Origin of the sequence: Arenibacter troitsensis (assembly GCF_900177645.1) — a bacterium.
Lineage (GTDB): Bacteria > Bacteroidota > Bacteroidia > Flavobacteriales > Flavobacteriaceae > Arenibacter > Arenibacter troitsensis.
This window is the reverse complement of sequence record NZ_FXAO01000006.1, coordinates 288,357-346,027: the sequence shown is the minus strand read 5'-3', so window position 1 is coordinate 346,027 and position 57,671 is coordinate 288,357. Positions and strand designations below refer to the sequence as shown.

At 40.9% G+C, this 57,671-nt stretch carries 55 protein-coding genes, 1 tRNA gene and 1 pseudogene (2 of these 57 cut by a window edge); 31 read left to right on the top strand and 26 right to left on the bottom strand.

Annotated elements, in window-relative coordinates; translation table 11 throughout:
• The 10 genes from B9Y87_RS15390 to B9Y87_RS15345 form a co-directional block, all read left to right on the top strand.
• A protein-coding gene (locus B9Y87_RS15390; protein ID WP_085499857.1) for a glycoside hydrolase family 31 protein crosses the window boundary here: on the top strand, positions 1-261 show its 3' end. It extends 1,893 nt beyond the left edge of the window; the window shows 261 of its 2,154 coding nt (coding positions 1,894-2,154); its start codon lies off the left edge, out of view; the stop codon is at positions 259-261.
• A 21-nt stretch (positions 262-282) separates the two neighbouring features.
• Entirely contained in the window at positions 283-1,677 is a 1,395-nt protein-coding gene (locus B9Y87_RS15385; RefSeq protein WP_085499856.1) for a sialate O-acetylesterase, read from the top strand.
• Between the two features lie 23 nt (positions 1,678-1,700).
• Complete coding sequence (locus B9Y87_RS15380; RefSeq protein ID WP_085499855.1) at positions 1,701-3,041, top strand: alpha-L-fucosidase; 1,341 nt, start codon at positions 1,701-1,703, stop codon at positions 3,039-3,041.
• A 22-nt stretch (positions 3,042-3,063) separates the two neighbouring features.
• Positions 3,064-4,623, top strand: coding sequence for a sulfatase (locus B9Y87_RS15375; RefSeq protein ID WP_085499854.1), 1,560 nt, complete (start codon positions 3,064-3,066; stop codon positions 4,621-4,623).
• A gap of 7 nt (positions 4,624-4,630) precedes the next feature.
• Positions 4,631-7,018, top strand: coding sequence for an alpha-L-fucosidase (locus tag B9Y87_RS22215; protein ID WP_085499853.1), 2,388 nt, complete (start codon positions 4,631-4,633; stop codon positions 7,016-7,018).
• Positions 7,019-7,024: 6 nt separating this feature from the next.
• Positions 7,025-7,807, top strand: coding sequence for an L-fucose dehydrogenase (locus B9Y87_RS15365; protein WP_085499852.1), 783 nt, complete (start codon positions 7,025-7,027; stop codon positions 7,805-7,807).
• A gap of 66 nt (positions 7,808-7,873) precedes the next feature.
• Positions 7,874-9,184 carry an L-fucose:H+ symporter permease gene (gene fucP, locus B9Y87_RS15360; RefSeq protein ID WP_085499851.1) on the top strand — a complete coding sequence of 437 codons (1,311 nt, stop codon included), beginning with the start codon at positions 7,874-7,876 and terminating at the stop codon, positions 9,182-9,184.
• A gap of 56 nt (positions 9,185-9,240) precedes the next feature.
• Positions 9,241-9,570 carry an L-rhamnose mutarotase gene (locus tag B9Y87_RS15355; protein ID WP_085499850.1) on the top strand — a complete coding sequence of 110 codons (330 nt, stop codon included), beginning with the start codon at positions 9,241-9,243 and terminating at the stop codon, positions 9,568-9,570.
• A gap of 38 nt (positions 9,571-9,608) precedes the next feature.
• Positions 9,609-10,871: a DUF6786 family protein gene (locus B9Y87_RS15350; RefSeq protein ID WP_217807526.1), complete on the top strand. Its 1,263-nt coding sequence runs from the start codon at positions 9,609-9,611 to the stop codon at positions 10,869-10,871.
• 89 nt (positions 10,872-10,960) lie between these two features.
• The gene (locus B9Y87_RS15345; protein WP_085499849.1) at positions 10,961-12,118 is read left to right on the top strand and encodes an alpha-hydroxy acid oxidase; all 1,158 of its coding nucleotides are present in this window, start codon (positions 10,961-10,963) and stop codon (positions 12,116-12,118) included.
• A gap of 56 nt (positions 12,119-12,174) precedes the next feature.
• On the opposite strand, the gene B9Y87_RS15340 is transcribed toward B9Y87_RS15345, so the two are convergent.
• From B9Y87_RS15340 to B9Y87_RS15310, 7 genes are all read right to left on the bottom strand, one after another.
• Positions 12,175-13,188: a LacI family DNA-binding transcriptional regulator gene (locus tag B9Y87_RS15340; RefSeq protein ID WP_085499848.1), complete on the bottom strand. Its 1,014-nt coding sequence runs from the start codon at positions 13,186-13,188 to the stop codon at positions 12,175-12,177.
• A gap of 205 nt (positions 13,189-13,393) precedes the next feature.
• Positions 13,394-14,878 carry a sodium:solute symporter family protein gene (locus B9Y87_RS15335; RefSeq protein WP_139827250.1) on the bottom strand — a complete coding sequence of 495 codons (1,485 nt, stop codon included), beginning with the start codon at positions 14,876-14,878 and terminating at the stop codon, positions 13,394-13,396.
• A 225-nt stretch (positions 14,879-15,103) separates the two neighbouring features.
• Entirely contained in the window at positions 15,104-16,324 is a 1,221-nt protein-coding gene (locus tag B9Y87_RS15330) for an exo-alpha-sialidase (RefSeq protein WP_085499846.1), read from the bottom strand.
• 64 nt (positions 16,325-16,388) lie between these two features.
• Positions 16,389-17,549: a sialidase family protein gene (locus B9Y87_RS15325; protein ID WP_085499845.1), complete on the bottom strand. Its 1,161-nt coding sequence runs from the start codon at positions 17,547-17,549 to the stop codon at positions 16,389-16,391.
• 74 nt (positions 17,550-17,623) lie between these two features.
• Entirely contained in the window at positions 17,624-18,811 is a 1,188-nt protein-coding gene (locus B9Y87_RS15320) for an exo-alpha-sialidase (RefSeq protein ID WP_085499844.1), read from the bottom strand.
• A gap of 91 nt (positions 18,812-18,902) precedes the next feature.
• Positions 18,903-20,684, bottom strand: coding sequence for an L-fucose isomerase (locus B9Y87_RS15315; protein ID WP_085499843.1), 1,782 nt, complete (start codon positions 20,682-20,684; stop codon positions 18,903-18,905).
• 28 nt (positions 20,685-20,712) lie between these two features.
• Positions 20,713-22,398, bottom strand: coding sequence for a ribulokinase (locus tag B9Y87_RS15310; RefSeq protein WP_085499842.1), 1,686 nt, complete (start codon positions 22,396-22,398; stop codon positions 20,713-20,715).
• A 289-nt stretch (positions 22,399-22,687) separates the two neighbouring features.
• Between B9Y87_RS15310 and B9Y87_RS15305 the strand changes: the two genes are divergently transcribed.
• The 6 genes from B9Y87_RS15305 to B9Y87_RS15275 all read left to right on the top strand — a co-directional run bounded on the left by B9Y87_RS15305 (position 22,688) and on the right by B9Y87_RS15275 (position 26,345).
• A tRNA-Arg gene (locus B9Y87_RS15305) sits at positions 22,688-22,759 on the top strand.
• A gap of 572 nt (positions 22,760-23,331) precedes the next feature.
• On the top strand, positions 23,332-23,688 hold the full coding sequence (locus B9Y87_RS15300) for a hypothetical protein (protein WP_085499841.1): 357 nt from the start codon (positions 23,332-23,334) through the stop codon (positions 23,686-23,688).
• A gap of 718 nt (positions 23,689-24,406) precedes the next feature.
• Positions 24,407-24,850, top strand: coding sequence for a molybdenum cofactor biosynthesis protein MoaE (locus tag B9Y87_RS15290; RefSeq protein ID WP_176225646.1), 444 nt, complete (start codon positions 24,407-24,409; stop codon positions 24,848-24,850).
• A gap of 2 nt (positions 24,851-24,852) precedes the next feature.
• Positions 24,853-25,284, top strand: a complete 432-nt coding sequence (moaC, locus tag B9Y87_RS15285) for a cyclic pyranopterin monophosphate synthase MoaC (protein ID WP_085499839.1) — start codon at positions 24,853-24,855, stop codon at positions 25,282-25,284.
• Positions 25,285-25,340: 56 nt separating this feature from the next.
• Positions 25,341-25,715 (top strand): hypothetical protein, encoded by a 375-nt coding sequence (locus B9Y87_RS15280; RefSeq protein ID WP_085499838.1) that lies wholly within the window; start codon positions 25,341-25,343, stop codon positions 25,713-25,715.
• A gap of 120 nt (positions 25,716-25,835) precedes the next feature.
• On the top strand, positions 25,836-26,345 hold the full coding sequence (locus B9Y87_RS15275; protein WP_139827249.1) for a hypothetical protein: 510 nt from the start codon (positions 25,836-25,838) through the stop codon (positions 26,343-26,345).
• 120 nt (positions 26,346-26,465) lie between these two features.
• Here the strand turns inward: B9Y87_RS15275 and B9Y87_RS15270 are convergent, their stop codons facing one another.
• The gene (locus B9Y87_RS15270; RefSeq protein WP_085499836.1) at positions 26,466-27,188 is read right to left on the bottom strand and encodes a hypothetical protein; all 723 of its coding nucleotides are present in this window, start codon (positions 27,186-27,188) and stop codon (positions 26,466-26,468) included.
• A 462-nt stretch (positions 27,189-27,650) separates the two neighbouring features.
• On the opposite strand from B9Y87_RS15270, the gene B9Y87_RS15265 reads away from it, so the two are divergent.
• The 10 genes and pseudogenes from B9Y87_RS15265 (at position 27,651) to B9Y87_RS15225 (ending at position 35,418) form a co-directional block, all read left to right on the top strand.
• Entirely contained in the window at positions 27,651-29,108 is a 1,458-nt protein-coding gene (locus B9Y87_RS15265) for a type III PLP-dependent enzyme domain-containing protein (protein ID WP_085499835.1), read from the top strand.
• Positions 29,109-29,128: 20 nt separating this feature from the next.
• The gene (gene speB, locus B9Y87_RS15260) at positions 29,129-30,073 is read left to right on the top strand and encodes an agmatinase (RefSeq protein ID WP_085499834.1); all 945 of its coding nucleotides are present in this window, start codon (positions 29,129-29,131) and stop codon (positions 30,071-30,073) included.
• Entirely contained in the window at positions 30,060-31,037 is a 978-nt protein-coding gene (locus B9Y87_RS15255; protein ID WP_085499833.1) for a deoxyhypusine synthase family protein, read from the top strand. The genes speB and B9Y87_RS15255 overlap by 14 nt, the downstream gene beginning before the upstream one ends.
• 3 nt (positions 31,038-31,040) lie before the next feature.
• On the top strand, positions 31,041-31,355 hold the full coding sequence (locus B9Y87_RS15250) for a hypothetical protein (RefSeq protein ID WP_031442019.1): 315 nt from the start codon (positions 31,041-31,043) through the stop codon (positions 31,353-31,355).
• A 6-nt stretch (positions 31,356-31,361) separates the two neighbouring features.
• Positions 31,362-32,141, top strand: coding sequence for an RMD1 family protein (locus tag B9Y87_RS15245; protein ID WP_085499832.1), 780 nt, complete (start codon positions 31,362-31,364; stop codon positions 32,139-32,141).
• Between the two features lie 179 nt (positions 32,142-32,320).
• Entirely contained in the window at positions 32,321-32,737 is a 417-nt protein-coding gene (locus B9Y87_RS15240; RefSeq protein ID WP_085499831.1) for a VOC family protein, read from the top strand.
• Positions 32,727-32,777 (top strand): annotated as a pseudogene (locus tag B9Y87_RS22425) (hypothetical protein); the annotation flags it as partial. The gene B9Y87_RS15240 and the pseudogene B9Y87_RS22425, both read left to right, overlap by 11 nt.
• A gap of 77 nt (positions 32,778-32,854) precedes the next feature.
• The gene (rimK, locus tag B9Y87_RS15235; RefSeq protein WP_085499830.1) at positions 32,855-34,231 is read left to right on the top strand and encodes a 30S ribosomal protein S6--L-glutamate ligase; all 1,377 of its coding nucleotides are present in this window, start codon (positions 32,855-32,857) and stop codon (positions 34,229-34,231) included.
• A 199-nt stretch (positions 34,232-34,430) separates the two neighbouring features.
• A complete protein-coding gene (locus tag B9Y87_RS15230; RefSeq protein ID WP_085499829.1) occupies positions 34,431-34,925 on the top strand; it encodes a hypothetical protein in 495 nt (164 codons plus the stop codon).
• The gene (locus tag B9Y87_RS15225) at positions 34,918-35,418 is read left to right on the top strand and encodes a nuclear transport factor 2 family protein (RefSeq protein WP_085499828.1); all 501 of its coding nucleotides are present in this window, start codon (positions 34,918-34,920) and stop codon (positions 35,416-35,418) included. Before B9Y87_RS15230 ends, B9Y87_RS15225 begins: the two co-directional genes overlap by 8 nt.
• A 120-nt stretch (positions 35,419-35,538) precedes the next feature.
• On the opposite strand, the gene B9Y87_RS15220 is transcribed toward B9Y87_RS15225, so the two are convergent.
• From B9Y87_RS15220 to B9Y87_RS15205, 4 genes are all read right to left on the bottom strand, one after another.
• Positions 35,539-36,252, bottom strand: coding sequence for a hypothetical protein (locus B9Y87_RS15220; protein ID WP_085499827.1), 714 nt, complete (start codon positions 36,250-36,252; stop codon positions 35,539-35,541).
• 137 nt (positions 36,253-36,389) lie between these two features.
• Positions 36,390-36,764, bottom strand: coding sequence for a hypothetical protein (locus B9Y87_RS15215; protein WP_085499826.1), 375 nt, complete (start codon positions 36,762-36,764; stop codon positions 36,390-36,392).
• A gap of 122 nt (positions 36,765-36,886) precedes the next feature.
• A complete protein-coding gene (locus tag B9Y87_RS15210; protein WP_085499825.1) occupies positions 36,887-37,696 on the bottom strand; it encodes an NAD-dependent epimerase/dehydratase family protein in 810 nt (269 codons plus the stop codon).
• Entirely contained in the window at positions 37,693-39,975 is a 2,283-nt protein-coding gene (locus B9Y87_RS15205) for a M28 family peptidase (protein ID WP_085499824.1), read from the bottom strand. Before B9Y87_RS15205 ends, B9Y87_RS15210 begins: the two co-directional genes overlap by 4 nt.
• Positions 39,976-40,192: 217 nt before the next feature.
• Between B9Y87_RS15205 and B9Y87_RS15200 the strand changes: the two genes are divergently transcribed.
• Positions 40,193-40,657 (top strand): CBS domain-containing protein, encoded by a 465-nt coding sequence (locus B9Y87_RS15200; protein WP_085499895.1) that lies wholly within the window; start codon positions 40,193-40,195, stop codon positions 40,655-40,657.
• Positions 40,658-40,773: 116 nt separating this feature from the next.
• Here the strand turns inward: B9Y87_RS15200 and B9Y87_RS15195 are convergent, their stop codons facing one another.
• The 7 genes from B9Y87_RS15195 to B9Y87_RS15165 all read right to left on the bottom strand — a co-directional run bounded on the left by B9Y87_RS15195 (position 40,774) and on the right by B9Y87_RS15165 (position 44,313).
• On the bottom strand, positions 40,774-41,124 hold the full coding sequence (locus tag B9Y87_RS15195) for a hypothetical protein (RefSeq protein ID WP_085499823.1): 351 nt from the start codon (positions 41,122-41,124) through the stop codon (positions 40,774-40,776).
• Between the two features lie 7 nt (positions 41,125-41,131).
• Positions 41,132-41,740, bottom strand: a complete 609-nt coding sequence (locus B9Y87_RS15190; protein WP_085499822.1) for an LbetaH domain-containing protein — start codon at positions 41,738-41,740, stop codon at positions 41,132-41,134.
• Complete coding sequence (gene gloA2, locus B9Y87_RS15185; protein WP_085499821.1) at positions 41,737-42,123, bottom strand: SMU1112c/YaeR family gloxylase I-like metalloprotein; 387 nt, start codon at positions 42,121-42,123, stop codon at positions 41,737-41,739. Before gloA2 ends, B9Y87_RS15190 begins: the two co-directional genes overlap by 4 nt.
• Entirely contained in the window at positions 42,120-42,608 is a 489-nt protein-coding gene (locus B9Y87_RS15180; RefSeq protein WP_085499820.1) for a DUF6265 family protein, read from the bottom strand. Before B9Y87_RS15180 ends, gloA2 begins: the two co-directional genes overlap by 4 nt.
• A 70-nt stretch (positions 42,609-42,678) precedes the next feature.
• Entirely contained in the window at positions 42,679-43,251 is a 573-nt protein-coding gene (locus B9Y87_RS15175; protein ID WP_085499819.1) for a pentapeptide repeat-containing protein, read from the bottom strand.
• A gap of 124 nt (positions 43,252-43,375) precedes the next feature.
• A complete protein-coding gene (locus B9Y87_RS15170) occupies positions 43,376-43,750 on the bottom strand; it encodes a DUF1304 domain-containing protein (protein ID WP_085499818.1) in 375 nt (124 codons plus the stop codon).
• Between the two features lie 281 nt (positions 43,751-44,031).
• Positions 44,032-44,313 (bottom strand): hypothetical protein, encoded by a 282-nt coding sequence (locus tag B9Y87_RS15165; RefSeq protein WP_085499817.1) that lies wholly within the window; start codon positions 44,311-44,313, stop codon positions 44,032-44,034.
• An 888-nt stretch (positions 44,314-45,201) separates the two neighbouring features.
• Between B9Y87_RS15165 and B9Y87_RS15160 the strand changes: the two genes are divergently transcribed.
• Together B9Y87_RS15160 and B9Y87_RS15155 are read left to right on the top strand one after the other, a co-directional pair.
• Positions 45,202-45,534 carry a single-stranded DNA-binding protein gene (locus B9Y87_RS15160; protein WP_031442041.1) on the top strand — a complete coding sequence of 111 codons (333 nt, stop codon included), beginning with the start codon at positions 45,202-45,204 and terminating at the stop codon, positions 45,532-45,534.
• 432 nt (positions 45,535-45,966) lie between these two features.
• A complete protein-coding gene (locus B9Y87_RS15155) occupies positions 45,967-46,266 on the top strand; it encodes a GIY-YIG nuclease family protein (RefSeq protein ID WP_085499816.1) in 300 nt (99 codons plus the stop codon).
• A gap of 486 nt (positions 46,267-46,752) precedes the next feature.
• On the opposite strand, the gene B9Y87_RS15150 is transcribed toward B9Y87_RS15155, so the two are convergent.
• From B9Y87_RS15150 to B9Y87_RS15125, 6 genes are all read right to left on the bottom strand, one after another.
• Positions 46,753-46,947 (bottom strand): hypothetical protein, encoded by a 195-nt coding sequence (locus tag B9Y87_RS15150; protein WP_072859825.1) that lies wholly within the window; start codon positions 46,945-46,947, stop codon positions 46,753-46,755.
• 215 nt (positions 46,948-47,162) lie between these two features.
• Positions 47,163-47,678: a ferritin gene (locus B9Y87_RS15145; RefSeq protein ID WP_085499815.1), complete on the bottom strand. Its 516-nt coding sequence runs from the start codon at positions 47,676-47,678 to the stop codon at positions 47,163-47,165.
• Between the two features lie 70 nt (positions 47,679-47,748).
• Complete coding sequence (locus tag B9Y87_RS15140) at positions 47,749-49,872, bottom strand: Tex family protein (RefSeq protein WP_085499814.1); 2,124 nt, start codon at positions 49,870-49,872, stop codon at positions 47,749-47,751.
• A 51-nt stretch (positions 49,873-49,923) separates the two neighbouring features.
• Positions 49,924-52,008, bottom strand: coding sequence for a methionine--tRNA ligase (gene metG, locus B9Y87_RS15135; protein WP_085499813.1), 2,085 nt, complete (start codon positions 52,006-52,008; stop codon positions 49,924-49,926).
• 134 nt (positions 52,009-52,142) lie between these two features.
• On the bottom strand, positions 52,143-53,858 hold the full coding sequence (locus tag B9Y87_RS15130) for a DUF1501 domain-containing protein (protein WP_085499812.1): 1,716 nt from the start codon (positions 53,856-53,858) through the stop codon (positions 52,143-52,145).
• An 11-nt stretch (positions 53,859-53,869) separates the two neighbouring features.
• The gene (locus B9Y87_RS15125) at positions 53,870-55,378 is read right to left on the bottom strand and encodes a DUF1800 domain-containing protein (RefSeq protein ID WP_085499811.1); all 1,509 of its coding nucleotides are present in this window, start codon (positions 55,376-55,378) and stop codon (positions 53,870-53,872) included.
• A gap of 191 nt (positions 55,379-55,569) precedes the next feature.
• On the opposite strand from B9Y87_RS15125, the gene B9Y87_RS15120 reads away from it, so the two are divergent.
• A complete protein-coding gene (locus B9Y87_RS15120) occupies positions 55,570-55,929 on the top strand; it encodes a YraN family protein (protein WP_085499810.1) in 360 nt (119 codons plus the stop codon).
• A 51-nt stretch (positions 55,930-55,980) separates the two neighbouring features.
• Positions 55,981-56,640, top strand: coding sequence for an aspartate kinase (locus B9Y87_RS15115; RefSeq protein WP_085499809.1), 660 nt, complete (start codon positions 55,981-55,983; stop codon positions 56,638-56,640).
• Positions 56,641-56,729: 89 nt separating this feature from the next.
• Here the strand turns inward: B9Y87_RS15115 and B9Y87_RS15110 are convergent, their stop codons facing one another.
• Positions 56,730-57,671, bottom strand: the 3' portion of a protein-coding gene (locus B9Y87_RS15110) for a redoxin domain-containing protein (protein WP_085499808.1). Its footprint extends 390 nt past the window's final position; only the last 942 of its 1,332 coding nucleotides appear in the window; its start codon lies beyond the right edge, outside the window; the stop codon is at positions 56,730-56,732.

Genomic DNA, 57,671 nt, shown 5'->3' with positions numbered 1-57,671 from the left:
CGACCGGTTCAAAGACAGGCGCCAAAATTGGGCGAGAAAGTAGATTTGATTATCCGTCACTATGGGACAAGTGAAGGAGAGTATACCCTTTACGATGATGACGGACTAAGTTTCGATTTTGAAAAAGGACAATTTACTAATGTAGAAATACAGGTCAAAAAGGACCGAAAAGGAAAACTTGTAGGCACCATAAGTAGCCCTGAAAAAGGGAAACCCTATAGCTATAACAAAAAGGTGACCTGGGAATTTAAAACCAAGTAATATCTACCTAAGAACTGAAATATGAAAAAACTACTAGGATTACTGCTCTTACTTGTTGCCTCCAATACTTATGGGGAAATTTGGCTTCCTTCCATTCTTTCGGATAATATGGTACTGCAACAACAGGCGAACGTTACTATTTGGGGATGGACCACGGCTACCAGTGAAGAGATAACGGTGTATGGCACTTGGAATAATGAGAAGGTTACCACCAAGGCCTTCCAAGGGGTATGGTCTTTGCAATTGCCGACGCCCAAAGCTGGAGGTACGTACAGTGTAATGGTGGAAGGCCATGAAAAATTGGAATTGAAGAATGTATTGATAGGTGAGGTTTGGTTGGGGTCGGGACAAAGCAATATGCAATGGACCCCTAAAAATGGGTTGGAGAATGTTGAGGAGGAAATAAAAAATGCCAATTATCCTGAGATACGTTTCTTTCAGGTAGCGCAACAAATATCGGACAATCCCCAAGATCAATTGAACGGAAAATGGGAGGTTTGTACCCCTGAAACTATGGAGAAGTTTAGTTCCGTAGCTTATTTCTTTGGAAGGGAGCTGTATAAGAATTTATCAGTTCCGGTAGGCCTCATCAACTCTAGTTGGGGCGGTACGCCAGTGGAGGTTTGGTTAAAAAAGGAATTAATAAGCCAAGATGCTCAATTGTCGGAAGCAGCCAAAAAATTGAACAAGGTGGCCTGGTGGCCCAGTAATCCCGGCTTGGCCTATAATGCCATGATACACCCCATTACTAAATTCAATATCGCAGGTTGTATTTGGTACCAAGGGGAGTCCAACAGGGTAAACCCGGTTTCCTATTATAAATCGTTTCCTTTAATGATAAAATCCTGGAGGGAGGAATGGGGTAAGAATCTGCCATTTTATTTTGTACAGATAGCCCCCTATAAATATGACGACCCAATGGATACGGATGCGGCACATGTAAGGGACGCACAATTATATACCATGCAAAATTTGGACAACACGGGCATGGTGGTCACCAATGATATTGGAAATTTAGAGAATATCCACCCTATTAACAAGCAAGATGTAGGGTACCGTTTGGCACTTTGGGCCTTAGGTAAAACCTATGGGAAGGAAGGGTTGGAATATTCGGGACCGGTGTATAGGTCCAAGGAAATTAAAAATAAAAAAATTGTCCTCAGTTTTGATTATGCCGAAAAGGGTTTAATACAAAAGGGCAAGGATTTGCGAGAGTTTTTTATTGCTGGGGAAGATGGGGTGTTTTATCCCGCCAAGGCTAAAATTAGGGGTAATACGGTAGAAGTGTCTTCCTCTAAGGTTAAAAAGCCAACAGCGGTTCGGTTTGCTTTTACCAATGGGGCATTGCCCAATCTTTTTAATTCAGCAGGCTTGCCTGCCTCCGCTTTTAGAACGGATAATTGGGAATTGAAATAATTTAAATTACATAATTTTTATACATGAAGAGACTTATTGCCACTTTATTTATTATGACGATCGGGACAAATTTCGCGCAGGAGCAAGCACAGGACACCGTGCTGCAGAATGAGCAAAAGATGCAATGGTTCAAAGATGCCAAATTGGGTATTTTTATCCATTGGGGCTTGTATTCCGTAAATGGGATCGATGAATCCTGGTCGTTCTACAATGGTTATATTTCCCATGAAAATTATCTAAAGCAGACCAAGGGGTTCACCGCCAAAAAATATGACCCACAAGCATGGGCCGATCTGATAAAGCGCAGTGGCGCCAAATATTCGGTAATCACTGCCAAACACCACGAAGGTTTTGCCCTGTGGGACACTAAATTTGGGGATTTTAACGCCGTTAAGGGTTCTGCGGCAAAGAAGGATGTTTTAACGCCCTTTGTCTCCGAGCTGCGCAAAAATAATTTAAAAGTGGGCATTTACTATTCCTTGCCCGATTGGTCCTACCAAGATTATACCCACTTTACAAGAGATTCCGTTAGATACAAAATTTCCGAAGAACCCAAACGATGGAACAAGTTCCTAAACTATTATCAAGGTCAGTTAAAGGAATTGTCCGATAATTACGACCCGGACCTGTATTGGTTTGATGGGGATTGGGAACACAATTCAGAAGAATGGGAAGTGCCCAAAGTAAGACAAATGCTTTTCGATAAAAATCCCAATACCATTTTAAATTCCAGACTTAGGGAACAAGGCGATTACGCCACTCCGGAACAAGGTATGCCCATTACCAGGCCAAAGAACAAATTTTGGGAATTGTGCCTTACTATGAACGATTCCTGGGGTTTTCAAAAAAACGACCACAATTATAAAACTACCGATCAAATTATCGGGATTTTCGCTGATGTTATTGGAAATGGGGGCAACATGCTATTGGATATAGGTCCCAAAGGAGATGGGAGTATTCCAGAGGAGCAGGTGGCCATCTTGGAAGGTTTGGGACGATGGACCAATAAGCACAAAGAGGCAATCTATGGAACCCGATCCGGGATTCCTAAAGAACATTTTTACGGACCTACTACTTTATCCAAAGACGGGAACATCCTTTATTTGTTCGTAAAAGGCAATTCAAATGGAGAGGTAGTGATACGCGGACTAAAAAATAGGATCAACCGCATTTATGTTGTGGGAGAGGGGACCAAGCTGTCTCATCAGGTTATTGGCAAGGTTTATTGGAGCCATTATCCGGGAATCAATTATATAAAGTTGCCGGAACATGTTCTGGATGAAAATATGACCGTGCTTGCCGTTATGTTGGATGGTAAGGTAGATCTATATCGCGAGGATGGTGCGGTAATAGAGAGTAATTAAGTTATTGTAAAAAAGTACACAGATGAAAGGTTATGTATTGGGGTGTTTCATAGTAGGTCTTCTAAGTTTTGGCTGTAAGGACAAGGTAGTGCCTAAAGATATTGATGTACCCACCACCCCCAATTTGGTACTTTTTTTCGTGGATGATATGGGCTGGCAGGACACTTCGGTTCCATTTTGGAGTGAAAGGACGCAGTATAATGAGCTTTACCAAACCCCAAATATGGAACGCTTGGCAAAAGAGGGTATGAAATTTACCCAGGCCTACTCCACTGCGGTATGTTCGCCGACCAGGGTAAGTCTAATGACCGGTATGAATGCGGCCAGACACAGGGTTACTAACTGGACATTGTACAAGGACAAACTACAGCCCATGGAAACCAACCACAAAACCCTAAAATTTCCAGAATGGAACGTAAATGGGTTAAGTCCGGTTGAAGGGGTGGAAAAAGCAGTACATGCTACTCCCTTGCCTCAGGTTTTGAAGGAGGCAGGCTATGTTACCATACATTCCGGAAAGGCGCATTTGGGGGCTATTGGTACCCCAGGGGAAGATCCTTTGAAACTTGGTTTTGAAATAAATATAGCCGGACACGCAGCAGGGGCTCCCGGGAGTTATTTGGGAACCGAGAATTTTGGAAATGGAAAGGAAGGAAGGAAAGTATGGGCTGTTCCCGGATTGGATAAATATTATGGCAAGGATATATTTTTAACGGAGGCCATAACACAGGAGGCCAAACTGGCCATGGATTCCGCCTTGGAAAAAAGCAAACCTTTCTTTTTGTATATGGCACATTATGCGGTGCATACCCCCATAATGGCAGATAGCAGATTTGTTCAGAAATATTATGACAAAGGTCTGGATTCCACAGAGGCCAAATACGCTGCTTTGGTAGAGGGAATGGACAAGAGTTTGGGCGATATAATGGATTATCTGGATAATAAAAAGATTTCGGACAATACTATTATCCTTTTTATGTCGGATAACGGTGGCCTTAGTGCTGTGGCCAGGGGAGGGGAAAAACACACCCATAACAAACCTTTGAGCAGTGGAAAAGGTTCAGCTCATGAAGGGGGTATCCGCGAGCCAATGTTGGTAAAGTGGCCAGGGAAAATTAAACCTAATTCGGTGGTAGACCAACAAGTGATAATAGAAGATTTTTACCCCACCATTTTGGAAATGGCAGGCATTAAGAACTATGAAACGGTACAAAAGGTAGACGGTGTTAGTTTTCTGCCAACGCTTTCCGGCAAGTCTAGTGGTGTTACTAGACCATTATTTTGGCACTATCCCAATGAATGGGGGCCATCCGGACCGGGAATCGGAGCTTCCAGCAGTACCAGGGTGGGCGACTGGAAATTTATTTACTACTACAAGGATAGTAGCATGGAGTTGTTCAATATCAAGGAGGATATTGGGGAAACCAGGAATTTGGTAAAAGAGCAGCCAGAAAAAGCAAGGGAGTTAGCCAAGATATTATCGGATTACTTAAGGAACGTGGAGGCCCAGATACCTTCCAGAAAAGATACAGGGGAACAGATTGCCTATCCGGATGAGATATTAAATATTTACAAAAGCTAAAAAGAATATGAAGTTAAGATTGTTTTTACTTTGTTGCTTTTGTTTTGTTTCTGCATTTTCCCAAAATGGGGAAGACGACTTATACTTATTCGATAATTTTGGAAGAGTGTCCGGTGATAACATTTTTAAAACGGACGGGTACTTTAATTGGGGAAGTTCCATAATCAAGGAAAGGGAGGGCAAATACCATTTATTTTATTCCCGCTGGAAAAAACAATACGGGTTTCATGGTTGGCTTACCCATTCGGAGATTGCCCATGCCACCAGTAAAAGTCCGTCCGGACCATGGAAATACAAGGAAACAGTGCTCCGGGGTAGTGGGCAGGGCAACTGGGATGCGATAACAGCGCACAACCCGAAAATCAAATATTTTGAAGGTAAATATTATTTGTACTATATAGGGACCAATATGGGTGGCAAGGATTATACCGATGGCGAATTGGTAGAAACCGCCAAAACAGGTTATGCCCATCCCAATTGGAGGATATTGCGTCCCAATCAGCGTACGGGGGTGGCGGTGTCGAATTCCTTGAACGGACCTTGGACGAGAATGGATAAACCCTTGGTGGAACCCTCAGGACCCATTGCCACACTTACTGTTAATCCCGCTATTGACAAGGGCAAGGATGGCAAGTATTATTTGATTATAAAAGGGGATAAGCCCAACGAAAAAAGATTTATCAGGAACCAGGCGGTAGGGATTTCGGAACATCCCGATGGCCCTTTTGAGATTCAGGAGAAACCGGTAATAGATTATATGGACACCGAAGATATGTCTATTTGGTACGATGAAAATCGAGATAGGTTCTATGGCGTTTTCCATGCCCATAATTATATTGGTTTGGTGACTTCGGTGAATGGAACCGACTGGGAAAAGGCCAATGAGTTTGTTCTTAAGAATAAGGAAATTTTATTGGAAGATGGTACGGTCATCGGTCCGGATAGAATGGAACGTCCGTTTGTTTATCATGAGAATGGCCAACCTAAAGTATTGTCAGTAGCGGTAAAGAAAGGGGAGGAATCCTATGCCGTTTTCATACCCATTATTGAGAATGAACTCCCGGTCCCCAACAAGCGGCAATTGGCCTGGCAGGAGGCAGAGCTCGGCGTGGTGTTTCATTATGACCTGCATGTGTTTGATGGGGTAAAATATGGACAGGGAAACAATAGGATCGATCCGGTAGAAGACTATCAAATTTTTAATCCAGAAAAATTGGATACCGATCAATGGGTGAAGGCGGCTAAGGATGCCGGTGCCAAATTTGCCATTCTAACGGCTACCCATGAGACTGGCTTCGCATTGTTTCAATCCAAAGTAAACCCATACAGTGTTAAAGCTTTAAATTGGAAAGATGGTAAAGGGGATGTGGTGGCAGATTTTGTAGCCTCGTGCCGAAAGTATGGAATAAAACCGGGTATTTATCTTGGGATTAGATGGAATTCGTTTTTGGGTGTGCACGACTTTAAAGTTAATGGAGAGGGCGATTTTAAAGAGAATCGACAGAAATGGTATAACAGGATGGTAGAGGGAATGGTAAAGGAAATTTGTACCAATTATGGGGAGTTGTTCGAAATTTGGTTCGATGGTGGAGCCGATCATCCAAAAAATGGTGCTCCGGACGTTTTGCCCATTGTAAGGCAGTACCAACCAAATTGTTTGTTCTATCACAACGGGCAATTGGCAGAAGCCCGATGGGGAGGATCAGAATCGGGAACAGTTGGGTATCCCAATTGGTCAACCTTTCCATACAGGGCTACAGGAGCGGGAGAAAGTGCCATGAAGAATATAGCGGAAAACAGTTTTCAATTGCTGAAAGAAGGGGATGCCAAGGGCAAGTATTGGGTGCCTGCCATGGCCGATGCCCCATTAAGGGGATTTAACGGCCGACACGAATGGTTTTGGGAGCCTGGGGATGAGGACCATATATTTCCCTTGGATAATTTAATGGATATGTACTATAAATCGGTTGGAAGAAACGCCACTTTGATAATAGGCCTAACCCCAGACCCGCACGGATTACTTCCAGAACCGGATGTGCAGCGCCTAAAGGAATGGGGAGAGGAGATGAATAGAAGATTTTCCAATCCTTTGGCCAGTACCCATGGACTGGGAAATGGATTGGAATTAAGATTGAAGGAACCTATGGAAGTAAACCATGTAATACTTCAGGAGGATATAACAAAAGGAGAAAGAATTAGAAAATATCAAATGGAAGCTTATTCGGGAGGTCGCTGGATTACCCTGGCCAATGGGGAGAGCATTGGAAATAAAAGAATTGAGAAATTTGACACTATAAAATTAAGTAGATTACGAATAAAAATTATAGATTCGGACGGTTTAGCACAGATCAAGGATTTTAGTGCCTATTTCGTTGCAGAAAAGGACGTTAAATAAAGAAAAATGGATTTACAGCTCAAGGATAAAGTAATTTTGGTTACAGGAGGTTCCAAAGGAATCGGTCATGGAATAAGTGTATTATTGGCAGCTGAAGGCGCTATTCCGGTCATCATTGGAAGGGATAGAAAAAGTATGTTGGAGGTGGTTGCGGATATCGAAAGAAGTGGCGGAAAAGCCTCTTTTGCCATGGCAGAACTTACAGATCCGGAACAATGTAGACTTGCCGTTGAAAGCACCGTTGAAAAATATGGGAAGATCGATGGGGTGGTAAATAATGCAGGAATCAATGATGGTGTTGGCCTGGAGAATGGGAATTATGAGGATTTTCTAAGGTCTATAAATCGAAACCTTACCCATTATTATCTAATGGCGCATTATGCTTTGCCCGAACTAAAGAAAACCCAGGGAGCCATTGTGAATATAGGCTCCAAGACCTCGGTAACCGGGCAGGGGGGGACATCGGGCTATGCCGCGGCCAATGGGGGGCGTAATGCCATAACCAGGGAATGGGCTGTGGAATTGCTGCCATATAATATTAGGGTCAATGCGGTTATTGTGGCCGAATGTTATACCCCCTTATACGACAGATGGATCAAGACTTTTGATAACCCGGAAGAAAAATTAAAGGCTATAACCGATAAAATCCCGTTGGGACAAAGAATGACTACCGCTGAGGAAATTGCCAGTACTGTGGCCTTTTTACTTTCCAACAGATCTAGTCACACCACTGGGCAATTACTCTTTGTAGATGGCGGATATACCCATTTGGACAGGTCTATTTCTTAAACACTTTTTTAAATTAAATAACAATCTAGACCAGAGAATAATCAATTAACAATAATCAACAATTCAATGAAAGACCAAAGACCACCTGTAGTATCTAAGAAGGTACTAATTCCCTTTATTTTAATTACTACCCTATTTGCGCTTTGGGGTTTTGCCAATGCTGTTACCGATCCTATGGTACAGGCATTTAAAAAAGTATTGGAACTGTCCAATTCCCAGGCTGCCTGGGTACAAATGGCGTTTTATGGCGGTTACTTTTGTATGGCGTTGCCCGCTGCACTTTTTGTGCGTAAATACTCCTATAAAGTGGGGGTTTTAATAGGATTGGCCTTGTATGCAGGAGGGGCTCTATTGTTTTATCCCGCGGCCATAACGGAACAATTTTGGTTCTTCTGCTTGGGACTCTACGTGCTTACCTTTGGGTTGGCATTTTTGGAAACCACTGCCAATCCCTATATTTTGGCCATGGGCGCACCAGAAACGGCTACGCAGCGTTTAAATTTGGCCCAGGCCTTTAATCCAGTGGGATTGCTGTTGGGACTATTGGTGGCACAGCAATTTGTTCTTAAAAAATTACAGTCGGATGATATTGCGGATTATTCTTCCTTGGAGGAGGCGCAGAAGGCCTTGATCAGGACAACGGACCTAATGGTTATTCGAGACCCCTATGTTATTTTGGGATTGGTAATTTTGGCAGTTTTTGTACTGATCATTATTAGTAAAATGCCGCAGGCCAAGGATGAAGGGGGTATACCAAGTTTGGGGGATACCTTTAGTGGTTTGTTTAAGAACCGTAAATACGTGCTTGGTGTAATAGCCCAAATATTTTACGTCGGTGCCCAGATTATGTGCTGGACCTATATTTATCAATATGCCGAGGCCATAGGGATTTCCAGTGAGGATGCCGCCAATTACCAGTTTGCGGCCTTCATCCTGTTCTTGGTGGGTAGGGCCATTGGTACCTATATGCTAAGATTTATGAGCCCAGGTAAACTATTGATGTACTTTGCCATTTTTGCAACGCTATGCTGTATTGGAACTATTTACATTGAAGGTATAATAGGCTTATACTGCTTGGTAGGGATTACCTTTTTTATGTCCCTTATGTTCCCAACCATTTACGGAATTGCTTTGAACGGACTTAATGAGGAGGAATCTAAGATTGGTGCTGCCGGACTTGTAATGGCAATTGTAGGCGGGGCCCTAATGCCTAAGCTTCAGGGAATGATCATTGATGCCGGAGGCAATGCCGTGAACGACATACAAATTATGGGTGCTACCGAAGTGAATTTTTCCTTCATCCTACCGGCACTTTGTTTTGTCTATATAGCATGGTACGGATTGCGTGTATATAAAAAATATGAACTGCAGGCTTAAGGAATGGGATTGGTCCCTTAAGTGGTTTTTAATAATAAACTAAAAAATGTAAAGTAATGAAAAGATATTGTTTGGCATTGGATCTTAAGGATGATCCAGAGTTAATAAAGGCCTATGACGATTACCATAAGGAAGTATGGCCAGAGATCCTTCAAAGCCTAAGGGAGTCGGGAATACAGGATATGGAAATCTATAGGGTGAGGAACCGTATGTTTATGATCATTGATGCGGACGACAGTTTTTCCTTTGAAAAAAAGGCGAAGGTTGATGCCAAGTATCCAGAAAACGAAAAGTGGGAGGAATTGATGTGGAAATATCAACAGGCACTACCATTTGCAAAACCTGGGGAAAAATGGATGCTGATGGAAAAGGTTTTTCAATTGTAAAAACCAAAAACAAAAGGCAAAAACTAAATGATAGGAGCATGAGAAGGATAGTAAATTTTTTTAGATCCGGAACTACCCTAAGATCAATAGTGCTATGTGCTCTCCTATGTGCTTTGAGTTGTAAAACTAAAAGTGAACAAAGTGCAAATACCTTGGCGAATGATGAGGTGGCATTTTCCATAGGGTCATTTGGATATGACAGGGAATTTTTGTCCAAGCACTATAAGAACTTGGTAGTTCTGGATAATGGGGAGTCGAGCATCTTGATTTCCCCGGAACTTCAGGGCCGTGTTATGACCAGTACGGCCTCTGGCGACGAGGGTCATAGCTTTGGATGGATCAACCATGAACTCATTAAATCCGGAGAAATAAAAGAACATTTCAATCCCACAGGAGGTGAAGAGCGTTTCTGGTTGGGACCCGAAGGTGGACAGTACTCCCTTTTCTTTGAAAAGGATTCCAACTTTGAGTTGGACAACTGGTACGTACCCAAGGAATTGGATACAGAGGCCTTTAATTTGGTGAGGAGAACTGAAGATAAGGCGTATTTTGAAAGGGACATGAAATTGGTGAATTATACCGGAACTACCTTCGATTTACGCGTGCAAAGGAATATTAGTCTTTTGGATAAGGAAGATGCCGCTGCAATTCTTGGACTTAGTATTCCAGAAACTCTAAAAATGGTCGGCTTTGCTTCGGAAAACAACTTGACCAATATAGGACCGGAAGATTGGGATAAAAAAACAGGCTTAATGTCTATTTGGATATTGAGCATGTTCAACTCATCGGACCAAGCCACCATAATTGTACCTTTTAAAAATGGGGATGAGGTCGTTTTGGGCAAGAAGGTTACGGACGATTATTTTGGGAAGATTCCAAAAGAGAGATTACAGGTCGGGGATAGCGTTCTCTTCTTCAAGGCAGACGGTAAAGAACGTGGTAAGATTGGAATTTCCCCCCAGAGGGCGCTGCCTGTCTTGGGAAGCTACGATGCCAAGAACAAAGTACTTACCATTGCGAAATTTAGTCTACGTGAGGGTGCTGCCGATTATGTTAATTCTTTATGGGAGTTACAGGAGTTTCCGTATTCGGGGGATGCCGTAAACGCATATAACGACAGTGGGGATTTAGGGCCATTCTATGAATTGGAAAGTTCATCCCCTGCAATGGACCTAAAAGCCAATGAAAGCAGTAGCCATATCCACCAGACTTTTCATTTTGTAGGTGACGAGGACGATTTGGACGAGCTAGCTAAAGGAATATTGGGGGTGTCCATAAAAGAGTTATCTGGGGAAATTTAAATAAAATATCTCCTTCCTTTATATTGCTTTTTATAGATGGGAGGGAAAATTAAAGATAAATATCAAGAACAATTGCAGATTAAAATGCCATGGAGAAAAAAAAAGAAATAAAGATCAACAGCAAATATCCATCCGTTGTAGATTTAAGAAAGAAAGCCCAAAAAAGGATTCCCAAGTTTGCTTTTGAGTACTTGGATGGAGGCTGTAATGAAGATGTAAACCTACATAAGAATACAGCTGAAATTAGGGACATTGAGTTATTGCCCTATTACCTTAGTAAGCATACCGGGTCTAGTATGAAGACCGAATTGTTCGGACATGTATATGATGCCCCTTTTGGAATTGCACCTGTGGGACTCCAAGGATTAATGTGGCCCAATGCCCCTGAAATATTGGCTAAATCTGCCTTTGAACATAATATTCCGTTTATTTTAAGTACGGTTACTACCAGTAGTATAGAACGCATAAGTGAAATTACCGAGGGAAAGGCTTGGTTTCAGCTTTATCATCCTACCGAAGATGCCGTGAGGGACGATATTATTAAAAGGGCCGAAGCCGCGGAATGTCCGGTGCTGGTTATTTTGTGCGATGTGCCTACCTTCGGTTTCCGTCCTAGGGATGTTCGCAACGGATTGGCCATGCCCCCAAAAATGTCGGTTAAGAATATACTTCAGATATTGGGCAAGCCAAATTGGGCCATGCAGACCCTAATACACGGTCAGCCCAACTTTGAAACCCTTAAACCTTATATGCCCAAAGGCTTGGATTTGGCGCAATTGGGTAAATTCATGGACAAAACCTTTTCCGGAAGATTAAATGAAGAGAAGATAAAACCGATAAGGGATATGTGGAAGGGCAAATTGGTGATCAAGGGAGTGGCGAATGAGGCCGATGCTGAAAGTGCCATTAAACTCGGATTGGATGGTATTATAGTTTCCAACCACGGGGGAAGGCAATTAGACGCTGGCGAGTCTACCATAAAGCCTTTAACCAGAATAGCTGCAAAATATGGGGACCAAATAAAGGTGATGATGGATAGTGGCCTAAGGGGTGGTCCGGATATTGCCAGAACTATGGCCAGTGGTGCAGAATTTACTTTTATGGGACGCTCCTTTATGTACGGGGTGGCGGCATTGGGTGCCAAAGGTGGAGACCATACCATTTCTCTTTTAAAAACTGAATTACAACAGGTAATGGAGCAGATTTGCTGCGAGGAGGTAAAGGATTTTCCAAATCACCTGATTTAGGAATTTTTCTCCTTGGGAAATATTATGGTATAGTAGGCGTGGGGCCCTAATGGCTTTTAGGGTTCCAATGAACTGCTTTCTAGGCTGGTCTCATAAGATATCTGTTGCAGCTCTTGGGCAGGTTGCTGAATCTGTTCTATAAGTATACGCAATGCTTTTTGTCCTATTTCCTTTATTGGCTGATGGAGATAGGGGATAGGGTCTTCCAAGAAATTATATGACGAATTTTGGTCGAATACGACCACATCTACCTTTTTAAGTATCTTCCTGTCCAAGCCTAACATTTGGGTCAAACCTTCCTCGGCCAAGGTGTTGGTGTGAAAATAAATAGCATCCACTTCGGCATCCTGCACCAATTCCTTTACCACCCTTTTCATATCTGCTTTTAGGGAGCCGTGATTAATTCTTTTTATCAATTCGGCATCAACGGTCAGTCCGGCCTTTTTAAGGGCTTCTACGTAGCCCTGATGTCTTTCTTTGTAGTGGTGCAACTTTGAATTGTAAAGTACGGCCCCAATTTTTTTGTTTCCCTTTCCCAGCAAATAGTTGGTGGCCTGCATAGAGGCCTTAAAATTGTCTACGGTAACGTAATTGGTGGTAAGGTCATTGAAGTATCTATCTATCAGTACAAAGGGAATTCCTGCTTTGGCCAGATCGGCAATGATTTCTCGTGAACCTTCAGGAGCGGCAATGATAAAACCATCTACTTGTCTCATTTTAAGGAAATCCAAAACCTTGTTGAATTTTTCCACCTTTTCATCCGAAGATCCAAATATCACCGTATAGTCCTGGGAAAAAGCTTCATCCTCTATGGTCCTGGCTAAATTGGAGAAGAAGGGGTTGGAAATATCGGCCACAATAACTCCTATAGAACGTGTTTTATTGGTCTTAAGGCTTCTCGCATTCCAGTTGGGATGATAATTCAATTCCTTGGCTACCTCCCTTATTCTTTTTGCCGTCTTTTCGGATACCCTGTTCTCCTTGCCTTTATTGCTCAAAACATATGAAACCAGGGGTATGGAAACACCCACAATTTTTGCGATATCCTTCAATGATGTTTTAGGTTTCATGTGCCTCTTTGGTTAAAATTGGCCAGTTTGGGCCAATCTTGTGTGTAATATATTGTTATTAAGTAGGTTATAGGTATGGGGGCAACTATTTTCAAAAGAACAAAATTACGAAATTCATACTAATTGGAAACGCTGGCCTTTATTTTCTGATTAAAGGCAAAGTTTCATTCCTGTACCCTTTCCATCCAAAAAAATTATTGCCTAATTAATTTTCATAGATTTCATCGGTCTTTTTATTGAATATGGATATTAGGAAGCCCACTAGGAATATGGCCGCAGTTCCAAATACAATGGTCAAATAGGTGTGGAAGGAAGCGCCAAGGGAATCCTCTCCGAAAAGGGTACCGGATAAGCTCATCCATACAATGACCAAAATGCCCACCAATACCCCGATTAGGGCTCCTTTTACGTTTTTAGTTTTGGAAAATAATCCCAAAAGTAGCAGTCCCAACATGCCGCCACTAAAAATGGAGGAGAGTTTCCACCAGGCATCCAAGGCACTTTTTACATTGATCATGGCTATGGCAATAACGATTCCAATAACACTGATGATGGCCGATGAAATATAGAGTACGCGCATTCCTTCCTTGTCCGATGCCGTCTTTTTAAAATATTTATTGTAATAATCCGTAAGAAAAACGGTGGCGGAACTATTAAAACTTGTTGATATGGTACTCATCCCTGCCGCAAAGATGGAGGCGATCATTAGTCCTGTAATCCCTGCAGGAAGGGCATTCACTATAAAATGGGGGAATACACTATCTCCTTTGTCAATATCCTGAAGTTCTATGGGTAAGGTAGCGGCGGAATGGTAGTAGGCAAAAAGCGAGGTACCGATAAATAGAAATACTGCGGATATAGGCAGATAGATCAAACCACCGATCAGTGCAGATTTTCGGGCTTCCTTATCAGATTTCGAGGCCATATAGCGCTGAACATAATTCTGGTCTATACCATAATTTTGAAGGTTAATGAATATTCCGTAGACGAGTACCACCCAGAAGGTAGGTTCTGTGAGGCTAAGACTGAAACTTCCCAGTCCAAATTTATCATTCTCTGCAGCTATTTCGAATACTTGTCCCGGACCTTCTGGCATATTAAAGAGAATAAACCCAACACAGACCACGGCGCCAACAATTAGAATTATACCCTGTATGGCATCGGTCCATAAAACAGCAGTTATTCCACCCAACATGGAGTAAATGGATACTACCAAACCGGTAAAAATAATGATGGTCACCATATCCCAACCTACAATGGCGTTTAAGGTAAGGGCCAAGAGGTATAAAATGGTCCCGATCCGCATTAGCTGGGTCAGTAAATAACATAGGGAAACATAAATTCTGGCCCAGGCGCCAAAGCGTTGCTCCATATAGGTATAGGCAGAGGGACTATTGATCTTTCTGTACAGGGGAACAAAATATTTTACGGCTATCAGGGAGGCAATGGGAAGGGAAAGGCTAAAGGCCAAGGCGTTCCAATTGGATTGATAGGCATTTCCCGGCAGTGCCAAGTAACTAATGCTACTAACAAAGGTTGCAAAAATGGACATGGTAACTACCCAGCCTGGGATATCGTTGTTGCCCATGGTGTAGGAGGAGGAAGTTCTACTCTTTTTAAAAAACGAGCCTCCGAAAAGGGCTATTCCACCTATGTAAATAAAGAATACGATTAAATCTAAACTGTTCATTGGTATTGGCTATTTAGGTTATATGTATATGCTCTAAAAGTAGGATATTCGCGCTACTTAAGTGTTGGTTAATTGTAAAATCCTTAAATTACTTTAATGGTGTAAATAAACGAAATTGATTTTCAAGGCGTTAATTTGCTTTAACGATTAAGCAATGATAATTAAATATTTCGTCATTTCAAAAGAAAGTGGATTTAATTTGGAGGGGGATGCTTGTCATGTAGATTATTTATTGTTCAATCCAATTTTATCCAAATCCGAGATCTTTACTTTAACCACTTCTATTTTCTGTTTGGCATCCCCGGCAAAGGCAATCAATAGATATCCATTATGCTCCAATACATGGGGGTAGTCTATGTGCCTTCCACCTACCAAATAGCCCATTTTTGTGAATACCATGCCATCATCACTAATGGCCAAGGTTAAAGGGTCCCTTTTTTTGTAATTGGAATTGGAGACCAGGACATATCTGCCATCCTGTAATCGAAGGCCGTGAAATTTGGACCTTGCGTCCGGAAAGTTGGTTTGTACCGGTGCACTCCAGGTTCGCCCATTGTCCGTTGAAAAAGAGCGATATAAAAACCCACTTTTGCGATTGTCCCGAAATAGTGCCATCAAGTTTTTATGGTCTGGTAAAATCCACCAATAGGGCTCTTCTGCCTCAAGGTGCGTACTTGTTCCAAAAACAGGATATACTTCCCATTGGTCAAAACGGTCTTTTGCCCCAACCATAAAATCAACTCCCCTTTCAACATAATCAAAGGACCTGCGCGACATAAACCACTCCCCGTTAGGCAATTTTTTGGGCGGAAAATTATTGATCGCATTTTCCATAACTATGCCATGGTATTCCCATGATTCGGAATCTTTGTTCCATTTAAAGGCATGGAGATTTAGGGACGGACCAAAAAAGCCCTTAGCCTCATCCAGGGAGGCCAAGGCCAAAAAATCGCCCTGGTATTCCCAAAATCCTCTTGAAATCCAACGGAGTCCTTGATCTGTTCTTGTATTGTAATGGGGAGATTCCGGTCCAGATCCTTCGGGATATGGAGTAAGGAATTTAGGTTTTTCCCATTCTAGGCCATCCTTGCTGGTGGCGAATTTTACTACTTGTCCCACCCTGTCCTCAACCCCTGGACCATCGCTCCACATAATCCAATAACGATTGTCATAGTACGCCAGGTAATTGTGTTGGTTAACTCCGTCTGGGGTAACATCGCTTACCACCTTGTGTTCCAAGGGAATTTTAGGGAGTTTGACAAAATCAATTTTATGTGGATCTTGAAGCCAATCTCCCTGTAGCATCAATTGGGATTGTGGATTGGAAACGGGATTGGGATAATCTTCGGTTTTATCCTCTTTACAACTAAAGCACAGGAGGGTAACTGTAAATAACAGAAATATAGCAGTAGAATACCATTTTATTGGACTCTTCAAATTTCTCATACTTATTTTTTTGGATATCAAAAGCGTTTCCAGACGATTCCATCTACCATTTTCCTATACCAATTTACAGTTGACTAGGATCTATGACCACATGTTTTACGGACTGTCTTACATAGGTGTAGGTAATGTGCACCAAGCCATCCGAGGTTTGTATTATGGCAGGGTAAGAGTATCCTGATTCTGCCGGAACATTTTCCAAGGTCATAACGGGTTTCCAGTTTATGCCGTCATCGGATATGGCCAGATTGATCATATTTCTACCCTTGGGTTCTTCTCCCTCTTTTGTGGTGTGATTGTAAATAAGCAACTGCCTGTTATCTTTTAATGTCACGGCATCGGTACCCGAATTGGGATTGGGAAGCTCTGTAGCCGTCATTTTACTCCAGGTCTGGCCTTGATCCTCGGACCAACTTTGGGAAATTACATTTTGTCTTGTTCTACATAAAACCTGCATTTTCCCATTGGGGTAGGTAAGGATACTGGGCTGAATGGCATCAAATTCCTTCCCATCATTGATTGGTCCAACTACCTCCCAGGTCTTGCCATTGTCTTTGCTTATTTCAAAATGTACCATCCAATCCACATCTCCGTCCTCTAGCATAATTTCTGTACTGCTAGGGCTAATGATAGTTCCGTCCTCCAATTGGATAGGCTTATTTTTTACAGGGCCCAATAAGTGCCCAATTTTTTCGTCCGTTCCCATTTTTTCCGGTTTGGACCAGGTTTTTCCACCATCGGAAGAGGAGATTAACATGCCCCACCAAGTCCTAGGGTCAGGTCCCTCTTTATAAAATAATAACAAAGGTCCTTCCTTGGGTTGAAACAATACTGGATTCCACAAGGGGTAGCGCAATGTGTCGTTTTGTATTCCATTGGCCACCTCTACCGGCCAGGTCCATTTACCATCCACCATTCTGGACACTCGGATCCCAACATCGGGATTTTTTTCATGGGTACCTGCAAAAAATGCGCTGACAAGACCAGTCGGGGTTTCTACTATGGTAGAGGCATGGCATTCCGGAGTGGGTTTATTGTCCAAGGGGTAGATAAGCTCCCCGCTTAGGTAGGCACCCTGGCCAGGTTGGGACAAGGGAGGTAAAGTGAAATTTCCGGTGATGTCGTTGCCGCTCTTAAGTTCTTCTGTAGTGGCAGTTTTCTCCGTTTTGCTCTTGCAGGCGAAAATGATAAAAGTCAGTGCGGTTAGAAAATAATGAATGCTTCTCATGGTAATTTTTGTTTTAATGATTTATCGATCAATTTTGGGAACTTAACTTAGGCTTTAGTTTATTATTGGGAACTTTAATTGTTTAAGGCTGGAGGATCCCAAATGGTGGCCGCAATATAGCGTTCTGGACCGGTATCCTTGTCCATAAAATAATAGAGGGCTACAATTTTACCATCTGCACGCTGTACTACCCTTGGATAGCCAAGATCTTTTCCGGATCCGTCGTCACGTAACACATAATCCTTGCTCCATGTACGTCCATTGTCATTGCTAATTTTGGCCCTGATTTCACTCTTGTCCCGATTGTTTTTTATGTCCTCTTCCAAAGCCCTGTATCCATAGATCAGGCATATTCTTCCGTCTTTCATTTTAAGCATGGCGGGGGGATTTCCTTGTCCGCAACTTTCCACTGGGTTGGGCAAAGGGCTCCAAGTAGCCCCATTGTCCTTTGAAAGGTAGGCGTCTATAAATCTATGTGAATCTTCCCTTCTGCGGGTAGTGACCAAAATTTCATTATCGGATATTCTAACGGAAGCCGGCATGATGGAAAATCCTTCTGGTTCTAGGCCAATCCATGCAACAAAGTCCCAGTTTTGGCCGCCATCAATTGTTTTTACACATATAACACGGCCCTCTTTGCCGTTGGCCTTGGCTGCGGTAAGAAAGAGCATGCACTCCTTTTTACCGTCAATGATATAATCGGTCCTAGCTCCAATTCCAGATGTTCCAAAATTGGGAAGTCGAAACGGGCCTTTCCAATCCTTTCCTCTATCATAGGAATACCAAATGCGTGATTCTGCACCATGATGATCTGTCATACGTACCGTATAGGCCAGATTGGGGTTGGCAAAATCTATTTGTTCGGCAGGAATGGGTTCAGGGGCTTTAACATCTTTTCTAATTAGACCGTGATAACTGCCGTTATCGGGAACCACTAGATCCCCATCTACCGCTCCAGGGTCTTCCACCGTCCATGTTTCCCCCCCGTCAAGACTACGGGCCAGCATATGAAGCTCCGTCATTTCTTTGTCGAAATTATGACGATCAGGACCCAAATCCATGTAATTGCCCTTGGAAAAACCTACCAAAATCTCATCGCCCCAATTCCATACGCCATGGTTGGCCGGCCAGCCACCAAACATACCCGGCTCATAGTATACTTTTACATGTTTTACAGATCCTTGTGCAAGCTGGGCATGTAGGTTCATGATACAAAAAAAGTATAGCAGCGCAATAATCAAAGGACATCTTTTGTTGGTCATATATTTTGTGTCAGGGTGAGGACTTGGTTTTAATTTCCTTCAATATATAAAATATGATGGTTCCTTACAGTCCGAATAAACTGTTACTTGCTTAATAAAGTGGACCGTAATTCTGGCAAGCCCTGTAATCGGCCGCTTCTTGGTCCATTCCAAAGGATGCCCAGTCCTTGGGCCTGAAAATTCGTTCGGGTTCAACATTGTGCATATTTACCGGAATCCTTAGCATGGAACAGAGTGTTATTAATTCGTCCCCAAAATGGCCATAACTGAAAGCGCCGTGATTGGCCCCCCAATTGTTCATAACACTGTAAACGTCCTTAAAGGCTTGATCCTGGTTCAATCTTGGGGCAAACCAGGTGGTGGGCCAGGTTGGGTTGGTCCTCTCGTCCAATGTTTTATGTACTTCGTCAGGCAGGTCTACCGTCCATCCTTCCACTATTTGCATTACAGGTCCCAAGCCTTTTACCACATTGATCCTGCACATGGTAACGGGCATTTCGCCTTTGGTAACAAAGTGGGAGGAGTAACCGCCTCCCCCAAAATACTCGTACATGGCTGGTGGCCAGTCTGTTGCTTCCAAGCATTTCGTAGCCTCCGCTTCTGAAATTTCCCAGAAAGGTTTCATGGCGGGTTTCCCGTCTATTTCCTGTTGTCCGGTACCGTCCAAGGTGGAAGATCCAGAATTGATAAGGTGTATAATCCCGTTCGATGCCTTGCCTTGCAATTCATGTCCTGTGACCCTTTCTACGGAAGCCGGACTCCAATAGGTCCTTACGTCTGAAAACATTTGGGCCTGGTTGGTCAATAGATAACCAAATAGCATGGAGATCCCGTTTAAACTGTCATTTTCAGTAGCCATCATAAATGGTGGTCGAATTCCGCTCCAATCGAAGGAAGAGTTTAAGATGGCTTCCATAAAATCGCCATTGGGCATATAATCGTTCCATTGTCGTTGCCCTTGGAATCCGGCGGCAATGGCGCCGTGCCCTAGCGCTTCCTCTCCGAAGCCCAATTCGGCCAATTTTGGATTGCCGATCATTAAATCTCTGGAAATCAAGGTCATTTTAACCACGGTTTCCCATTCTTCATCCATGAGTTCCCTTGACTTCTGCAGCTCTTTGGCGTTGTAATTTTTACCTTCCTTACAGTTCTCCTTAGTCCATTTTAGGGCTCTTTTAAATTCTTCAGGATCAAATATTCCAAGTTGCATCCTACGGTTTACCTCGCTCATGTCCACATATTCGTTCCGCATTCCCAGATAGTCCTGGAAGAAATTTTCGTTTACGATAGATCCGGCTATCCCCATGGATACAGAACCTATGGATAAGTAAGACTTACCGTTCATCATGGCCACTGCCAGTCCGGCTTTGGTGAACTGCAACAATAGCTTTTGAACGTCCTTTGGAATGTTTTCGTCATCGCTATCCTGCACTTCTTTTCCGTAAATACTAAAGGCAGGCACCCCTTTTTGGGCATGTCCGGCCAAGGCGGCCGCTAAGTATACGGCCCCTGGTCTTTCCGTACCGTTGAATCCCCAAATAGCTTTAGGTCGGGTTGGGTTCATATCTATGGTTTCGGTGCCGTAACACCAGCACGAAGTAACGGTGATGGAAAGTCCCACACCTTCCCTTAGAAATTTTTCCTCACATTTTTGTGCTTCGGGAACCCTGCCAATGGTGGTATCCGCAATGACACATTCTACCTTGCTGCCGTTATAGTTTCTGAGGTTGTTGGAAAGAAAATCGGCGACCCGTTGGGCCATGTCCATGGTGGTCTGTTCCAACGACTCCCTTATGCCGCCCAAGCGGGCGTCGATTACTGGTCTTATCCCTACTTTTGGTATTGCTCCTAGATGGTTGTGTTTGCTTTGCATTATTTAAATTTTGATATATTATATTTTTTTAGGTTTTCTGTAATTCTTGAGCTTCTATAAAATCGCCCAATGCGTTGTACTTTTCATAAAGTTCCAAGTACTTTTTCGCATTTTCCGGGATAGGGAAGTATTCTTTTTGAAATCCGCTGCCCATGGCGTTTTGTGCATCAAGAAAGGTGTTGTAGATTCCAGAGGCTACCGCTGCTGCCATGGCCGCACCCAGGGCACAGGTCTGTTCCGATTTAATTATACGAATAGGGAAGTTGAGCACATCGGCCAAGATCTGCATTACAAATTCCGACTTTTGTGCCACTCCGCCCATAGCGATGATACCATCTATACGGACTCCCTCCGCTTGGAATTGCGCTACAATTTTTTTAGATCCAAAGGCCGTGGCTTCCACCAAAGCCCTAAAGATATGTGGGGCCGTAGTTCCCAAAGTCAGGCCTTGAAGGGCCCCTTTAAGATTTTGATTGGAGTCCGGTGTTCTCCTGCCGTTCATCCAATCCAATGCTACTAATCCAGAGGTGCCGATTTCTATTTTACTGGCAGCCATGGTCAATTCGTTAAGGATACCATCTGCCATTTCTTCCAATAATTTAGTTTTGGTTTCCCTATCCAATAAGTTGCTGTCCCCAATGATTTTGTTTGCGGGCCAGAGCAACAATTCCCTATACCAGGCATATAGATCTCCGAAGGCAGATTGTCCGGCTTCCAGCCCGATCATATTGGGAATAATGGAGCCATCTACCTGTCCGCAGATCCCATGGATGGCCGTTCCCCCAATTTCCTCCTTGGGAGCAACCATCATATCGCAGGTGGAGGTGCCTATCACTTTTACCATATGATAGGGTTTTATGGCACTGCCAATAGCACCAATATGGGCGTCAATAGATCCAGTACCTATAATTACAGTCTTGGGTAGTCCCAGTATTTGCGCCCATTCTTCGGAAATAGTACCTACGGCCTCATCGGAAGTGTAGGTGTCATTATATAATCGTGCTCTTAATCCAATTAGGAGTGGGTCCAATTTGGACCAAAATGTTTCAGGGGGCAAACCACCCCAATCCGAGTGCCACATGGCTTTGTGTCCTGCCGCACATCGGCTTCTTTTAAAGCTTAGGGGGTCGGTATTTCCTGTGAGGAGTGCCGGTATCCAATCGCAGTGTTCAATCCAGGAGAAGGCCGCTTCCCGTACGTTCTCATCTACCCTTAAGGTGTGTAAGATCTTGGCCCAAAACCACTCGGAGGAATATTCTCCACCACTGTATTTGGTATAGTCTTCGCTATTTCCAGAGTGAGCCAATTTGTTGATTTCTTTTGCCTCCCCTATGGCTGTGTGATCTTTCCAAAGGATAAACATGGCGTGGGGATTGCCTTCAAAGTCCGGGAGCATTGCCAGGGGTGTGCCCTCCTTGTTGATAGCTATGGGCGTTGAGCCGGTGGTGGCAACGGATAAAGCGGCTATACTGTTTATGACTTCCTGTGAAAGTTGGGCAATGGTCTCTTTGACCGCTTTTTTTAGGCTTTCAATGTAATCCAAGGGGTGTTGTCTAAACAGATTGGTTTCTGGTTGGCAATATTTGCCTTGGCCCCATCTTTCGTATGGGGCAACGGCCTGACCCATAATCTTGCCATTGCTGGTATTGATTACCATGGTCCTGACGGAGTCCGTACCATAATCGACCCCAAGGGTGTATTTTTGGTTTTGCATGAGCGGTCTGGAATAATTATTCAAATTAATTTAAACGTTTAAGCAAGCAATGTAAAAAAATATCTCCATACTCCCGTTATAAATCCGATTTTTTAACAAATGGGGGTATAGGACAATAATTGTGGCATTTTAAGGATAAAAATCAGGAAATTTCTAATGTTCTCTCGCAAAAAATCGTTCAAAATGAGGGTCCATTGCAATTATTCAAAAACTATCCATAAAGTATCGGGTATTTTTATCAAATAAATTTTACTTTTGCACCCGCGGTTTTAGATAATGAACTGCCAATGGCCTCATAGTTCAACGGATAGAATAGAAGTTTCCTAAACTTTAGATCCAGGTTCGATTCCTGGTGAGGCTACGAACCAGAGGTGCGCAGCACCAGAAAGCGCCAGCTTTCGGATCGAAGCCCGTACTGAGCGGCGTCGAAGTGATTCCTGGTGAGGCTACGAACCAGAGGTGCGCAGCACCAGAAAGCGTCAGCTTTCGGATCGAAGCCCGTACTGAGCGGCGTCGAAGTGATGTGATTCTTGTTAGACTACGAAGTAGGCTAATCTGAGGTGTATGGCACGGTCATTTCATTAAAAGTAGAACCCTACTTTCTTCATTGTTCTGTATTTCCTTTTATTAATTCTTCTGTATCTGATGAGGTTGGCGGGAGGTGGTAAAAAAGAAATTCATATTTAGTAATAAAAATACACCCCTGAGCATCTTAACCCTGCTCTGAGGTAATTGGCGATTTTCAAGATTGCGTAATTGTATTGTGGATATTGATGGAATACTCTTCTCAAAATAAAGCTGTTTGCCTTTAAGGATTTGTTTGACGGTTTGTATAGGACAGATATTTATCAGGTTAATTATAAAATAGTTAGAGCAAAGAGATAAATGTTCACTTCATTAAATTTAATGTAATTAACCTTAAATTTTATTACAATGATTACCGAAAATAAAAGTCAAGATAAGAAATCAGTTTTAAAGGGTTTGAATAATGAGGTTCAACAAAATCGAGGACTTGACCTAGAAACAAACCCTAAAGGCGATTCAAATGGAGGGGCCGGCAAACCGGTCGACAACGGAGGTGTTGCAACGTCGAAATTTGATGAGCATTTGGAAAAGCAATGGATGGCCGTACGGGATAATTATCTCGCAAATTTTCCGGAACTAAACGATATGGACACCAAATATGACAACAAGGGTTTTGGTACTCTAATGCAAAAGCTGGCGAAAAGAAGACAGCAAACCTCTGAGCAGCTGCGGGAGGAAATAATGAATTGGCCTTCTGCACAATAATTGCCATATTTCTTTACGGCCTTATTTTATGATATTATTGCAGAGTTTCCCGGCATGGCCATATGATGCTTCCTTAAATTTAGTTTTTGTTGCCATAAGAAGATCTGCTTTACTCCCGGATGTCATAAAGAAGTAGAAGTGGGATAGATAAGGCAACTTAAGCTACATCTATTTAATTTAGTAACTTGCATAACAGCTATTAGACAATGTTAAACATATATCCTTTATTATTACAATTGCCTATAGGCACTCGAAATCCAGATGACAATAGTCCTATTGATCTTACCAATGCATTCGATGTTATTGTTTATATAATTCTGCCTATACTAATGATTATCTTTTATATTCTTTGGAGAAAGAAAAAGAAGCAGGATCAGGATAGGGAGTAAAATCTTGTTATATAACATGTGTAGTGATGTTTATATAATTACGGTTCATGGCATAAGGTTGATCATAGCCAGATTTGCGAACAATCTTTGTTGTTAAGTTGGCCTTATCTTACAGATGACCAAGATGGAATATGGCCTACCATATATTCAAATTAATATTATCCGCTTATTATCTAATTGGAAATAATGGTCATACGGTCGCAAAGCCCTTAAGAATAATCAAAAAAATGCCTTTATATTTTCTAATATATGGCCCGTACAATACGATCCAATTTAGTTCATAACCAAAATTCCTGAATGTTGATTACCTTAGCGCTAAACTATTTTCCATGGAAAAGAGCAAAATTAAAAATGTATTTGTAGCAGGTGCAATAAGCCCGGACTTCATTGCCAATTCCATTGCAAAGCACCAGTCCAGGACCGCTATCGGGGCCCACGATATCTTTTTGGGCCAGGTAAGGGCAGATCTAATTGACGGACAGGAAGTGGCCGCTATAGAATATACGGCCTACGAGGAAATGGCCAATTTAAAATTTCACGAAATTAGGGAGGCTACCTTTGCCAAGTTTAACCTAAGCTGTATGCACATCTATCACAGTTTGGGAAGGGTAAATGTTGGGGAAATATGCCTGTTTGTTTTTGTGTCATCGCCGCATCGAAAGGAAGTTTTTGATGCCTTGCACCATGTTGTGGAAGAAATAAAGAAGCAGGTGCCGATTTTTGGAAAGGAACTGTTTGAGGATGATTCCTATCAATGGAAAGTAAATAAATAGAAATGGTAGATATTACCCATAAAATAGCTACGTTACGTACTGCAATTGCTCAGGCTATAGTCCAAGTAAGTTCAGAGGATACTATAGAGGCGATAAAAAATAATACGGTGCCCAAGGGCGATGTGTTTGCCATGAGCAAGGCTGCCGGTCTATTAGGCGTAAAGAAGACGGCGGATCTTTTGCCGGACTGCCACCCCTTACCGATAGAATACACCGATATTTCATACGCTATAAACGGTTTGAAGATTACGGTTTTGTTTACGGTAAAGACCATTTACAAGACCGGGGTGGAAGTGGAGGCCATGCATGGTGCCAGTATAGTGGCCTTAAATATGTACGATATGCTTAAGCCAATAGACAAGGGTATTGAAATACAAAACATTAAGTTGCTTAAGAAAACCGGGGGTAAGTCGGATATAAGTATAAAAGAATAACCCTCAGTTATGATTTTTAACAAATATTTTGGAATATCCCTTCATATCTTTGTGCTATGAAAAAAACAAGCTTCTTGCTTTTTTTTAGGATTCTAGCGCTCATACTTTTCTTAAGTTTAGGCCAATTCTCCTTGGCTACCACCCAAGAGATCAAGGAAGTTAAGTCCGGGGTTAGTGGTGAGATCCAAACGGACCATCATTTAACCTATGAGTTGCCCAACTCAGGGCATACCATGCTTTTGGCAGAAGGTAATTATAAATTGCCAACAGTTAACGAGCTAAGGCCCAATCTTAATTTATATGTGCCGAATACCATAAGTTGCCTCTCCATACTCAAGGAAAAGGAACTTATGTCCTTAAAAAGGGAGGTCCAAATTATTGCTAGTTTGGACGCACTCACCATTATCTATCCCTTTCACACCTTTTTATAAATTTTTCCATTAGTGACACCCAATTCCAAAATAAACAATTTTGGAAATTTTCGCATGCCATACATTTTGCTTGGAATGTGGCTATGTAATTAATAAATGGAATAATTTAAAAAAAATACAATGAATACATCAATGTTGTTGGTATCAGTATTATTGGTACTGTGCACCGTCATACCTTTTGTAATCCTCAATAAATCAGGGAAAGGGGATTTAAAATTAATGTCAAAGGAAATTAAAAAATTAATGTTCGAATCAAAACTGAAATTCGATTTAAAGGAAAGTTGGGGCAATTCTTTTATTGGCCTGGATTCCAATAATAAGAAGCTCATTTTTTCAAAGGTATTTGATGGTGTTGTGGCACTGGAAAATATTGATCTCAATGGAGTGTCCAATGTCAAAATTGAAAAGAAAACCTATGAGCTCAAGTCCAAAAATAAAAGGGAGACGGTTTTGGAAAAATTGGATTTGGAGATAAGCTTTTTGGATCATGAAAAGCCCGCCAAGTCCCTGAATTTTTATGACATCAATAGTATTTACATGGAGGATTATGAACTTGTCCGAGCCGAAAAATGGAATACTGCCATCAATGGGGTATTAAAGACAAATATAAAAAGAGCCAAGGTGGCCTAGTTTCTTAGTTTTGTTTTAGTTCTAAAAGTAAAGGGCCATCTGTATTTTGGAAAATTGACTCTTCTCAATACAGATTGCTCTTTTTTATTCAATATATTTTTGCAGGAAAAGGATCCTACCTTACTCGCGTATTGACCAAATTTCGTTTAAGGGATCGCCCTTACTGCTTTTGCCCGTATGGTGCCAATCCTTGCCATTTAATTTGTAATCAAAGGAAAGTGCGGCCCCCACGCGGGAATTGTCCCTAGAGAAATAGGCTATATTTTCTGTGTATTTGCCATTGGTAGCGTCATAGGTTCCACCCCCACTACCAAAAAACTCAAAGGTTTCGGTGTTGTAAGCGATCCATTGAAAATGTCCGTTCAATAAATATTTCATAGTCTTTCTTGGCCTGGAGGTATCCCTTCTCTGCTCCCCCTGGTCCGTTACACGGCCAGTCATTAACCACTTACCGTCCAGATCCTGGGTGCCAAGTGTGGTAGGGGTAAAAGTCATTGGATTGGCCCCTTCGAGTATCAAATTTCCTTTTTGTAGTTTATAGGGAACATTTAAACTGGTTATTTTATCTTCTTTATGATTGGAATTAAACTCAAGGTCCACCTTTAGGTTGTTGTCGGAAGTGGTATAGTAGCCGCCCATCGTTTTTATAAATTCTGCGGGAGACTCTTTATAGATGGTATGCACGTAGTAATCCGCGTCCAATTTTAATTCGTGATGAAGGGTTCCATCCTTGCTTTTTTCCTCAAAATGATAGACGTTGGCCGGAATTTGGGCTGTAATTTTATAAAAAAATGAGAGGAATAGAATTAGACCTAAGGAAACGCTATTTTTTGTAAGCTTCATAACTATCTGGTTTTTATTTAAAAATAGTCAATAAAAGGTTAAAAATCAATGGATTAAATCTAATTTTTAGTTAATTTTTTGTTATTGAAAAAATTCATTTTTTACTTAAACGTAAAATTTTTCAAAACGCTTGTTTTTTCATTTTTTTTGTTTTCATTTGTCACATCAATTTAGCCTTAAATTTTATCTTCATAATAGCATCTAGTAGCGTACAATGAACCATACTTACAAATTTGTGCTTCTGGCAACAGAAAGATTCAGGCAACTGAAATTTAAAGGTATAGGTGGCCAAAATTTACTTGGTATTCCAAATTTTTCTTCTATCGTGTGCAGTCAGCACGACTATTTTTTTATACCCACCACTGAAAAGCAGATAATTGTTTAGGGATTTAGTTATAATTTCTAATATTATTTGCATTTGGCGATGCTATTTACTTATTTACAATTCATATATTTATTTAAATGAACACGAAGTACATTAATCTTATAGATCAAACCTATTATTTTCCACAGGAGGAATTTACCTTGGAGGGCGAAAACCTAAAGTTCCATGGAATTCCACTAATGGATTTGGTGGAGGAATACGGTAGTCCTTTAAAGTTTACCTATTTGCCCAAAATTTCCGAAAATATCAATAAGGCAAAGGAATGGTTCAGGATAGCCATGGAAAAAAATAACTATAAAGGTAAATACCATTATTGCTATTGTACCAAAAGTTCCCATTTTAAACCGGTTTTGAACGAGGCCTTAAAGAATGATATTCATATTGAAACCTCTTCGGCCTTTGATATTAACATCGTTGAAAAATTAAAGGAAAAGGGTAAGATAAAGGATAATACCTTTGTCATATGTAACGGGTTTAAAAGGGATCAATATATTACCAATATTGCCAATCTAATAAACAAGGGACATCAGAATTGTATTCCTATTATAGACAATTACGAGGAAATAGACCTTTTGTCCGATGCCATCAACGATACTTTTAAAGTTGGTATCAGAATTGCATCCGAGGAGGAGCCAAAGTTTGAATTTTATACCTCGCGACTGGGAATTGGATACAAAAATATTGTACCTTTTTATGAGAATCAAATTAAGGACAATGACAAGGTAGAGTTGAAGATGCTACACTTTTTCATTAATACCGGTATTCGTGACAATGCCTATTATTGGAACGAATTGGTAAAATGTTTAAAGGTGTACGTGAGACTTAAAAAGATATGTCCATCCTTGGACAGTCTTAATATTGGCGGTGGTTTCCCCATAAAAAATTCTTTGGCTTTTGAATACGACTATCAATACATGATAGATGAGATCATAAACCAAATTAATATTGCTTGTCAGGAAGCGGATGTTGCCGTACCAAATATATTTACCGAATTTGGAAGTTTTACGGTAGGTGAGAGTGGCGGGGCCATTTATGAAATACTATATCAGAAGCAACAGAACGATAGGGAAAAGTGGAATATGATCGATTCTTCCTTCATAACCACATTACCGGATACCTGGGCCATCAATAAACGTTTCATTATGTTGGCCATTAATCGCTGGTATGATGAATATGAAAGGGTATTGTTGGGGGGATTAACCTGCGATAGTGATGATTATTACAATAGTGAGCAAAATATGAATGCCATTTATTTGCCCAAGTATAGAAAGGATAAGCCTTTGTATATAGGATTTTTTAATACAGGCGCCTATCAGGAGACCATTGGAGGTTATGGCGGGCTGCAGCATTGTTTAATACCACATCCAAAGCATATTTTAATAGATAAGGACGAAAACGGAAATATAACGACCAAATTATTTAGTGAACAACAAAAGGCAGAGGACCTGCTTAAAATTTTAGGATATGAAATGAAACCCAGTGCCAAAGCTGAAGTTGGCCAAAGCATTGAGAAGCAAATTAAATCTGACCTTTAAAATCAATAAACTTTAAACAAATGAATACAACTAACAATTACGCTGGCATACCAGACGAGTTTGCGCAATTGGAAAAGGCAAAGGTTGTTTTGATACCTGTGCCTTATGATGGAACCAGTACCTGGGGAAAAGGGGCGGACAAAGGGCCTCAGGCTTTTTTGGAGGCTTCGGAAAATATGGAATGGTATGATATAGAAACTGACACGGAGGTCTATCAGCAAGGGATATATTTGGCGAATGCCGTAGAGGAGGATAGTTCTCCCGAAGCTATGGTAAATGCGGTTCACAAGGTAACCAAGGAGTATATTAAACGGAACAAGTTTGTTACCCTTTTCGGGGGCGAGCATTCAATTTCCATTGGTACCATTAGGGCCTTTAATGAATGTTTTGATAACCTTACCGTGTTGCATATAGATGCACATGCAGATATAAGGAAGTCGTATAATGGCAGTAAATTTAATCATGCCTGTGCGGTTCACGAGGCAAGTCAGACCACCAATCTTATCCAAGTTGGGATACGCAGTATGGATGCCATTGAAAAAACCTTTATCGATGAGGAGAAAACGTTCTTCGCACATGATATGGTAAATGATGAGTATTGGACGGATAAGGTAATAGATCTTATGACGGACAATGTCTTTATAACTTTTGACCTGGATGCATTGGACCCGTCCATTATGCCATCTACGGGAACACCAGAACCGGGAGGCTTGTTCTATTATGAGACCTTGGAGTTTCTTAAACAAGTATTCGAGGATAAAAATGTTGTAGGGTTCGATATTGTGGAACTTTGCCCGAATAAAACGGATAAAACTTCCGATTTCCTTGCAGCCAAATTATATTACAAAATGCTTAGCTATAAATTTATGGGTGAGGCCGTAGAAGACGAATACGACAACACTTATGACGTTGATTCCAAAGTGGGAGGCAACAATAATTCAAAATTCGACGATGACGAAGACTAAAGGAGAGATCTCCAATTTTATTGAAAAGTATTATTTACATTTTAATGCGGCCGCTTTGGTGGATGCCGCAAAGGGATATGAGGATCAACTAAAACAGGGTTCCAAAATGCTGGTTTCCTTGGCAGGGGCCATGAGTACGGCAGAATTGGGGAAAATATTTGCTGAGGTTATCCGTCAGGATAAGGTGCATATCATATCCTGTACAGGGGCCAATTTGGAAGAGGATATCATGAACCTGGTGGCGCATTCCCATTACAAACGTGTGCCCAATTACCGGGATCTGACCCCTCAGGACGAGTGGGACCTGTTGGAGAAGGGTTTGAACAGGGTAACGGATACATGTATTCCGGAGCATGAAGCCTTCCGAAGATTGCAAAAGCATATTTTTGAAATTTGGAAAAAAGCGGAGGACGCCGGGGAAAGATATTTGCCACATGAGTTTATGTACCAATTGTTGCTTTCCGGGGTTCTGGAAGAGTATTATGAGATAGATCTGAAGGATTCGTGGATGTATGCTGCTGCGGAGAAGAACCTGCCTATAGTTTGCCCAGGTTGGGAAGACAGTACCATGGGGAATATCTTTGCCTCCTATGTGGTAAAGGGCGAATTAAAAGCCAGTACCATGAAGTCCGGGATAGAATATATGACCTTTCTGGCAGATTGGTATACCGCCAATTCTGAAAAAGGAATCGGATTTTTTCAGATAGGTGGTGGAATTGCCGGAGATTTCCCAATTTGTGTGGTGCCTATGTTGTACCAAGATCTTGAAAGGACAGATACGCCGTTTTGGAGTTATTTTTGCCAAATCAGTGACTCTACCACAAGTTATGGTTCCTACTCTGGCGCTGTGCCGAATGAGAAAATTACCTGGGGAAAATTGGATATAAATACCCCTAAGTTTATTATTGAAAGTGATGCAACCATTGTTGCGCCCTTAATTTTTGCGTACCTATTAGACATGTAGTATATGGACAATTTAAAAAGAGTTATTGTAGACTTTAAAAAACTTACTCCCGAAGTTTTGAAACTTTTGGTTGAGAAGTATCCGGATGGGTACGACGATCTTAATATCATCTCCTTCAAGAATGCACAAGGGGAGCGTATCGAGGCCGTTGAAGTGACCACCGAGGATACCAAATATCTTGTCAAGATAAGTGCCAAGTTGGAAAAGACTATGGCCAATTATGATGAGGATGATTATGAGGACTTTGACGATGACGATCCAGAGGCCATTCCAGATGTGGATCTGGAAGGGGTAGAGGGAGATGATGACGATGACTAACGCGTGATGTTTGAGGTTGTTGCCGTTCATATAGCATCTTCGATCAATATTAGGCAATGTAAATCCCAATTGCCTTTAAAAATATTGTTTTCGGACAGTGATGAACTCTATTTGAAAAACGGCGAAAAAAAATTCGTCTATATCTTTCAATATGGTCTGGTATCCTTTTTTAATCATTCCGAGGATGAAAAAGCAAAGATTCTAGACGCCCTTTCCGCTATTACCAAGGAGAAAAATTCTCCCCAATTTACAGAAACAATAAAAGTAGAAATAATCGAAGGCCACCAAAAGGTGGCTTTCGATAAAGTAATCTTGCCCAGTTTTGATGCCGAGTTTATTAGATTGGTTATGTTGAACACTTCCCAATCGGTGGCTCTGGACCAATATTCCGAAATTACCCAACAGCTACTGGAAGAGACCAATGAACACACCCAATATTTGGAAAGGAAAGGAAAACTGAATATTTCGGGAATGAAGCTCAGGAAGTTTATAGGGAAGGTCCTGAATATTAAAAATCAGATTTCGGAAAACCTCTATATTTTTGATGAGCCCGACAGCACTTGGGAAAATGAGCAGCTGAACAGATTAAACATGGAACTTAAACAAACATTCGATCTAAAGATCAGGTATAGAAATATACACGAACAATTGGGGATTGTAAAAGAAAATCTGGAATTGTTCAAAGATATTTGGGACCATAGGGAAAGCAGTAGATTGGAATGGGTGATTATCATATTGATATTGGTAGAAGTTTTGGATCTTTTTGTATTTAGACTATGGAGGTAAATTGTAATTGATCTTTTTATTACCTTAGTTAAAGCATCAAAAATAAAACGAAGCCTTTTGAAATTAGCCAGGATAATTTTAGAAACTACCGGATTGTTATTGGGAGTGGATGTGTAATGGCGAATTGCACCCCATAGGTTTCGGGGCGGTCCCATTTATTAAGAAATAAATATTAACAGATGAAAAATGCACCTTTCCATATGTCATTGCCCTGCTTAAGTATAAGCAAAACTGAGGATTTTTACGTAGACGTTATCGGTGCCGAATTGGGACGGCACTCTTCCCGATGGTTGGATATTAATTTGTTTGGAAACCAGATTACGTTCACCAAGGCGGGCATTTTTAATTTTGCCTTTAAGACTTATAAATTTGAAGATACCGTGCTGCCTTCTTTTCACTTTGGGGTAATTGTGGATGAAGACACATGGAATAATTTGCATGCCAAATTAACGAAGTCGGAATATGAGCTTACCACCGAGGTCGTATTTTTGAAGGATAAGATAGGCGAGCATAAGTCCTTTTTTATTCAGGATCCCAATGGGCATATGGTAGAATTTAAATGTTTCAAAAAACCAAAAGAGATGTTCTTGTCCTGATTTTCAGGAATATTACCCGTTGACTTTTGTTATTCAATAAATTAATAATCAATTATTCTTGATTCCCAGGGGTCAAGTGTTTTATTTTGCAGTTAATTAAAAAATATAAATATAATAATGAAGTATAAGGACCTGGATATTATTGGTAGTGAGGAATGGTGTATATTCGAGGATTTGGAGATTCCTGCTATAAAGGCTAGGGTAGATTCCGGGGCTAAAACTTCTTCCATACAGGCAAATAATATAAAAGTATATACCAAAGGGGCCCACGAATGGGTAAAGTTCGAGGTCAATCCTTTGCAGGACAATAGGGGAATTAACATAGAATGCAAGGCGCGTTTGGTAGACCGGAGGACGGTAAAGAGTTCTTCAGGGATATCCGAGGAGCGTTATGTGATTAAGACCCCGGTACGGGTTGGCAATCATACTTTTGATATAGAGCTCACCTTGGCCAATAGGGATACAATGGAGTACCGTATGCTTTTGGGCAGGGAGGCACTCAATGAACGTTTTGTGGTAAACCCTGCGGTTAGTTTTAATTTGGGCGAGTTCTCGGCAACGGAAATTAGTCAGCGGTATGCCTCCCATTTTAAAGAAAAGACAGGGCTTAAAATTGCATTGCTGGCCAGTAACCCATTGTTGTACAGTAACAAGCGCATAATGGAGGCCGGTGAGGCTATGGGACATGATATGGTGTTTTTAAATGTGGAACACGCCTATATGAAACTCGATGCCAATTCCCCGGAGATTAGATATAGGGGCGGAAACATATTAAATGAGTTCGATGCCATTATACCTAGGATAAAACCAGCGGTTACCTTTTACGGTTGTGCCTTGATAAGGCAGTTCGACAACCTTGGGGTGTACTGTTTAAATTCGGCAGAGGCTATAACCCAATCCAGGGATAAATTGTTTGCTTCCCAGCTTTTTTCCAAAAATGATATACATATCCCTATCACCGGATTTGCCAAATCTCCCATGGATACCAAGGATCTTATCAGGATGGTCAATGGGGCACCTTTGATTATAAAGTTACTGGAAAGTACCCAAGGTAAGGGCGTGGTCTTGGCAGAAACGAACAAGGCCGCAGAAAGTGTTATCAACGCCTTTAAGAGCGTACAGACCAATATCTTGGTACAAGAGTTCATAAAAGAAGCAAACGGTCAGGATATCCGCTGTTTTGTGGTAAATGGAAAGGTTGTTGCCTCCATACAGCGCCAAGCCGAAAAGGGGGAATTCCGGGCAAACCTGCATCAAGGGGGCAAGGCATCCATTATAAGGATTACTTCAGAAGAAAGGAAGTTGGCGGTAAAGGCGGCCAAAGTATTAAATCTGGCCGTAGCCGGAGTGGACATCATCCGTTCCAACAAAGGTCCCTTACTGCTCGAGGTTAATTCATCCCCAGGTTTGGAAGGGATTGAAAATGCTACCGGAAAGGACATTGCCAGTATCATGATCCGGGCTATAGAAAGCAAAATCAAATTTAGTGTCTAGTTCCTAATTCTAATTATAAAGGATACGTTGGGAAGATGTGGCCATTCATCCCTTCCCATTTTTATTTACTAAGCGAGATTTGATTGCGTTGGGGGTAATTGATTAAAGGACCCAATGATAAAAATGATTTTGCATTAAAGCTTGGTTAAATATAAATGCTACCAAAGCTAGCGTTTATTAAAATTTGTACCTTCGCCCTATGGGAAGAATATTGATTTACGTCAGCGTTTTTATTTTGTTGGGCTCTTGTAAACAACAAGAAAACATAGCGGCCGTTGAAGAAAAGGCGGAAGTGTTTTTTAGTGTGGATTCGATCCCCAAGCCCAAGGAATTAAATGAAGAGGCCATGGCAATTATTAAGGAATGGCAGGAGTTCATCGGTTTGGAAAATACTTTTGAATCATTGTATCGGGTAGCAAACAGGGAGGATTTGGTATTGGTCATTGAAGATTTGATCGAAAAACAAAAAACGCTGGAAGCTTCTACATATCCCGCAACATTTGATATCCCGCAAATTAAGAGCAGGCAAAAGGTTTTTAAGACCTATATTCTTAAAACTAAGGGAAATTTGGAGTACAGGGATGGTACCAAGGGATCTACCATAGAAATGATCGAAGCTTATAACGCATTTAGGAACCAGTTCAATGTTATTGTAAATAGTAGGTTGGACACTTTACTCATATTTAGTGAGTAGGGTGGTAGTGTTTGTTTTGGGGACCTTGTGGGCCTTACAGCTGAGGGCCCAGGGACCTAGGGATAAAACGGAAATAGGGAATATTCTGGATAGCTGGCACAAAGCGGCAGCAAGCGCAGAATTTGATGCCTTTTTTAATTTAATGACTTCCGATGCCGTGTTCATAGGTACGGATGCTTCCGAGAATTGGCAGTTGGAAGAATTTAAGGCCTATGCAAAGCCCCATTTTGATAAGGGAAGGGCATGGAACTTCAAAGCCGTGGAACGAAAAATATATGTCAATGACAAGGGGGATTATGCTTGGTTTGATGAATTATTGGATACCCAGATGAAACTATGTCGTGGTTCAGGGGTACTTAGAAAAGAGTCCGGGAAATGGAAAATAGCACACTATGTGCTCTCCCTGGTTATTCCCAATGAATATGTTTCCGAGGTAATCCTGATGAAGCAGGAAAGGGACAATAGGATAATCGAAGATTTAATTAAACCGTAGTAGTTCCCTGTTAGTAAGAAAAAGCTATATCTTTAGAGCAACAAAAAACCACTGCACAGCAGTGGTTTTTTGTTGTTTTCCATTATAGGGAGCCATAAGGTGAAGCCCGGTAAGTTTCGATTATTGCTTAGTGGCTTGTGGATCCTTATTCTCTTGTTTCTCTTTTCTGGACTGTAAAGCTTGTTTGCTTAAACTGGCCAAATTAAAATTGGGGTCTATTTTTAAAGCTTCATCAATGGTGGCCAGGGCACCATCTATATTGGTTTGATCCTGATTGAATTCAACCAAGGCCTTTAAATGTATAAAAGCAGCCTTTAAAGAAACCTCGTAGGGTTGTTGTCTTTCATAGAAGGCATATTTCATTTCTTCTTTGGCATTGGCAATTCCATATTCAATATTCGCGGCTGCACCTTCATTGTCACCGGTCTGTATTTTTAGGTCTGCCAATTCGTATGCCAAATAAGGATTTGGTTCCCTCTTATTCAGAATTTCAAACTGTTCCAAAGCTCGCTTTGGTTGGTTCAATGCTTTTAGGGAAATAGCTTTTACCTGTACGGCCAAATCTGAGTCCGATTCGTTTTTTTCAATCCCAATCGTGTTTAAAGCTTGCAAATGCTGATTGTCCGTGGTGTAAATGTAAGCCAGGGTATCGTTACGCTCTTTGCTGGGGGAAAGTATGTTTAGGTGGGTAATGGCGCTAATAACTCCGTTTATATCGCCCTGTTGTCTCATTTGGTCATAATAGGCCTCATAATGCTTAAGCAAGTCACTTTTTGTCTGTGAATTTGCAGTAAATCCTACCATAATTAGGAGGATCAGTACTATTTTCTTCATTGTTCTAATTTTTAGTGTGCCAAAACTAGTAAATTATTTCTAACCATTTGTTAAGGAATGTCTTAAACCTTGGATAACAATAAAAAAGGATGCCGATAAGCATCCTTTTTTTCTAATATGGTTGGTCTGGGTCTGGGTTAAACAACGGTGAGCGTAACATTTCTGTTTTCGTATGCCCTTATAAGTCTGGCATAAAATGCAATACTCACATTGTCCTTGTCCAAGCTAGAACTTAAAAACTCCTTTAAATTCTTAAAAAGTAAATTTGCCCTAAGAATTGGAAGGCTTGAATTCACTTTTTTCGGGTCATAACAGCTGTCGTCCATAACAATATCCATGATGACCCTCTTTCTATGATAGTCAATGGATACATCTGCAGCATTGTAATATTTTTTCAATATGGCAACATGCAGTTTTTGGAATTTTGGGGACATTTTGTGTTTGGAACAGCTTTTGGAAATTAATTTTTCAATTTCGGTAAGCACTCTCTTTTTTAGACCTGAATTTTCCATGATGATTGAATTTATTCGTTTCTTTAAAGATACATACTAATCGATAAACGGTTAATAATCAAGGATGTAATTTAACCTCAATGGGGCAATTTTGTTGTGAAAGTTGAAAAAAGTGTGGTGAATTAACTTACAATAGAAGTGTTGTAAAGGTAATTTTTAACATTTAAATACTTACTTTTTATGCTTTTGTTTCCTATTTCATCTAAATTTTTGGTGTAAACGGGCGGTAAAAGCCCTCTTTTTAAAGCCTCAGAGCTATAATAGGCCTCCTTTGTAGGGTGTAGTGGATACACTCCGTTAACGACTTTATTCGCCCAATTTCCTTTGATGACCAACTTTATAATTCCCAAACAATCATTTAGATGGATTAGATTTACAGGGTCATCGCCGTTGCTCAGATCGGTTTTACCTGCCAAAAAGTTTACAGGATGCCTGGATGGGCCAATTAGACCCCCAAACCTTATAATGGTGGTATTAAGGCTCACATCGTTTAAAAAAATATTTTCCGCAGCCAATAGCTGCTTACCAGACTCGGTATTGGGCCGGGTAGGGGAGTCTTCTGTGCCCCGTCCTTCTATGTCCCCATATACTGAGGTGCTACTAATAAAAATTATACGGTCCAGGCTGGTCTTTTTTATTTCGTCATATAAATGCTGCATTTTTTTGATATAGCTCTCTTTGGGGGTCGAGCGCAGTTTTGGAGGGACGTTGATGATCAATAAATCCAATTCTGCGAGAAAGCTTTTGATGTTGCCTTTAATTCCATTCTCTGTTAGATCAATGGTAAATGGTACTATGTTGGCATCCTGCAATAGTTCCATTTTGGAATAGGAGGTGGTTGTTCCAAACACAGTATGTTTATCTTCAATGAGAGATTTGGCCAGGGGTAAGCCTAGCCACCCGCAACCTAAAATACCGATCTTATTTTTCAATACTTTATCTTTTTGCTGATCAAAATGGCATCATTTAGGACAAAAGGCATTGGAATATTGTCTTCGGGCCTTGGGGGCACCGTAAATGACGGATTGTTCAATAGATCGTTGGAAGCCTCATACAAGCTAAGTTCCAAAGCACTCTCTTTGGGAATAGTGATTTGTAATTCGGTATAATCGTTATTGCTGACATAGTGTGTTATCAACTTATTGTTCATCCTATTTTTGAGATAGTAATCGGATAGTTCAATTTTATTGATGTTGGCCTTGATAATGTCTACATCGTTCGTAAATATTTCCAAACGGTTGGTGCTTCGCTGTGGCGTAATGCATATTTCCAATTTTCTATGGTCCCCAATAATGGTATCCATGGTAGTTTCTATTGTAGGAGGGACAATATTTTTTACCGGAGCTTCTGCAGTGTAGGTGAACCCCGTTCCATATTTACTGCTTAAGACATCATAAGCTGCATTTTTTGTCTCGACCTTATTTACATCTATATACTGCGATGTCCAATTGGATAGCACATGATCATAGGTGGCCCAATGTGCAGTGTTTTTGTCCACGTCAAGTATATAGACCAAACTCGTAGGTTTCGCGTTTTCTTTATCAAAGCCCGAAGAAAAATGGGCGGACAAAAGAAAACCGAAACAGAGTAGCAGAAAAATATAGGCCAAGCGGTTTTTGTTTTTTAGGGGACCAAAAACTGGAAGCAGTAGGAAAAAGGTCAAAGAGGTCAGAAGGGTGGAGGTAATCATCATTTTAAGACCAAGCCCCACGGGGAACATTTTAATAAGAGGGGAATAGATCCATATGGCAGGCAAAGCTAAAAATAACAATAAGTATGGACTTGGGGATTTTTGGTGTGTTAATATAAGTAAGGAGGCGAGCAATGCAAATACGGGAATAATAAAAAAGCTGGCACCTTTTAAATATAGGGCAACTAGGGTGCAAAGAATTAACCATAGCAACAACGGGGCAATTAAGAGGTTTTGGGTTTGGGCCTTGCCAAATTTATGATAGGTCCAAAAACCTACTGCCACTGATAAGAGTACGAAAGCCGCAATGTATACATAACCGTTATAAGTGAAGCCATGAAGTATGTCCTGGTATTGTGGGTACACATTGGTAAGTGCGGTCCAACCAAAATACCCGACCACCCCGTTAATGGCCAAAATGAGGAATAAGGGAACAAAGCCCCTTCCAATTTCTTTGATCTCCAAGGAGCTATTTCTAAGTCCCAGGATCAAAAGTGTTAATAAGCCTATTATGGCAAGTGCCAACATAGGGAAAATCCAGTCGAAGGGATAAGAGACCAATCTAAAGAACGGCATATTGAAATATATGGAATCGTTTGGGCTTTTCAAGTTGCTGAGGTCGGAGTTGCCAAAGTGCTTTAACAGGGGCATGAGATAACTGCCTTGGTGTGCCAGGGTATTGCGGTCCAAACGCTCATAATTATCGCGTGCGGTATGGTAGTCATAATGGTCGTCTATAAAGGCGAAATTGAGTCCTTCTATGTCCATATCCTCCCGGAACACGGTTAGGTCGGTGTCATTGGGAAGCATTTTGTAAACACTATAGACCAAGGAATTGGCTGCAGGATATTTTGGATTTGCCTTAATAAACTCGTCAATTACTTTGGAATTTCCCCTGTTGGTTTCCAGTAACATATAGGAAGGCCCCCCACTGCCCCGAGCTTCAAAATTTAAGACCAATCCGGTTTCCTTGACCCAAGGGTGATTGTTTACAAATAAATCCGCTCCGTTAAGTCCCAATTCCTCAGCATCTGAGATTAGAATAATGATATCGTTTTTAGGTGTATTGTTTTGTTCCAAAAAAGCCCTTACACCTTCCAATATGGTGGCCACCCCACTGGCGGCATCGCTGGCGCCCAAAGATGAATGGGGATTGCTATCGTAATGCGAGAGCAAAAGTAGGGCCTTTCCCTTTTCGCTGCCTTTTATCCTAGCCAATATATTGGTTGCACTACTAAAATTTCCCCAGTCCCCAGCGGTATAACCTTGTTGGGTAGTTGTTTCCAGTCCCAATTTGGTCAATTCCGATATAATATAATCCCTAACTTCTGAATGTGCAGGAAATCCCACGGCATGTGGTTTTTTGGACATATTTTTTACATGGACCAGGGCCCTGTCCGTTGAAAATGAAACATTTTCAATATTGGCGTCCGGAGTGTAGCTTGGCATGGCAGCTTCGAAACCCCAATAAATGGCGAGCAGAAGAAGTAGAAGGGTTATGGGAGAAGAATATTGCTTCATAGTTCGTATGTGGTAAAAACTTAAAAGTAAGAAATTATCCCTGTATTACATTGCTGTGTGGGGTATATCCGATAATTTGTGATTTTTGGAATTTTTCTGTTTTGAATTATACGTAACATTTTTAATGAAAATTTATCAATACAACTGATTAAATCTTAAATAGTTGTGTAATTATCTAAAAAAGATTATCTTTCAAATTAACCTAAAAATAAACGGTATGGGAATAAAAAGTTTTCAGGGAGTTCGCAAGGTCGTAAAAAAGGAATTTGATGCTCCCATTTTAGTAGAGGACTATATGACAAAAAAGCTGATCACCTTTAGTCCTGATCAATCTATTTTAACGGTTATGGAGCATTTGGCCAAATATCACATTTCTGGAGGTCCTGTATTGGACAACAACGGATTTTTGGTAGGTATTATCTCCGAGGCGGATTGTATGAAACAGATTTCGGAAAGCCGCTATTTTAATCAACCTATTTTGGATAAAAGTGTAGAACGTTTCATGACAAAGGAGGTTGAGACCATACCTCATGATATGTCCATTTTTGATGCCGCAGGTATTTTCGACAAACATAAAAGAAGAAGATTGCCAGTTATGAAAAACGGGATATTGGTAGGGCAAATAAGTCGTAAGGATATTGTAATTGCAGCCCTTAAATTAAGCGGACATAACTGGAAATAGAAAACTACATTTCTTCCCTTCGGCCGACGACTATCAAAACAACAAAACGTATATTTTTATGCCCTTGAACTGTTTCAAGAAACAGTTCAAGGGCATTCTATATCAAAGGTAGCGTGCTACTCCCTTTTCACGATCATATAATAATCATTGTCCAACGGAAGATAGCCCAGATCATATACAAAATAGTAGGTGGTTCCTTTTTTGGTGGTATATACATTGGTGATGTATTCAAAATCGAAACCCTTGTCCATTAATCGGGTCTTGGTAGTTTTGGTCTTGCCGTCGGTTAGGGGATAGCTATCCAGGATTCTGTAATTTTTGCGAAGACGGTTATTAATGTTCCTAACCAAATTTTTACTGTCTTTGTTCAGTTTATTATTGTAGGCATTTCTACAATAGTCCGAGCAGAACTTCTTGTCTATCCGCCCCAAAATTTTGTCCCCACATTCCAAGCATTTTTTTTCCATGGTTTGTTCAATTGTTTTGTTCTATAAGCTCCAATCGTTTTACTACGGATCCCGAGGATAATATGGTGCCTGGGGAAAGAACGGCATTGGCCCCAATTTTTGAATTGTCCCCGACCAAGGCGCCAAATTTGATCGATCCGGTATTGGTCCTGATACTGTTTACTTGGGCCCAAATGGTCTTATCAAACCTTTCGTTATAATGGTTGGCAATAAGTGCTCCTGCCTCAAAATTAACATGCCCACCAATAATACTATCTCCTATAAAATTAAAATGGGCCATGGCCGAATGATGGCCGATAAAACTGGACTTAATCTCACTTCCGGGACCTATCCGCACCCCTTCGTCCAAAAACACTCCGCCCCGTAGATAAGCGTGGCTGGCAACAAAACAGTTTCGGGAAATAATGAGGGGCTCTTTTAGAACTGCCCCATTTTCTATTACGGCAGTTTTGTGGATGGCCATTCCATTTTTAACGGCATAATCCTCGGAATTGAGTTCCAAGATCTTTTTGGTAATCATAGATATTATGGATGGTGTAATTTCCCAGGGAGACATTCCTTTTTGGTGGGGAAAATGGGTGTAAAAATGCGCTACAAAGTTAGATATAGTGGTCATTTTTGGTAGAGTTCTATAGGTAGGTTGTCCGGATCGAATATAAAAGTGAACTTTTTTTGGGTAAACTCGTCAGTACGAACAGGTTCTGCCAGAATACCTTTTCCGGACAATTCCACCAAGCTGGTATCCAAATCGTCTACCTCAAATGCCAAGTGCCTTAAACCGGCTGCTTCTGGCCGTGTGCTTCTTGGAGGTGGTTTGGGAAATGAAAATAGTTCTATGATATATTCGCCGTTCAGTGCCAAATCCAATTTGAAGGAGTCCCTTTCATTCCTATAAACTTCTTGCAAGGGTTCCAAACCTAGGTCTTCCACATAGAATCTTTTGGATTTCTTATAATCCGAACAAATGATGGCAATATGGTGTACTTTGTTTAAGATCATTTGGTGTAGTTGAACTTAACTTCTTCTTTGGAGCCATTTTTCTGCTCAATGACTACATAGATATTAATTTCCGAGTCATTAATCTTTTCAAAGGTAAAATCATCAAAATAGACCCGGTTACCTTCCAGTTTAACTAGTTTAAAGTCGACTGTTTTCTCTTTTTCCTCCCAAGCTGTCAAATTTCCATTGAAGTGTTTCAATTGAAGTATAAGGGTTTCCCCTTCCTGCCTAATATGGCCAATCTCATAAAAGACTACTTTATTGTCTACGACCAATTTAAACACGAACATCATGGAATCTCCCAGCGGCGGACTCCATATTTCCTCGGTTATACCGCCAAATGCCTCTCCCTTCCAGTGCCCCGCTATCCAAGAAACATCGGACAGGCGGGCCTTAGGTGATGGACTTCCTTCTGTAAAGGAAATGGTATTCTGGCCAAAGGAAGGTGCGTAGGCAAAGAGCAATAGTATTAGGATCCATTTCATGTGCAGATTGGTTTTGAAAGTAATAAGGTACAAATTATCCGATTACAAACGATTAATTCTTTGATGCGGTTTAAGAGATTTGGATATTGTACTTCTTTAATAAACCCAAGGCTCCGTCCCTAGAGAATTTAGCGTTGGCAATTTTGTTCTTTTCAGGATCCAAGGTATAATTGAAAGCTGTTCGGAAATCGACTTTTTGCAAATTGCTATTTTCAAAAATAGCACCTTCAAGATTGCAGGAATCGAATACGGTTTCGGTAAGGTCGGTCTCCGTAAAATCGACCGAAATCATCTTACAATTATTGAAGGTAGTATTCTTGAGCTTCAATTGATAAAAAGAGGACAAGTCCACCGTGCAATCATGGAAATTGAAGGACAGTAGAAAGTCATTGCAATGGTCAAAACGTATTCCCAAAAGCTTACACCTTTTAAAAACGGTTTCCTTAAAGGTGGTATTCTTTAGGTTTACATTGCTAAGGTCGCAATCGGTAAAAACACATTCCATAAAAGCGATGTTGGATATATCCCCTTTGGAAAAGGTGCAGGAGTCGAAAATACAGTTTTCATAATCTCCTTTGGATAAGCGCTTGGAGGTAAAGTCGATTCCTTTAAAGGTTTGGTCCGAAATAAATGGAGTGCTCATACTACTATTCGAAGTTTTGGCAATTATATAATCTTAAGGGAAAAAAAGTACAAAGGAAAGAATATTATAATTAGCGGAATAGGATACGGCTTATTTAGACTTAGGTTGGTCCATAGTTCTATGATTAAAAGTAAGCAACAAGCCACTGTAATAAAAGTGCTATTAGAGCCGGTAAGGCTTGCACCACGAATATTTTTTTACTGGCGGACCAAGCACCATAAATGCCCGCAATGGCCACACAGCTAAGAAAGAAAATGGAGATATTGGTGCTCCATTCCGGGTCTTTGATAAAAAATGTCCAAATAAGCCCGGCGGCCAAAAATCCGTTGTAGAGTCCTTGGTTGGCAGCCAGGCCTTTGGTAGGTTTAAATAGGTGCTCCGGGAGTGCTTTTCTAAATGTTTTTTTACCCAAGGTTTCCCAGGCAAACATTTCCATGTACAAAATATAAAGGTGTTCCAGGGCTATAATGCCTATAAGGATTTTTATGAGGGTTTCCATATTTTAAGTTTTGAAAGGATTATTTTGTTTTAAATATAGGGGATTCCATTGATTTATCGTTGTTGGATGTCAGGGTATGTTGAGGAGGAGTTAAAAATCCCATAACGGGGCATTTATATACAATATGGGACAAACACTAAAAAATAAATGAAATGGAATTTGTAAAGAAAGAAATTTAAAAATCAAAAGGACTTAGTGAACTGTTGGAATTGATAGCAAGTAAAAGAAGTGAACTTACTGAATTCGGGATGGAGATAAAAGTTTTTAAAAATGGTGAGGAGTTAAAACCCTGATAGCTTTTTTATTTCTACCATATATTTTTCTATTAGGTTATTTAAAGCCTTGACAGCATCATCTTTTGTAACCCCCATATCCGGGTATAGCTTATTAGCTATTGATGTAATTTTTTCCGAAGTGTCTTTTAAGGCATCGCCATATACCTTTAAATTATTAGCTGCCGAACTTATATTGCCCTTTTTGTCTACTTTACTACGATATTTACTCTTAATCCTTGAGAATTCAATGTCACCTAATCTTTTAAGTTCTTTTTTAAAGTCATCCATGTGATAAATATATAAAATTATCACATCGGTTTTCTATTCTTATAAATCAGGATTTTACGAGTAAAATTTATTATAGATCGAAAAACAATCGGTATAATTAAATATATACTTTTCGGTATGATGAAAATTTAGTGTATTTTATCGATTAGCCTTAATAAATCACAGGGGTAAGAAAGGTAATGAACATCACTTGCGAAGCAACATTTCAACATTTTGTGTTAAAAACTTTGTGGTTAATAATGCGTATTGGGCTTTAGTTATTGTTATTAAATCACAAACTTTGTGAAAGCAAAAAAAGATATGCTACGAACATATCTTTTTGTTTTTGGGATTAGGAGGGTCCTAATCCGACATTTATTCTACTAAAACCCTACGCATGATGAGTGTAAGAGTTGTTAGAAGAACCGTAACGATTCCCGTTAGAAGGATTCGTATTACTAGAACGGTTCGGATTACTACTAGAATTTCTAGGTAATCCAAAACGAAACTTGTTAGGTTTGTAATCTTTCAAGGGGCGGGATCGAAAAATAGTAACATTCCGCCCAATTTTTAAATAAATAAAAAACAATTAGTCGAAGATGGTCTCATTAGCCATTCTTAGATGGGTTGTAGTAAACATCAACGGTTGTTTTTAATTTTTTAACGTCAGTATTACCGTACTGGCGTTTTTTTATGCTCCAAATCTAAGCAACAGTATTAACATAATCAAAATTTTTTTTTAAAAGTTATGCATCGGATTAATTAAGTTCAAACGACTACAAATGTTTACAAACGAAATTAATTGGTTTACAACCGAATAACATTTGCATTGGGGGTTAAGTTTGTTCCATCAAAAATCATTATCTGTTTAACTTTTCCCGTGGATTCGGGATTTAAAAATTATGTATTATGAACGCACTTAGAAACAGAGTACAGTTGATTGGGAACTTGGGTAACGATCCAGAAATTATTAATCTAGACGGAGGTGGTAAATTGGCCAAATTCGCCATTGCTACCAATGAGACCTATAAAAATGCCAAGGGGGAAAAGGTAACGGATACCCAATGGCACAATGTTGTGGCCTGGGGCAAGACCGCCGAAATTGTGGAAAACTATCTCAACAAGGGTAAGGAAGTTGCCGTTGAAGGAAAATTGACCACTCGCTCTTATGAAACCAAGGAAGGGGAAAAAAGGTACATCACCGAAATTCGATGTAATGAACTCCTGATGTTGGGTAAATAAATTGGTTTATCAGATCCGGAAGTTTATACCGGATATAGTCGCCTAGCAAGAAGTAATTCTATGGGTCAGTTTCAGGATCTATGGGGTTGCTTCTTTTGTTTTTTGGGAGGGTATTTCCGTGCGATTACTAATTGGAGAATTGCAAATGAATCTAAAAAAGTTATTGTTAGCCCCAATGAGGCGTCATTGCGAGGAACGTTAGTGACGTGGCAATCTGTTTGATTTTGGTTACTGCTGTTCGTTCTTGGCGCACAACTATGGGATTGCTTCACTATGCCTTTCTATGGACAGCCCCGTTCGCAATGACGGATTGTTGGATTGGAAATTAAAATTATCAACGTCATTGTGAGCCTGCCTATCGGTAGACGGGGAGCGATAGTGATGAAGCAATCTTTTTAGTCCAGTCTGAAAGTATTAATCCAAATATAGATCATGAAAAAGTCAAATGTATATTTACTTACTAATAAATATAATACCGTTATCTACGTTGGTGTTACCACCGATCTAGTAAGACGTATTTATGAACATAAAACCGGGGTATTTCGTGGGTTTTCCTATCGATACAATTGCACCAAATTGGTTTATTATGAAGAATATAGCAATATGGATATGGCTATTGAAAGGGAGAAACAAATAAAGGCTGGAAATAGGAGGCGTAAAGAATATCTAATCAGAAGTACAAATCCAGAATGGGTAGATTTAGCAAAAGAATGGCTATTCCCTTATGTTTAAATTGTAAGGCCGCTAAATGTTTATTGTTGGCCAAGGATTATGGAGATTGCTTCACTAGGCCTGTCTATGGACAGTCCCGTTCGCAATGACGTACATCTTGGTCGTTATGGCCTTCTGCTTTATTAGCCCCAAAGAGGAGTCATTGCGAGGAACGTTGGTGACGTGGCAATCTGTTTGATTTTGGTTACTGCTGTATGTTCTTGGCGCACAACTATGGGATTGCTTCACTAAGCCTGTCTATGGACAACCCCGTTCGCAATGACGTGCAGCTATGGTCGTTAAGGCTTTCTGCTTTATTAGTCCCAATGAGGCGTCATTGCGAGTTTGCCTATCAGTAGACAGGGAACGTTAGTGACGTGGCAATCTGTATGATTTTGGTTACTGCTGTTTGTTCTTGGCGCGCAGCTATGAGATTACTTCACCGTGCCGCGACTATCGTAAGTCAATTAAATGCGCAATGCTCGGTATGCGCAAGGTTGTCAAAGTTTAGGCCACTTTCTTCATCAGATCAAAACAAGGACAGCGACTGCACCTTTTGGATTCCGACTTTTTGTATTTGTCACAACACTTGGTCTTACAGCCATGTGGAACCATTTCTTTAAGAGCCGCTTTTTGCTCTTTTTTTAAAGCCTTTTTTAGCTTTTTTTCCTCTTTCTTGCCCTGTTTCTTCTTTTTACCCACTGGAGATTGGAATAATAACTGGGCAAAAGTATTTATTTTAATTAAATCTAAATAAGATTAAATGTTAAATTTAGCAGTGGGTCAACATTTTCGAAGTAGTAGGTGTTTGAAATGGTATTATAGAAAAACCCCGCCAAAAAGGCGGGGTTTTATGTTTTATATACCAAGGTCCATGCTGGTTTACCACATAAGGTTAACAGCAAAAATAACACCAATTATTGAGGCGTGATGGCCGCACTATTGGCTGTAATCTGCTGTATATCGCGATCGAATAAATAAAGGCCTCCTTTGTCGTTCCCAATAAGATTTATCTTGTCCAAAATATTACGGGCCAAGGCCTCTTCCTCAATTTGTTCTGCCACATACCATTGAAGAAAATTATGGGTGGCATAGTCCTTTTCCTGCAGGGTTACATGTACCAATTCGTTAATGCTATTGGAGACAAAAATTTCATGCTCCAATAACTCGTGGAACATTTTCTGAAAACTGCCAAAGTCGGTTTTTGGTGCGTTAAGCGCGGATACAAAGGCGTGCCCGCCCCTTTCATTGATGTATTTTACCAGCTTGAGCATGTGTAAACGCTCCTCATCCGATTGATTGTACATAAATTGTGCAATACCCTCCAATCCTTTGCCTTCGGCCCAAGAGGCCATGGATAAATATACCTGTGAAGATTCGGCCTCTATACGGACCTGTTCGTTCAATGCTTTTTCTAGTTTTTCGGATAACATAAGTTTCAAATTTTAACTAAAGTTACGAATAAATGGCTCTTTTTGCCAGCTCTTAACTTAAGATTTGGAGTTATTTGTGCAATGCCAACTGTATCCGTTTTCTGGGAATGTCCACTTCCAGCACCTTAACAATTATTTGTTGGTGCAAGCTAACATGCTCGTTCACATCTTTTACAAAACTATCGGATAGATTGGAGATATGGATGAGTCCACTTTCCTTGATGCCTACATCTACAAAACAGCCAAAATTGGTGATATTGTTCACTATTCCTGGTAGTAATTGTCCTTCTTTTAGATCGGAAATGGTCCTGATGTTCTGATTAAAGGTAAAGACTTTGGCCTTTTCCCTAACGTCCAGTCCCGGTTTCTCCAATTCCTTTACAATATCCTGTAAAGTGGGCAATCCCACGTTTTCATTGCAATATTGTTTTAGATCGATTTTTTTTAGGACTTCCTTGTTTCCTATTATTTCGGAAAGGGGCACTCCCTGGTCTTTCACCATTTTTTGTACAAGGGAATAACTTTCCGGATGCACTGCGGAATCATCCAGCGGATTTTTGGCCTGCTTGATACGTAAAAATGCCGCCCCCTGTTCAAAGGCCTTTTCTCCCAAACGGGGCACCTTTTTTATTTCGCTCCTACTGGTAAAGGCGCCATTTTCGTTCCTATAGGCAACAATGTTTTCCGCCAGTTTAGGGCCAATTCCGGAAACATAGCTGAGTAAGGGTACACTGGCCGTATTAATGTTTACGCCTACGGTATTTACACAACTCTCCACCACTGTGTCCAAGGAGTTTTTTAATAGATTTTGGTCTACGTCATGCTGATATTGTCCGACCCCAATGGATTTGGCATCTATTTTTACCAATTCTGCCAACGGATCTGCCAGGCGTCTTCCGATGGATACGGCACCCCTAACGGTAACATCGTAATTGGGGAATTCTTCCCGGGCAATTTTGGAAGCGGAATAAATGGAGGCCCCGGCCTCACTGACCACAAATACCTCAATAGTGTTCTTAAATTGAATCCGTTTTATTAATTGCTCCGTTTCCCTAGAGGCGGTACCATTACCTATGGCTATGGCTTCAATCTTATAGGCATCCGCCAAGGAACTTATTTTCTTTATAGCGCCGGTACTGTCGTTTTGAGGTGCATGGGGGTAAATGGTCTCGTTGTGCTCCAAATCGCCCTGAGCGCTAAGACAAACCACTTTACAGCCCGTTCTAAAGCCGGGATCTATAGCCAAAATTCTTTTTTCGCCCAATGGTGACCCCAACAACAGCTGTTTCAAGTTTTTTGAAAATACCTGAATAGCCGATTCATCCGCTTTTTCCTTGGCAGATTTAAGAATTTCATTGGAAAGGGAAGGGAATAGCAACCTCTTGTAGGCATCCTGTATGGCCATTTGAAGATGGGGAGCGGTTGCATTGTTGTTTTTGATGATCCTGTACTCCATATTGGAAATGGCTTTCTCATCATCAATTTCAATTTTAACACGGATAAAACCTTCATTTTCCGCTCGTAGTATGGCCAGGAGTCGGTGCGATGGACATCTATTTAAGGGTTCGCTCCATTCAAAATAGTCCCTAAATTTTTGGGCTTTCTCATCGTCCTTTTTGTTGGCAACGACCTTGGTGGAAATTAATGCGAATTTTTCCAATTGGGTCCTGATCTGATTTCGGATATCGCTGCGCTCATTGATCCACTCCGCAATTATATGTCGGGCTCCTTCCAGGGCATCATCTTCATTGGGTACTGCATCATTGATATATTTGGATGCCTCAAAATCGATTTCATCGGTACGCTGGGCCAAAATGATTTTCGCCAAGGGCTCCAAGCCATTTTTTTTGGCTGTTTCCGCCTTTGTTTTACGCTTTTTCTTGAAGGGGAGATAAAGGTCCTCCAAGGTAGTGAGGTCCTCGGCATCACTTATTTTTTTGGCCAACTCAGGGCTTAGTTCCTCCTGCTCCTCTATTGCCTTAAGGATGGCCAATTTGCGCTTTTCCAAAGCTTCAAACTGCGATTTGTACTGTACTATGGCACCAATTTGTACCTCGTCCAAATTTCCTGTCCGTTCTTTTCGGTAACGGGAAATAAAGGGTACCGTGCAATCCTCATTTAAAAGGGCAACCGTATTTTCAATGCCTTTTAATGGGAGCTGGGTGTTTTTGGAGATGTAGGATATAAGATTCATGGGGTATTTTGTTTTTATCTTGGAATGCCAATTTAAAGGCGGAGCCAAGACCTAATTTATGGTCTCACCATTGCCAACACCATCCTCATCGGGATTGATGAATACCAATTTGCCATCGGCATTTTCCGTCATTAGGATCATGCCCTCACTGTCCACGCCACGTAAAGCCCTAGGGGCCAAATTAACCAGCACAGTTACCTTTTTTCCAATGATGTCCTGCGGAGAAAAGCTTTCGGCAATTCCGGATACTATGGTTCTTATATCCAGACCGGTATCCACTTTTAAAACCAGAAGTTTTTTAGCTTTCGGCATTTTCTCGGCTTCAATGATGGTACCTACACGCATATCCAATTTGGTGAAATCGTCAAAGGTAATGGTGTCTTTTTGTGGGTCCACTTCTTTGTTCATGTTTTCATTTTCTTTTTTGGTAGCTTCCAGTTTGTCCAATTGCGCTTGAATGGTTTCGTCCTCTACTTTGCTGAAGAGTAACTCGGCTTCATTTATCTGATGTTCTGCTGGGAGTAAAATTTCTTTTTCCGATATGTCTTTCCATTCAAGAGACCCCTCGGATCCACTTTGGGTGATATTGAGGATTTTTTTAAGCTTAGCGGCGGTGAAAGGCAGGAAAGGCTCGCTCAACACTGCCAAAGCCGAACCTATCTGCAGGGCAACGAACATAATGGTCTTTACCCTTTCCTCATCCTGTTTAATTACTTTCCAGGGCTCTTCATCGGCCAAGTACTTATTTCCAAGTCGCGCCAAATTCATAACTTCCTGTCCCGCTTCACGGAAACGGTATCTTTCTATGGAACTGGAAATGATCTCGGGATACTTTTTCAGCTCGGCCAGGGTTTCCTTATCTACCAGGCTATAGCTGCCCGGAGTGGGAACAATACCATTGTAATACTTGTTGGTTAGCACTACTACACGGTTGATGAAATTCCCATAAATGGCCACCAATTCATTGTTGTTCCTGGCCTGAAAGTCCTTCCAGGTAAAATCGTTGTCCTTGGTTTCTGGGGCATTGGCGGTCAGGGTATATCTTAGTACATCCTGCATATTGGGAAATTCCTCCAAATACTCATGCAGCCACACCGCCCAATTCTTGGATGTGGACAGTTTGTTGCCTTCGAGGTTTAAGAATTCGTTGGCCGGAACATTTTCCGGTAATATAAAATCGCCATGTGCCTTTAGCATGCTAGGGAATATAATACAGTGGAATACAATATTATCCTTGCCGATAAAATGCACCATTTTAGTGTCCTTGGACTTCCAATAGGGTTCCCAGTCCTTGCCTTCCCTTGCTGCCCATTCTTTGGTGGAGGAAATATAACCAATTGGGGCATCGAACCAAACATACAACACCTTGCCTTCCCCGCCTTCCACGGGGACAGGGATTCCCCAGTCAAGATCGCGGGTTACGGCCCTAGGCTTTAGTCCGTCATCGATCCAAGATTTACATTGTCCGTATACATTGGGCTTCCAGTCATTTTTATGGCCTTCCAGAATCCATGTTTTTAAGAAATCTTCGTAGCGGTCCAAGGGAAGAAACCAGTGCTTGGTTTCCTTTAGGGAGGGTACTGCTCCGGAAATGGTAGATTTTGGGTTGATCAGGTCCGTGGCATTTAAAGTGGAGCCACAATTTTCGCACTGATCCCCATAAGCTTCCTCATGGCCACATTTTGGGCAGGTACCGATTACAAAACGATCGGCTAAAAATTGCTTAGCCTCTTCGTCATATAATTGTTCGGTGGTTTCCTCAATAAAATCTCCTTGTTCATAGAGTTTTACAAAGAAATCGGAGGCTGTTTTATGATGGACTTCTGCAGATGTCCTCGAATAGTTGTTAAAGGTAATGCCAAAATCCTGAAAGGATTGTTTAATAATACCGTGGTATTTATCTATTATGTTCTGGGGGCTTACACCTTCTTTTTTGGCTTTCATGGAAATGGCCACTCCGTGTTCATCACTTCCGCATACGAAGGCCACATCATTTCCATTTAATCTCAAGTATCTGGCATAGATGTCCGCGGGCACATAAACGCCTGCCAAATGGCCAATATGTATAGGGCCGTTGGTATATGGTAGGGCTGCTGTTATGGTATATCTTGCTGGCTGCTTAAGGTTCTGCGACATTATTTTTGGATTAGGGTGCAAAAATAAAGATTTTTACTTGCAGCTGGCGTATTCCTTCAAAAAATAAGCCTTCGTAACCCTGAAAAGAATTCAGAATTTACGAAGGCCTTCTCGCATAGTAAGTAGGGGTGACTTTAAGCTACCATTATGGATTTGCTCAGTTTTTTATCCTGAACCTGTATTCTATAAATATATTTTCCGGAAGCCAAATAGGTTGATAGTCTCTCCCTAACATTGATTTCAATGGAGCCCTCCAACATAATTTCATTATATACCGTTCCTAAATGCTGGCCCATGATGTTGAACAATTGGATGTCCACATGACCGCTAAAAGGCATTTCCAGATAAATATGGGGTGTTGAATCTGTTGGGTAAAAAGGTTTGTGAACGATGGCATCCAGCAATTCAGGATTTGGATTTTCCCCAGTTGGATCTGTTGGCGTTGGAGGAGTTGGCTGCCCATCACTATAAACAATATCCGGGAAATCCACTCCGCTACAGTTAAAGCCTAGGTTTACAGGGGTATATTTATATCCGTCCATGATATGTTGTTCCACTAGTGGAATATCTACACATAACCATTCGGCCAGTACAGTGGCATACAGGTTTCTAAAATCCATGGTATACTCAAGGTTACCTCTACTATTGGGCTCATCCAATGAGGGATGGTCTCCTACAAAGGCACTGCCGTTTAATCCAGAACCAAAAAATAAGGTAGGGGCAGCCTTTCCGTGGTCGGTTCCATTGGATCCATTTTCATAAATCCTTCTACCGAATTCGGAAAAAGTCATACTCAATACCTTGTCGTCCTGCTGGGTAAAGGCCAAATCATCATAAAAATTGTCAACAGCAATAGACAGCTGGGTCATTAGGCGTTCGTGTACCAAAGGTTGATTTCCATGGGTGTCAAAACCTCCCATACTAATCATATAGACCTTAGTGCCAAGGTTTCCTTTAATCAATCTGGCCAACAATGCCAATTGTCTGGCAAAACCATTGTTTTGATACTCCACCTGGTTTGCCCCGCGCATATAGGCTTCATGTATAGTGCCTGCGTATTCGTTGGTTACGTTGGATACACCTCTAAGAAATTTTATCTGGTCGCTGTACATACAATTATCAAAGAGGGAATCCTCTACGGAATATTGTAGTCCTGTTTCCGCAATTTGTTCCAACTGATCTATATTGTTGGTTACAAAGGCGTAGTTGGTCTCCTCACCTTCAAAAACCAAACTTCCGTAGTTTCCTACTTGGATAGCGGCTGGGCCCTCTGGCCGGCTACCTGGAAAATCCGACAAATAATCAGGATATAGATATTCAAAATGTCTACCCATCCATCCTGTTTTCCTTCCGCTGAAGCCTGTAGTACTTAGGTCGGTATTGGCAAAAATATCCGAACCGGTAAAATGGGACAGACTTTGGCCTTCATAACCTACACCATGTACCGCTTTAAACTGACCTTCTCCCCACATGGGTTCCAAAGATTTCATATAGGTAGGTACCCCAAATTCATCCGTTAACCTTAATATTTTACTTTCCGGAAGATAAATATTGGGACGTGCATTGGCATAGATGTCATATTGTTCAATGGGGATAATGGTACTAAGACCGTCATTACCACCTGACAAGCGAATTAATATTAAAATATTATCGGTTTCTGCCATGGCTATAGCCGAGGTCAGAGGGGATGGGGCCGATGCGGTTAGAAAATTACTACCCAGCATCATGGATCCGGAACCGGCAATACCTAAGGCTTGAAGGAAGGAACGTCGACTCCAGGTCTTATGTTCCAAATCGTGACCATCATGGTCCTTACCTTTATGGGGTGAATTATGATGAGTATCGCACATAGCGGTCGGTTTTATTTTAGTTGATATTCGGGTTGTCTGGTAAGGTGTCTTAAGAGTAGATGAACCTGTGATGGAACCTCCTGGCTTATGCTTAAAATCCATAAGGATTGTCCGCCAGGAATATAATCGGGGCCATAATAATCTTCTGGAACATCTTCTATTTTAAATGCGGACATGGCATTGTCAAAATCCTGTTGGGTATACAATCCCTTAGGTGTAATTTTGTCTACAATGGCCCGTACAACAATCTCGGGGTTACTGGTACTACTGTTGGCCGGTCCAACGGCATCCATGGCAAATGTCCTGAATTGTTCAGGGTTGTCCTGGTAAAAACCATCAACAATAGTTTCCATGGTAAGCCAACGGCCAATCATAAAATTGGTATTGATCCAATCCCTGTTTCGTTGCCATCCTGCAACATCAAAAGGATCGAAAAGATCCTGACCCAGCAACCCACTATAATTTATGGCACTTCCAATGGTAGTATCGTTAAAGGTAAAACCGGTTTCATTAATAGTGTTCAAGTATAAATCGAACGGACTTTTAATAATAACGCCAATGGCTTCATCGTCAAAAAAATGTTGGCTTTTAAAAAGTTGACTTAACACTGGTGCCAATTCAAAGTTATTGCTGATAAAGGTTGCGGTTAGGCCATCAATAATGGTCTTGGCATTGTTGGCCTCATCCGTAGCATCTGGGTGAACAAAAAATTCATATAATTTTTTACAGATGAAATAGCCTATTTCATTGGCTCTTTCTTCAAAAAGAATGTCGATAACGTCATCATATCCCCAATTTCCGGTGCGTCCAAAAATTGTTTTGCTCTCCGAATTAAATTTGGAAGCATCAAACAATACCTGCTCACAGCCTATTTCCCCTCTTTCAACATAGCCGGAAAGGGCCTTGGCGGTTTCAATGATATCCTGCTCTGTATAGCCATTTCCCTCTCCTAAGGTAAATAGTTCATAAAGTTCACGGGCATAATTCTCGTTGGGGTTGCTGCCATTGTTATAAACGCCATCCAAATAGTAGAGCATAGCGCTGGTAAGGCCAATTTCGCTAACAAAGGTCTTGAAATTGCCAATTGCATTGCGTTGCAGGCAATTGATATAATGGTAAAGGAATGAATTACAATTGTAAACGTCCAGTTCTGTTACAAAATGATTGCTCCAAAAAAAACTAAGACGGTCCCGGAGGTTATTTTCAAGTAGGGCGTTGGTATAGGCCAACTTAAATTCTTCTTGTTGCGACCTTATTATTTGTCCGCGCTGCTCATCATCTTCAGGATAATTACTGTTGTTCCAATCTGCCCAGATTGGAGCAGCCAAGAGGGGCTTATTTTGCGCTTCAGAAATAAGTGAATCAACCAAATTGCCGGCAGATTGGCCAGTTGCTTGGTTAATTGTTTGAACGGAGGCACTAAAACCCAATCTCCTATATAAATGTTGGGCCCTTTGTCCATCCAACGGGGTGGTGTAGGGAGCCAAACTAGAAGTATTACAGTTTATGAAAAATTCCATAATTTATTCCGCATTTGATAGGTTATAAGTAAGGGGTCATTGCATAACGTACTTTTTAATAAGAAATTATAGCTCTTACGAAATTTTCGTTATAATTCATAACAAATTACGTGGTTTATAGAAATTTGGACGACAGTATGTTAGGTTTTTCGATAAAATGCACTTTTTTTGGTAAATAGAATCGAAACGGAATGGCAAAGCATAACGAATTTGGGAAGAAGGGAGAGCAATTGGCGGTGGACCATTTAGTTGAAAAGGGTTATAACGTAATTCATAGAAATTATAGGTATATGAAAGCAGAGATCGATATAATTGCGAGAAAAGGAGATATTTTGGCCATTGTAGAGGTAAAATCGCGAAGTTCCGACTATATGCAACCCATTGCAGACACGGTTACCGATAAGAAAATAAAGCTATTGGTCATGGCGGCCGATCATTATATTATTAGCAAGGATCTTGATGTAGAGACTAGGTTCGATATCATTACCATACTTAAAAATGGGACGAACTTTAGCATAGAACATTTGGAAAATGCATTCTATCACTTTTAATTATTTGTTTTATTTGTAACAATTTGTTATTTTTACCAAAAGTTTAAGAAAATGAAGACTATTTCATCGGTCGTGGAAGACTACATTAAAAAGAAACCATTTTTGCAAAGTGCTTTAGCTCAGGGGATTATTAACTTAACATCGCTTTCTAGGATAGTAAAACCGGAAATAGAAAGTGAGTTGGGAAAGGATATTCGCAATGGTGCTATTGTCATGGCCTTAAAGCGTCTTTCCGATGATTTGGAGTTCCGTGCTACCCATAAAATTATTAAAGTATTAAAAAATATAGGGGAGATTACGGTAAGGTCATCGTTGACCGATTTTACCTTTTTGGTGTCCGAATCCATTTTGGAAAATCAGACTGTTTTGTTGAATGAGGTAAACAGGAACAAGGATGTTTTCTATACGTCGTCAAGAGGGGTCAACGAACTTAATATCGTTGTCAGTAATATATTGGACGAGGCAGTGGAGGACTTGTTCAAGAATGAAAAGTGCACCCAAAAGGCCGAGAACCTTTCCTCTATTACCGTAAAGTTGCCAGCGGAAAACGTGTCCGTACCAGGGATCTACTATTTTATTTTTCAACGCTTGGCATGGGAGGGTATCGTGCTATACGAAGTAATATCCACTACCAATGAATTTACCATCATCGTAAATGACGAGCAGGTAGATGTAGCCTTTAAGACAATCAAGGACCTTAAAACATTGTAATGTACTAATGTAGCCATTGGTTAAATGGTACAATGTTTCAATGTGTAAATGTGATAATAGAAAAACGTATTGTCTCCAATGGCAATGTGTTAATTATTCCCTTTTAAGAATTTCACAACCTCTTGGTAATCATCCGGTCTGGCAACGATGCGCTTTTCATTGTCCAAAATATAATAGGTGGGGGTTTGATGGATATCGTAAATATCCGCGTACGGACTTTCCCATTTTCCTAGTGCAATACCGTGAATGAAGTCTGGTAGTTTGGCCGATTCTTTTTTCCAAGTTACATCATCGTCTTCCAAGCCAATAGCTAAAACCTTGATGTTGGAAATACCCTTTAAATTTTTGTGAAATTCCGGTAGTTGCTGTAGGCAGTGGGAACAGGTACTGCTCCAAAATACAATTACGTAATTCTTTGCCCCTGTAAGATCGCTGAGTTTTTTGGTGCTACTACCTTCATTCCAAGTAATTTCTGGGGCTATGGCTCCCAAACGAAGCCTATTTTGTGTTTCGATCTTTTTTAAGAGTTCGGATTTATTGGTTTCTGTGGCCAGGGATTTGAGGTAATTACTATAAATAAAATCGGCCGCCTTATTTAGATTGCCTTCGGAGGCCTTTGTCCAAAGACTATTAAATAACTGAACCTTGTTGTTGGCACTTACATTTTCCAATACGCGGGCCAATTCCTTAATATTTTCTATAATTACGGGCTCTTTTTCTTTATTTGGAATTTGATGTTGGGGAAGGGCCGTAAATACGTAATTAACCACCTTGTCCGTTAAAAAGTCGGATCCCAGTAATACCTCATCGTTAAAGTCCAAGGCGTTAAAATAATGTTCCCTTTTATTCTTTATGTAGGTTTCAACATCCTCATAGCCCGAGGAAATATAGGGTCTGTTTGCCGAAATGAAGTGTCCGCTGAGCATCCCTTGTGATTGGGTTTCGAATGATTTTTGCACCGCGGCCAACTTCTTGTTAAGGTTTAAAAGCAGGCTGCGGTCCTTCTTTTTTTCCGAATAAAATTGGGCAAT

Excerpts from the sequence above, each read along its gene's own strand:
- B9Y87_RS15385 (WP_085499856.1), top strand. The coding sequence starts at position 283 with ATGAAAAAACTACTAGGATTACTGCTCTTACTTGTTGCCTCCAATACT.
- B9Y87_RS15380 (WP_085499855.1), top strand. The coding sequence starts at position 1,701 with ATGAAGAGACTTATTGCCACTTTATTTATTATGACGATCGGGACAAAT.
- B9Y87_RS15375 (WP_085499854.1), top strand. The coding sequence starts at position 3,064 with ATGAAAGGTTATGTATTGGGGTGTTTCATAGTAGGTCTTCTAAGTTTT.
- B9Y87_RS22215 (WP_085499853.1), top strand. The coding sequence starts at position 4,631 with ATGAAGTTAAGATTGTTTTTACTTTGTTGCTTTTGTTTTGTTTCTGCA.
- B9Y87_RS15365 (WP_085499852.1), top strand. The coding sequence starts at position 7,025 with ATGGATTTACAGCTCAAGGATAAAGTAATTTTGGTTACAGGAGGTTCC.
- fucP (WP_085499851.1), top strand. The coding sequence starts at position 7,874 with ATGAAAGACCAAAGACCACCTGTAGTATCTAAGAAGGTACTAATTCCC.
- B9Y87_RS15355 (WP_085499850.1), top strand. The coding sequence starts at position 9,241 with ATGAAAAGATATTGTTTGGCATTGGATCTTAAGGATGATCCAGAGTTA.
- B9Y87_RS15350 (WP_217807526.1), top strand. The coding sequence starts at position 9,609 with ATGAGAAGGATAGTAAATTTTTTTAGATCCGGAACTACCCTAAGATCA.
- B9Y87_RS15345 (WP_085499849.1), top strand. The coding sequence starts at position 10,961 with ATGGAGAAAAAAAAAGAAATAAAGATCAACAGCAAATATCCATCCGTT.
- B9Y87_RS15340 (WP_085499848.1), bottom strand. The coding sequence starts at position 13,188 with ATGAAACCTAAAACATCATTGAAGGATATCGCAAAAATTGTGGGTGTT.
- B9Y87_RS15335 (WP_139827250.1), bottom strand. The coding sequence starts at position 14,878 with ATGAACAGTTTAGATTTAATCGTATTCTTTATTTACATAGGTGGAATA.
- B9Y87_RS15330 (WP_085499846.1), bottom strand. The coding sequence starts at position 16,324 with ATGAGAAATTTGAAGAGTCCAATAAAATGGTATTCTACTGCTATATTT.
- B9Y87_RS15325 (WP_085499845.1), bottom strand. The coding sequence starts at position 17,549 with ATGAGAAGCATTCATTATTTTCTAACCGCACTGACTTTTATCATTTTC.
- B9Y87_RS15320 (WP_085499844.1), bottom strand. The coding sequence starts at position 18,811 with ATGACCAACAAAAGATGTCCTTTGATTATTGCGCTGCTATACTTTTTT.
- B9Y87_RS15315 (WP_085499843.1), bottom strand. The coding sequence starts at position 20,684 with ATGCAAAGCAAACACAACCATCTAGGAGCAATACCAAAAGTAGGGATA.
- B9Y87_RS15310 (WP_085499842.1), bottom strand. The coding sequence starts at position 22,398 with ATGCAAAACCAAAAATACACCCTTGGGGTCGATTATGGTACGGACTCC.
- B9Y87_RS15300 (WP_085499841.1), top strand. The coding sequence starts at position 23,332 with ATGATTACCGAAAATAAAAGTCAAGATAAGAAATCAGTTTTAAAGGGT.
- B9Y87_RS15290 (WP_176225646.1), top strand. The coding sequence starts at position 24,407 with ATGGAAAAGAGCAAAATTAAAAATGTATTTGTAGCAGGTGCAATAAGC.
- moaC (WP_085499839.1), top strand. The coding sequence starts at position 24,853 with ATGGTAGATATTACCCATAAAATAGCTACGTTACGTACTGCAATTGCT.
- B9Y87_RS15280 (WP_085499838.1), top strand. The coding sequence starts at position 25,341 with ATGAAAAAAACAAGCTTCTTGCTTTTTTTTAGGATTCTAGCGCTCATA.
- B9Y87_RS15275 (WP_139827249.1), top strand. The coding sequence starts at position 25,836 with ATGAATACATCAATGTTGTTGGTATCAGTATTATTGGTACTGTGCACC.
- B9Y87_RS15270 (WP_085499836.1), bottom strand. The coding sequence starts at position 27,188 with ATGAAGCTTACAAAAAATAGCGTTTCCTTAGGTCTAATTCTATTCCTC.
- B9Y87_RS15265 (WP_085499835.1), top strand. The coding sequence starts at position 27,651 with ATGAACACGAAGTACATTAATCTTATAGATCAAACCTATTATTTTCCA.
- speB (WP_085499834.1), top strand. The coding sequence starts at position 29,129 with ATGAATACAACTAACAATTACGCTGGCATACCAGACGAGTTTGCGCAA.
- B9Y87_RS15255 (WP_085499833.1), top strand. The coding sequence starts at position 30,060 with ATGACGAAGACTAAAGGAGAGATCTCCAATTTTATTGAAAAGTATTAT.
- B9Y87_RS15250 (WP_031442019.1), top strand. The coding sequence starts at position 31,041 with ATGGACAATTTAAAAAGAGTTATTGTAGACTTTAAAAAACTTACTCCC.
- B9Y87_RS15245 (WP_085499832.1), top strand. The coding sequence starts at position 31,362 with ATGTTTGAGGTTGTTGCCGTTCATATAGCATCTTCGATCAATATTAGG.
- B9Y87_RS15240 (WP_085499831.1), top strand. The coding sequence starts at position 32,321 with ATGAAAAATGCACCTTTCCATATGTCATTGCCCTGCTTAAGTATAAGC.
- rimK (WP_085499830.1), top strand. The coding sequence starts at position 32,855 with ATGAAGTATAAGGACCTGGATATTATTGGTAGTGAGGAATGGTGTATA.
- B9Y87_RS15230 (WP_085499829.1), top strand. The coding sequence starts at position 34,431 with ATGGGAAGAATATTGATTTACGTCAGCGTTTTTATTTTGTTGGGCTCT.
- B9Y87_RS15220 (WP_085499827.1), bottom strand. The coding sequence starts at position 36,252 with ATGAAGAAAATAGTACTGATCCTCCTAATTATGGTAGGATTTACTGCA.
- B9Y87_RS15215 (WP_085499826.1), bottom strand. The coding sequence starts at position 36,764 with ATGGAAAATTCAGGTCTAAAAAAGAGAGTGCTTACCGAAATTGAAAAA.
- B9Y87_RS15205 (WP_085499824.1), bottom strand. The coding sequence starts at position 39,975 with ATGAAGCAATATTCTTCTCCCATAACCCTTCTACTTCTTCTGCTCGCC.
- B9Y87_RS15200 (WP_085499895.1), top strand. The coding sequence starts at position 40,193 with ATGGGAATAAAAAGTTTTCAGGGAGTTCGCAAGGTCGTAAAAAAGGAA.
- B9Y87_RS15195 (WP_085499823.1), bottom strand. The coding sequence starts at position 41,124 with ATGGAAAAAAAATGCTTGGAATGTGGGGACAAAATTTTGGGGCGGATA.
- B9Y87_RS15190 (WP_085499822.1), bottom strand. The coding sequence starts at position 41,740 with ATGACCACTATATCTAACTTTGTAGCGCATTTTTACACCCATTTTCCC.
- gloA2 (WP_085499821.1), bottom strand. The coding sequence starts at position 42,123 with ATGATCTTAAACAAAGTACACCATATTGCCATCATTTGTTCGGATTAT.
- B9Y87_RS15180 (WP_085499820.1), bottom strand. The coding sequence starts at position 42,608 with ATGAAATGGATCCTAATACTATTGCTCTTTGCCTACGCACCTTCCTTT.
- B9Y87_RS15175 (WP_085499819.1), bottom strand. The coding sequence starts at position 43,251 with ATGAGCACTCCATTTATTTCGGACCAAACCTTTAAAGGAATCGACTTT.
- B9Y87_RS15170 (WP_085499818.1), bottom strand. The coding sequence starts at position 43,750 with ATGGAAACCCTCATAAAAATCCTTATAGGCATTATAGCCCTGGAACAC.
- B9Y87_RS15165 (WP_085499817.1), bottom strand. The coding sequence starts at position 44,313 with ATGGATGACTTTAAAAAAGAACTTAAAAGATTAGGTGACATTGAATTC.
- B9Y87_RS15160 (WP_031442041.1), top strand. The coding sequence starts at position 45,202 with ATGAACGCACTTAGAAACAGAGTACAGTTGATTGGGAACTTGGGTAAC.
- B9Y87_RS15155 (WP_085499816.1), top strand. The coding sequence starts at position 45,967 with ATGAAAAAGTCAAATGTATATTTACTTACTAATAAATATAATACCGTT.
- B9Y87_RS15145 (WP_085499815.1), bottom strand. The coding sequence starts at position 47,678 with ATGTTATCCGAAAAACTAGAAAAAGCATTGAACGAACAGGTCCGTATA.
- B9Y87_RS15140 (WP_085499814.1), bottom strand. The coding sequence starts at position 49,872 with ATGAATCTTATATCCTACATCTCCAAAAACACCCAGCTCCCATTAAAA.
- metG (WP_085499813.1), bottom strand. The coding sequence starts at position 52,008 with ATGTCGCAGAACCTTAAGCAGCCAGCAAGATATACCATAACAGCAGCC.
- B9Y87_RS15130 (WP_085499812.1), bottom strand. The coding sequence starts at position 53,858 with ATGTGCGATACTCATCATAATTCACCCCATAAAGGTAAGGACCATGAT.
- B9Y87_RS15125 (WP_085499811.1), bottom strand. The coding sequence starts at position 55,378 with ATGGAATTTTTCATAAACTGTAATACTTCTAGTTTGGCTCCCTACACC.
- B9Y87_RS15120 (WP_085499810.1), top strand. The coding sequence starts at position 55,570 with ATGGCAAAGCATAACGAATTTGGGAAGAAGGGAGAGCAATTGGCGGTG.
- B9Y87_RS15115 (WP_085499809.1), top strand. The coding sequence starts at position 55,981 with ATGAAGACTATTTCATCGGTCGTGGAAGACTACATTAAAAAGAAACCA.